Origin of the sequence: Nostoc sp. (assembly GCF_036916985.1) — a bacterium.
Classification (GTDB): domain Bacteria; phylum Cyanobacteriota; class Cyanobacteriia; order Cyanobacteriales; family Nostocaceae; genus Nostoc.
On sequence record NZ_JBALFD010000007.1, the window covers coordinates 1 to 47614 of the forward strand.

The 47614-nt window shown below is 43.7% G+C and carries 43 protein-coding genes and 1 pseudogene; 24 read left to right on the forward strand and 20 right to left on the reverse strand.

The window, feature by feature from the left end; all coding sequences use genetic code 11:
* The first annotated feature begins 398 nt into the window (after positions 1-398).
* The 4 genes from V7L07_RS01560 (at position 399) to V7L07_RS01575 (ending at position 2195) form a co-directional block, all read left to right on the forward strand.
* Complete coding sequence (locus V7L07_RS01560) at positions 399-1229, forward strand: hypothetical protein (RefSeq protein ID WP_335054429.1); 831 nt, start codon at positions 399-401, stop codon at positions 1227-1229.
* A 65-nt stretch (positions 1230-1294) separates the two neighbouring features.
* Positions 1295-1420: a hypothetical protein gene (locus V7L07_RS01565; protein WP_335054503.1), complete on the forward strand. Its 126-nt coding sequence runs from the start codon at positions 1295-1297 to the stop codon at positions 1418-1420.
* Positions 1420-1506: a hypothetical protein gene (locus tag V7L07_RS01570; RefSeq protein ID WP_335054501.1), complete on the forward strand. Its 87-nt coding sequence runs from the start codon at positions 1420-1422 to the stop codon at positions 1504-1506. The genes V7L07_RS01565 and V7L07_RS01570 overlap by 1 nt, the downstream gene beginning before the upstream one ends.
* A gap of 26 nt (positions 1507-1532) precedes the next feature.
* Positions 1533-2195: a hypothetical protein gene (locus tag V7L07_RS01575; protein WP_335054431.1), complete on the forward strand. Its 663-nt coding sequence runs from the start codon at positions 1533-1535 to the stop codon at positions 2193-2195.
* Positions 2196-2229: 34 nt separating this feature from the next.
* On the opposite strand, the gene V7L07_RS01580 is transcribed toward V7L07_RS01575, so the two are convergent.
* The 8 genes from V7L07_RS01580 to V7L07_RS01615 all read right to left on the reverse strand — a co-directional run bounded on the left by V7L07_RS01580 (position 2230) and on the right by V7L07_RS01615 (position 20781).
* Entirely contained in the window at positions 2230-3054 is an 825-nt protein-coding gene (locus V7L07_RS01580) for a DUF928 domain-containing protein (RefSeq protein ID WP_335054433.1), read from the reverse strand.
* 55 nt (positions 3055-3109) lie between these two features.
* Positions 3110-6967 (reverse strand): nSTAND1 domain-containing NTPase, encoded by a 3858-nt coding sequence (locus V7L07_RS01585; RefSeq protein WP_335054435.1) that lies wholly within the window; start codon positions 6965-6967, stop codon positions 3110-3112.
* A complete protein-coding gene (locus V7L07_RS01590; RefSeq protein WP_335054437.1) occupies positions 6964-7770 on the reverse strand; it encodes a hypothetical protein in 807 nt (268 codons plus the stop codon). The genes V7L07_RS01585 and V7L07_RS01590 overlap by 4 nt, the downstream gene beginning before the upstream one ends.
* A gap of 2 nt (positions 7771-7772) precedes the next feature.
* Positions 7773-9773: a hypothetical protein gene (locus V7L07_RS01595; protein ID WP_335054439.1), complete on the reverse strand. Its 2001-nt coding sequence runs from the start codon at positions 9771-9773 to the stop codon at positions 7773-7775.
* 42 nt (positions 9774-9815) lie between these two features.
* Entirely contained in the window at positions 9816-12743 is a 2928-nt protein-coding gene (locus V7L07_RS01600; RefSeq protein WP_335054441.1) for a CHAT domain-containing protein, read from the reverse strand.
* A gap of 13 nt (positions 12744-12756) precedes the next feature.
* The gene (locus V7L07_RS01605; RefSeq protein WP_335054443.1) at positions 12757-16800 is read right to left on the reverse strand and encodes a two-partner secretion domain-containing protein; all 4044 of its coding nucleotides are present in this window, start codon (positions 16798-16800) and stop codon (positions 12757-12759) included.
* Positions 16801-17241: 441 nt separating this feature from the next.
* Positions 17242-18966 carry a ShlB/FhaC/HecB family hemolysin secretion/activation protein gene (locus V7L07_RS01610; RefSeq protein WP_335054445.1) on the reverse strand — a complete coding sequence of 575 codons (1725 nt, stop codon included), beginning with the start codon at positions 18964-18966 and terminating at the stop codon, positions 17242-17244.
* 1437 nt (positions 18967-20403) lie between these two features.
* Positions 20404-20781 (reverse strand): helix-turn-helix domain-containing protein, encoded by a 378-nt coding sequence (locus V7L07_RS01615; protein WP_335054447.1) that lies wholly within the window; start codon positions 20779-20781, stop codon positions 20404-20406.
* A 238-nt stretch (positions 20782-21019) separates the two neighbouring features.
* Between V7L07_RS01615 and V7L07_RS01620 the strand changes: the two genes are divergently transcribed.
* The 14 genes from V7L07_RS01620 (at position 21020) to V7L07_RS01685 (ending at position 32888) form a co-directional block, all read left to right on the forward strand.
* Positions 21020-21424 carry a hypothetical protein gene (locus V7L07_RS01620; RefSeq protein ID WP_335054449.1) on the forward strand — a complete coding sequence of 135 codons (405 nt, stop codon included), beginning with the start codon at positions 21020-21022 and terminating at the stop codon, positions 21422-21424.
* Between the two features lie 31 nt (positions 21425-21455).
* Entirely contained in the window at positions 21456-21872 is a 417-nt protein-coding gene (locus V7L07_RS01625) for a hypothetical protein (protein ID WP_335054451.1), read from the forward strand.
* A 187-nt stretch (positions 21873-22059) separates the two neighbouring features.
* Positions 22060-22386 (forward strand): hypothetical protein, encoded by a 327-nt coding sequence (locus tag V7L07_RS01630; protein ID WP_334768701.1) that lies wholly within the window; start codon positions 22060-22062, stop codon positions 22384-22386.
* On the forward strand, positions 22379-22579 hold the full coding sequence (locus V7L07_RS01635) for a hypothetical protein (protein WP_335054453.1): 201 nt from the start codon (positions 22379-22381) through the stop codon (positions 22577-22579). The genes V7L07_RS01630 and V7L07_RS01635 overlap by 8 nt, the downstream gene beginning before the upstream one ends.
* A 25-nt stretch (positions 22580-22604) precedes the next feature.
* Positions 22605-22994: a hypothetical protein gene (locus V7L07_RS01640; RefSeq protein ID WP_256875348.1), complete on the forward strand. Its 390-nt coding sequence runs from the start codon at positions 22605-22607 to the stop codon at positions 22992-22994.
* Between the two features lie 126 nt (positions 22995-23120).
* Entirely contained in the window at positions 23121-23972 is an 852-nt protein-coding gene (locus V7L07_RS01645) for a hypothetical protein (protein ID WP_335054457.1), read from the forward strand.
* A 97-nt stretch (positions 23973-24069) separates the two neighbouring features.
* Positions 24070-24300: a hypothetical protein gene (locus V7L07_RS01650; RefSeq protein ID WP_335054459.1), complete on the forward strand. Its 231-nt coding sequence runs from the start codon at positions 24070-24072 to the stop codon at positions 24298-24300.
* Positions 24297-24695 carry a helix-turn-helix domain-containing protein gene (locus tag V7L07_RS01655; protein WP_335054461.1) on the forward strand — a complete coding sequence of 133 codons (399 nt, stop codon included), beginning with the start codon at positions 24297-24299 and terminating at the stop codon, positions 24693-24695. The genes V7L07_RS01650 and V7L07_RS01655 overlap by 4 nt, the downstream gene beginning before the upstream one ends.
* On the forward strand, positions 24692-25150 hold the full coding sequence (locus V7L07_RS01660) for a DUF1392 domain-containing protein (protein ID WP_335054463.1): 459 nt from the start codon (positions 24692-24694) through the stop codon (positions 25148-25150). The genes V7L07_RS01655 and V7L07_RS01660 overlap by 4 nt, the downstream gene beginning before the upstream one ends.
* A gap of 34 nt (positions 25151-25184) precedes the next feature.
* Complete coding sequence (locus V7L07_RS01665; protein ID WP_335054465.1) at positions 25185-26009, forward strand: KilA-N domain-containing protein; 825 nt, start codon at positions 25185-25187, stop codon at positions 26007-26009.
* Between the two features lie 25 nt (positions 26010-26034).
* Positions 26035-26313 carry a hypothetical protein gene (locus tag V7L07_RS01670; protein ID WP_335054467.1) on the forward strand — a complete coding sequence of 93 codons (279 nt, stop codon included), beginning with the start codon at positions 26035-26037 and terminating at the stop codon, positions 26311-26313.
* Between the two features lie 69 nt (positions 26314-26382).
* Positions 26383-26982, forward strand: a complete 600-nt coding sequence (locus V7L07_RS01675) for an alpha-ketoglutarate-dependent dioxygenase AlkB family protein (RefSeq protein ID WP_335054469.1) — start codon at positions 26383-26385, stop codon at positions 26980-26982.
* Between the two features lie 235 nt (positions 26983-27217).
* A complete protein-coding gene (locus V7L07_RS01680; protein ID WP_335054472.1) occupies positions 27218-30439 on the forward strand; it encodes a plasmid replication protein, CyRepA1 family in 3222 nt (1073 codons plus the stop codon).
* A gap of 241 nt (positions 30440-30680) precedes the next feature.
* On the forward strand, positions 30681-32888 hold the full coding sequence (locus V7L07_RS01685; protein ID WP_335054474.1) for an AAA family ATPase: 2208 nt from the start codon (positions 30681-30683) through the stop codon (positions 32886-32888).
* A 553-nt stretch (positions 32889-33441) separates the two neighbouring features.
* Here V7L07_RS01685 and V7L07_RS01690 read toward each other — a convergent pair.
* From V7L07_RS01690 to V7L07_RS01705, 4 genes are read right to left on the reverse strand one after another with little or no spacing between them, the layout of a single operon-like run.
* Positions 33442-34074: a hypothetical protein gene (locus V7L07_RS01690; RefSeq protein WP_335054476.1), complete on the reverse strand. Its 633-nt coding sequence runs from the start codon at positions 34072-34074 to the stop codon at positions 33442-33444.
* A 57-nt stretch (positions 34075-34131) separates the two neighbouring features.
* Positions 34132-35607 carry a nickel/cobalt transporter gene (locus V7L07_RS01695; RefSeq protein WP_335054478.1) on the reverse strand — a complete coding sequence of 492 codons (1476 nt, stop codon included), beginning with the start codon at positions 35605-35607 and terminating at the stop codon, positions 34132-34134.
* Positions 35604-37016, reverse strand: coding sequence for a tetratricopeptide repeat protein (locus V7L07_RS01700; RefSeq protein ID WP_335054480.1), 1413 nt, complete (start codon positions 37014-37016; stop codon positions 35604-35606). Before V7L07_RS01700 ends, V7L07_RS01695 begins: the two co-directional genes overlap by 4 nt.
* Before the next feature lie 5 nt (positions 37017-37021).
* Complete coding sequence (locus V7L07_RS01705) at positions 37022-38296, reverse strand: DUF4331 domain-containing protein (protein WP_335054482.1); 1275 nt, start codon at positions 38294-38296, stop codon at positions 37022-37024.
* Between the two features lie 224 nt (positions 38297-38520).
* Between V7L07_RS01705 and V7L07_RS01710 the strand changes: the two genes are divergently transcribed.
* The 3 genes from V7L07_RS01710 (at position 38521) to V7L07_RS01720 (ending at position 40131) form a co-directional block, all read left to right on the forward strand.
* Positions 38521-38760, forward strand: a complete 240-nt coding sequence (locus tag V7L07_RS01710; RefSeq protein WP_335054483.1) for a hypothetical protein — start codon at positions 38521-38523, stop codon at positions 38758-38760.
* Between the two features lie 54 nt (positions 38761-38814).
* Positions 38815-39768: a hypothetical protein gene (locus V7L07_RS01715; RefSeq protein ID WP_335054484.1), complete on the forward strand. Its 954-nt coding sequence runs from the start codon at positions 38815-38817 to the stop codon at positions 39766-39768.
* 135 nt (positions 39769-39903) lie between these two features.
* On the forward strand, positions 39904-40131 hold the full coding sequence (locus tag V7L07_RS01720; protein WP_179070049.1) for a hypothetical protein: 228 nt from the start codon (positions 39904-39906) through the stop codon (positions 40129-40131).
* A 104-nt stretch (positions 40132-40235) separates the two neighbouring features.
* On the opposite strand, the gene V7L07_RS01725 is transcribed toward V7L07_RS01720, so the two are convergent.
* Entirely contained in the window at positions 40236-40445 is a 210-nt protein-coding gene (locus V7L07_RS01725; RefSeq protein WP_179069869.1) for a CopG family transcriptional regulator, read from the reverse strand.
* A gap of 193 nt (positions 40446-40638) precedes the next feature.
* Here V7L07_RS01725 and V7L07_RS01730 point away from each other — a divergent pair, with 193 nt between their 5' ends.
* The gene (locus V7L07_RS01730) at positions 40639-41040 is read left to right on the forward strand and encodes a fasciclin domain-containing protein (protein WP_179069868.1); all 402 of its coding nucleotides are present in this window, start codon (positions 40639-40641) and stop codon (positions 41038-41040) included.
* A 23-nt stretch (positions 41041-41063) separates the two neighbouring features.
* On the opposite strand, the gene V7L07_RS01735 is transcribed toward V7L07_RS01730, so the two are convergent.
* From V7L07_RS01735 to V7L07_RS01765, 7 genes are all read right to left on the reverse strand, one after another.
* Entirely contained in the window at positions 41064-41228 is a 165-nt protein-coding gene (locus V7L07_RS01735; RefSeq protein WP_335054488.1) for a hypothetical protein, read from the reverse strand.
* A 25-nt stretch (positions 41229-41253) separates the two neighbouring features.
* Positions 41254-41751, reverse strand: a complete 498-nt coding sequence (locus V7L07_RS01740; protein WP_179069867.1) for an SRPBCC domain-containing protein — start codon at positions 41749-41751, stop codon at positions 41254-41256.
* On the reverse strand, positions 41744-42085 hold the full coding sequence (locus V7L07_RS01745) for an ArsR/SmtB family transcription factor (RefSeq protein ID WP_179069866.1): 342 nt from the start codon (positions 42083-42085) through the stop codon (positions 41744-41746). The genes V7L07_RS01740 and V7L07_RS01745 overlap by 8 nt, the downstream gene beginning before the upstream one ends.
* Positions 42086-42406: 321 nt before the next feature.
* Positions 42407-43201: an MATE family efflux transporter gene (locus V7L07_RS01750; protein WP_335054491.1), complete on the reverse strand. Its 795-nt coding sequence runs from the start codon at positions 43199-43201 to the stop codon at positions 42407-42409.
* Positions 43202-43267: 66 nt separating this feature from the next.
* The gene (locus V7L07_RS01755) at positions 43268-43678 is read right to left on the reverse strand and encodes a transposase (RefSeq protein WP_335054493.1); all 411 of its coding nucleotides are present in this window, start codon (positions 43676-43678) and stop codon (positions 43268-43270) included.
* A gap of 67 nt (positions 43679-43745) precedes the next feature.
* Positions 43746-44830 (reverse strand): ISKra4 family transposase gene (locus tag V7L07_RS01760; protein WP_335054494.1). Its coding sequence is split into 2 segments (ribosomal slippage): positions 43746-44672 and positions 44675-44830, totalling 1083 coding nucleotides; the frame shifts between segments, so codons are not numbered across the junction.
* A gap of 50 nt (positions 44831-44880) precedes the next feature.
* Positions 44881-45528, reverse strand: coding sequence for an MATE family efflux transporter (locus V7L07_RS01765; protein WP_335054496.1), 648 nt, complete (start codon positions 45526-45528; stop codon positions 44881-44883).
* A 546-nt stretch (positions 45529-46074) separates the two neighbouring features.
* On the opposite strand from V7L07_RS01765, the pseudogene V7L07_RS01770 reads away from it, so the two are divergent.
* Positions 46075-46473, forward strand: a pseudogene (locus V7L07_RS01770) (GFA family protein); the annotation flags it as partial.
* A 131-nt stretch (positions 46474-46604) separates the two neighbouring features.
* Positions 46605-47309, forward strand: a complete 705-nt coding sequence (locus V7L07_RS01775) for a DUF6714 family protein (RefSeq protein WP_179069863.1) — start codon at positions 46605-46607, stop codon at positions 47307-47309.
* Positions 47310-47614: the final 305 nt, after the last annotated feature.

Sequence of the window (47614 nt, forward strand, 5' to 3'; positions counted from 1 at the left end):
AAGCAACCTTTTCATCTGTTTATGTTCTCGTAATTTACACGCGAACAAAATATTCTTTATTTCACCATCTATTTTCCCTTAACCGAGCAGTATTGAAATCTGCACTACTTAGTTGATCAAGCCCAAAGCCTGATATTTGAAATTGCTACACACCCAGACTACAAACGACTGCTGAAGTTGGGATATAGCCCTGATTTAAACATTGCTGATGCTCAAACTGCACTCACCTATCTGCAATGGGAGTTAGACCGTAATCGAGAACTTTCTAATTAGTACAAAAGCGTTCACCTAAAGGAATGCCATTACTTTAGATGAACGCACGGAAGTTTTTCTTCCGCTACAGAATTCCCATTATTGCACACAGAACAACAATCAATAAAACTTTAACCGAGGTGAACATGGTTACTGAAATCAAACTAGGTTTATGCAACCCTCCAGAACCCATCTATTTATATGTCAAAAATGCTGAGTTAGGTGGAGAATCTTACCTGTGGTATCACTACGATATTGAGAGGGAGAAAACTATCCCTGTTTCCCAAAGAGCATTAACTGGTTATCTGTCTGAACTGCGATTTACGACTAAAGAGTTCAAAGGAAAGGATAATCTCAAGCTGGATATTGTCGTGAGTGCAGATGAACTTTATGTTGTCAGGACTGGTGTTGAAACCAATTTCGCCAAAAGCTTTCTTCTCGCTGCCTCATTAGTTCAGGATTTTTCTAAACCACTGATTATCGTTGCGAATGCTGGTGACGAGAATACAGTTTTCTGCAATCTTTACGATGCTGCAAGTAAAAGCAGAATTGAAAGAGAATGGAACAAAAATGCTGATTGGGCAACAATCATTCGTGACATCCAATTTCGCTTAGGTGGCACATCCTCAACTATCCCATCTACACCAAAACTTAGCGTAGTTCCTCAACCAGTACCGACTCAAGACTTACGAGTTAAAAATATTCGCACCTTGCTTGATTATCCACTTGATTTGGTCAGAGAGTGGTTGCAATTTCAGGATGTTGACCGCCCAAGTCTACTTCATATTAGCAAGATTAATGAATTGGTAAAAACCATGTGTTTGGCTTGGGCAGCAGACAAGTGTGAATATCCCAATCATGCCGAATCTTTGTATCAAAAGCTAGTTGTTGATGCTGTTACTAACGGTGCTGATGAATTAACGGCAATCAACGTATGGATGCAACAGTTGCAAACTGCAAAAGCGGGAGCAGTGTAAATCACAAATCAGGATTCAGAATATTTTTACTTCTGAATCCTCAATTAATCAAATAGGAATTACCCATGAGAGTCATCGTTACAGTTGTTAAAAAAATCGTCAGTGAAGCACACATCGATATCCCTGATGGGCTGAACCAATCCGCGGGATTGCGCTGGTGCATAATTCTTGGTTTTACCTTGTTGAATTGATGTCGGCAACGTTAATTAAGACACCAACTATATCGAATCGCTTCTCCCTGGTTGGTGAAAAAAGTTTGGTGCGGGTAAATGTTTAATTCTTTCTAATCACACAACTAAAATTATGTCACAAATTGAAATCGTCGAAATCATCGAACAGATAAAACAAGAGATTGAAGTTGACACTAATGGTCAAGCGAAAGTTAGCCTTCGGGCAACTGCAAGACTGGCTGGGGTCAGCGCTGTGGCAATTCTCAAGACCTTAGACAGCGTTAACCTAGAACCTTCTAAACTGGCTCAAATGCTTATGGAATCAGGCTTTCAAGCTGTTAACTTAACCGAATGGAGAACTGTCGGTATTCCTGATATGGCGATCGCAATTATCTTAGAGTACTACGCTTACGAAGCTGGTAGATACTGCACTAAACAAGCCAGATTGGTATGCCGTTCATTCAACACCATCGGTATTCGTGCGTGGATTCAAGATAAATTGGGCTGGAATAAACCTACTAATCCTTCCGAAACAGCGATGACACAAATACAGTTACTCGCTGCGATCGCACAACAGATGGCACAGCAAGAACAATATTTACTGGAGCAACAACAGCAACAGACCGAAATTTTGCACCGGTTAAAAGCGGTTGAAGTTGAACAGGACAGAGTAAATACTCCATGTGGACATAAATACAGTGTTGTTGGATTTGCCAATCTTCAAGGTTTAGAAATATCGGTAAAAGAAGCGGGTACTAAAGGTCAAAAGTATGACTTGAATCATAATGTGAGCTAAAAGCCCATTTTTTCATTCAAGTCACACGTTTCCCCTAGCTAGCGAGTAAATCACAGCTTTTTGGAACCTCGTCCAGAATCTTCAATTCAACTATCTCAGCAGAAGTGGGAATATCTGATTTATTCAGTAAAGTTTTCCAGTCAGATGAATAGGTACGACGTTTTTTAACCAACTGAGTTACAGTATCATAAAACACCACATTCTTAATGCCATCAGTTTCTGTATAAATCTTGCTATGGACAATATAAGCGGGTTCGGGAACCCTGGGTAGTAGACCCGGAAGAACACGTTGAATCTGTCCAGTCACCTCAGGATTTCTGGACGGCTTTTGAGAATCACACAGGATCGAAAAATACCAACTATATTGTTTGTCAACTTCCAGGGCTTTTTCTTTGCTTGGCAGTGTCAATCCAGCAATGATACCTGGATTTTTATGTAGCTGAGACTCCTCAGAAGCCTGAGGAAGTTGGGCATAAACAGGGGCTTGAACAAGATGTCTGTTTTCATCTAACAACACAAATTTTGCTGATTTTATTGAAGACGGGTAAGGAGGAAGATAAAACCAAAATGTTGGATAATCCTCAACCGTTTTTCCCACTTCTTCTGTAGATGCGGGGTCTGATTTCAGCTTTCTCTCAGGAGCAAGGGCAATTAAAGATGCAAATTCGTCGTCGGCGCAGGGGCCCCGCCTGACCCCGCCTTTACTCAGGAAACTACTCTTCTTGCTGGAGGAACAGAAAACAATAAAGAAACAATCTGCCGCCTGTACTGGTGGAACCCACATTGCGAAACTGCTAAGAAAAAAAGTGACGGTATAAATAACAATACTGATCCAGGAGAGTAATTTAGTAAGAATCATAATGGTGTTAATTAGTAAGGTTACAGAAAACATTTGCAAGGCTGCTTACACTCATTCAGCCTGGACTTTTAGCAACATTTATCTTTTTTGTAGAACCGCCTTGTCGAAGTCTAAATGTCTTGAAAGCTACAACTCCAGCCGTACCGACTAGAGCGAAAATATTTGGTACAAGAGGTATCCAGCCACTCTGATAGGCAAAGATGACATAGCAGATGCCTACCAAGCTTGTGAGAGAGGCTGCACCCATCACCCATTGCATAGGTTGTCGAAATCGCCAAACAACTAGCCCACCCACTGGAGACCAGACACCGATCCAAAGCACGTCAGCCCAAACAGGCCACCACCAAATTAATGGACGTTTAGCTAATACTGCGCTGACAATCTGGCTGACCATTTGCGCCTGAACGATCGATCCGGCTAATGGGCCGTAAGGCGTAGATACATAATCTGCACTGACCTCGCTATCAGCACCAATTATGACAATCCTATTCTTAACTTTTTGCTCAGAATTTTTGTCATCTAAGCGCAGAAAGTCTTCAAGACTGATCTTTTCACCGAAATTTTTAGGAGTCCCCTCAAAAGAGCGATAATTGAGTAATATCTGGGCTGTATTAGGTTCAGATAGATTCCCTTGATATCCTCCAGCAAGACCTTTGAGTCGTTTTATATAAGTCTTGCCAAATTGTAAATCACTAGCATATTTTCCTTGCAATGTCGTCAAAGGTTGGTATGGTTTAGCTTTTTCTTCTACCTCCAAATAGCGAAGGGCGATCGCAAAGCTAAAAGAATGTTCTGTAGGACAAAATTTATCCTCTATGACTGGATTGAGCAAAGGTTGACGGCGCGTAACATCACTGTCTATAAAATTGCTAAAGCCCACGCGCTCTGAAATTTTGTCTCTTATTTCTATAGGATATTTTTGACCAACCTGGTTATTAGTTCCTTCCGGTGATGTACATATACCAACTAAATACTTGTTCTCCCCCAAAAGAATAGCTAATTCCTTTGTTCTAGCCGGGAAATCCCGCAGCAAATCTAACCCGATAACGCGGGGTTGATTCTTCTGCAACTTCTTCAAGAGCCTTTCGAGAGATGGATCTTTCAGAACACTGCTTTGTCCTTCCTCCTTACGGTTGCCTTGTTCCCGAATATCATTATCATTGACTGCAATAATCAAGAATCGTTCATCCTGCCCTTCACTGGGTTTAAGCCGCATCATTTGATCGTAAGCAGCCAATTCTAGCGGCTGGATGATTCCCAAAATACGTACTACTGCGACTACAACTGCCACTGCAAAACTTGTTTTTAGTACAGTAGGAAGCTTTAGTTTACGGCGGGGTAACTCTTGGCTGGCTTGAATAAACGCTTTTTCATCCTGGCTGAAGGCATCGGGAGCCTCCTTTAGATAATCTGTGGCTTTTTGCAATAGCCCACCGCGCAACAATTCCCCGTCATCCTGACTTTCTTGCCATCGTTTAATCGTGGATCGGAGTTGCTGTTGAAGTTTGAGGCGAGGTCTACTTTCGGTTAACCAGCCCTGTAACAGTGGCCAGTGGAGGATGAGAGCTTCATGGGCAACTTCTACTTCATCGCCCTTGGTGATCACTAATCGGGCATTGGCTAATTTTACCACCAGGTTTCTGGTTTGATTTAGGTCACTACTTTCTGTGACCAGTTGATTGCGTGTTGCTCGCCTGCGTGTATCCTTAGGTTGATCCTCTCGATTCGACGGGTCAAAATCCTCATCGACACGGGTTAACTGCTCGAAGATGTGCCTGACTTGTTGTTGTTCATTCGGTGTCAGGTTCTTGTAGAACTCGTCAGCAGTGGTGGCGATCGCCTGCTGCACTCCCCCAATCGCATTGTATTCGTCATAGCACAACCATCGTCCCCGCCGCCGATTCCACAGTTCCTGCAAAGCGTATTGCAGCAACGGCATCGCACCCGGTTCACCCTCGACCTCAGCTAAAATGGCATTACTCAAGCCTGTTTCAAACTCCAGCAGCACTTGGTCTGCCTGCATTTTCATCGCTTTACCCAATTCAGCCGATTCCATCGGGCCAATCAATTTTTGTCGCTGTTCGATCCGCTGACTTAATTTGCGGTAATGAGTACACTCACCCAAAAAATCTGTCCGTAGGGTGATAATGACTTTTTGCTGTTGAGCCAGATCCAATAGGCGATCGATGAAAGAATTTCGCTTGTCTTCATCGGTACAGAGGGTAAACAGTTCCTCAAATTGATCGACCACGAACACGGCAGACTCACCTACTACACTGGAAAGGCTGGCTTCTAGCTGATCCAGGGGTTCGCTAGTCGGCGTCAGATAGGCTAACTTTAAGGCTGGCTCTTGCTGCTGGAGTTGCGGAATTAACCCGGCTAACACGGCTGAAGATTTACCACTACCTGAAGGCCCTAACACAGCTAAGAAATTGTCTTTAACTAGTTCCTTTTGGAGCGATTTAATCAGTTCATCCCGGCCAAAGAAAAACTTGTGATATTCTGCTCCAGCAAAGGAGGACAAGCCTGGAAAAGGACATTCAGCTTTGTATTCAGGGGGTTCTTTACCTAGGGCAGCTAAGGCATCAAAGCTAATTTCCAGCACCTGCTCGCAGAGATAGTTGAGTTCCTTTAGTGCCTGCTTACGTTTATCCAGACCAGTGCTAGATTCGGCTCCTTGAAAAGTTTTCAGGGTTCCCTTCTGGAGATTGAAACTCTCTTTCAGCTTTGTGGCTTGAGGAGCGCGATCGTCAATTAGCTTTTGAAACTCTGCGATGCCAAACTCGATTTCTGCATCGGTCAGCTCTCGACCTTCCAAGCGATCGCTGAATAAGGGCCGTTCCCCCAGGCGGCTGAACAAGGCTGGAACGGCAATATCACGGCGGCTTCCCAGACCGGCTGTTGCCTCCTGTAGCGCCAAATCTACTTCACCAGACTCTCTCAGCCGCTGATAAAAACGCTGACCTAGCGCCAAGGCGGTTTCAATACTTACCTTACGGGTCATCGCAACCACCGCAGGCATGGCTAAGTCTCGCACCAATCGCTGGGCTAATCCTCCTAAGGCTCGTTCTGCTCTAGGATCGGCACTCTCGCAAGTAGAGAGAAAGGTCAAGTGAGGGAGTCCATTTTTCCCGCCGATTCTACCCAGCCGTTTCAGTAAATCTTTTCCATATACTAGCTCTGCTTGATTGTTGTCGGTTGCCCAGTAGAGACCAGTATCACCCTCGCCATCTGTCATCAGTCTGCCGTGACAAACAATATGGAGCAGGGTGTAAGGTTGTTGAGCGTTGGTTAATTGTTCACAGAGTTGGTCAAGTGTCGGCGCACCGATTGCCCCATCAACCTGATTAGCCAGCACATCGCAAGGAATTTCTCCCAACGCCGATCTCACAGTTGCTACAGTTGTCTCGATATTGAAAGGGGCTAATTTAAACTGCTCTGAATTTTCTGGTGAAGCCACCAGTATCAGCGCCCGCAGGTCACGCCGCCCGATGGGGGGAAAGCGGCGATCAAGACTTGTTGGAATATATTGGGAAAAGGGCAACCTTTGATCAAGGGCTAAGTGATTCCAAGCACCAGACGGAATGGGGACGCACAGCCTTTCCCAATGTAGGGTTCTCAACGGATCTTTTTTGTCTACTTCAATTGAGAGTAAAACTCTGAGACAGTCTGGAGTCTGACTGTGAGATGTGATTAAGGCATCCCTGACTTCTCCCTGAAACAGCTGCTTGCCCAAGAGTGTGCCATATTCTTCTGCTTCGTCTTGTAGCTCAATTAACTGATTAAACTCATCCACACTGAACCGAAAAGTGCCTTCTGCGTGGATGGTTAACCCATCTACGGATCTAAATTTGGTAACAACAGGCCAGGCATCTTCAAACTTTCTCTGGATGGCAATCTCAAATGTACTCATGAGTCAACCTTCCTTAACTGAGTCATTATCCGATTGATAAATTGCCATACCACGGGAAGTACCAAGATCAGACCTCCTGGCACATTGACAAGAACAGACAATTTGAGCGCGGCTTGAACTGCGATGCAGAAAATTTGCAATAAAGCATCTCTGGAAGCCAAAGCTAAAGACAATGTGCGTTGATGTAGGCTAACCTGTGTAGCACTTAATCCCGTTTGCCAGATGCTATCAACATCACCTAACCAAGCAACCGAAGTTTGCGCTAGTGTTCGACCTTCCATCTGAGTTTCTACCCAGGTATAATGAGCAACTACCTTCAACAACCGTTCTATGAAGATTTGGAACTGCTCAAATGCCTGATGCGAGAACCCAGCAATCTCTTCCCCTATTCCAAAACTGATGGGTATATCTGGTTTTTGAATCGCTTGCAGAGATGCCAACAGTTCACGTTCCGGTTGTGGTTGTGCCTCGTCAACTGAGACCAGATCGAAAGCTAGATCAGACTCAGAAGCGATAGTGTGAATTAGCCGATGCACCCGATCAATCGCTGTTACCATTGCTTTCTGGGATTGGCTGAGTATCTCTTCACTATGGCTTAAGTGTAAGGTTGCCTTGCTTAGATCCGAGGGGAAATTGGCTCGCCATAAAGGGGCATTTATAACCGTCTCGGAATTCAATGCAAAAGTAACAGTTGCATCTGCTGTTCCAGGATTAGTTGCCCATAAGCCGATCACATCTGGGATGTTTTCTGCTAAGGTTGGATCAAAGAGTTCAAAGATAGGTGATTGTCGGCTCCAATTCACAATTACACCACCTTAAACACTTTCAACAGTTCAGTTACGGTGGAAACCGTTATCTTAAGTAGTTCTGTTCGATGGGTTCGAGCTTGACTAACAGCTTCTTGGTGGATTTTCCCCAGGGTTTCATCCAGTTTGCCCTCTTTTTCCTGCAAGCAAATAAAGGTATCTCCGTTGAGATTAATGCGGGTCAATGCTTGGAGTTTTGCTGTTCCCTCAAATTGTTCAGACGATGGGTTGTAATGTACACTGCTGAGATCATCACTGGTGTAGGTAGACACCTCAAGGCTGGAAGTTTCATCGATTGCCTTCTGTAAGGATTTACTCAGTTGCTCAGAGAACTGTTGCAGTGTATCCATTAATCGCTGCTGGGTTTGCTTCAAGGCAGAGGCATCAAATAAGCCGTAATCTTGTACTGTAGACTCGGTTATCGTTACTTTTTCAACCATGCTCACAGACTCCTTTGCTAAAGCTTCTGGGGATAGTGCTGTCGGTAGGAATACTGGTTCAATGGTGGGACGTTCAAAAGCGTTAAAGGGTTGATTTCCCACCACCAAGCGCACTGCGGGATCGCCAATAACGGCATAGCTGCGGGCATCATTATTAGCTGTCCACATCCCTGCCAAGCTCAAAACATCGGCATGTTTGCCAAACTTAATCTCTTCTAGTTCGGCACTTAGATCGGAGGAAAGCTCGGCATAGCGCTCGTTGAAATATTCCACCGCCGACCCCACGGGATGTCCTTCGAGTAAGCGCTTTAATGTACTTTGAAAGACGCTTAATTGACGGCGAGATTGTTCAAAGCCGCGAATGTCTGGCCAAGAAAAAGAGTAGCCCCAGGCTCGTTCCACATGGCCAATCACCGCCAGTGCGCCACCTTGGGGATGGCTGAGTAGTCGTTGGGGCAGGCGGGCAACAAACGCTTGGGGGGCGATCGCTGATCGTCCGGTACTGTTTCCTCCAGCTAGGTTGCTTCGATGGGCGAAGTCATCCAGTTTGGGCGTGCCTGCTCCGTAACAAGCAAAGTGAAAGGCAATTAAACCAAGCAATCGCGCTTCGTCACCGACATCACTTGCTGAAAAGTAGAAGTCTTCTGGAATTGCAGTGTGCCACTGCGAACCTGGCCAATCCTGACAAAGTAATGCGCCCTGATGCGAGGTTTGGCGAATATCTCCACTGGGAAACCCCATCCCATGACTGGCGGTAAACAGTAATCCTGGGGTGGCATCCCCGCCTAGTAACTCACCTAAACGGGCTTTAGTGGCTTCTTCTCTTAGGATTGACTGCACCTCCCAGCTTGGTTGCTCTTGAGCGATCCATTCGGCTAGGGGTTGAACCAGATGAGCAGCACTTAGTTCTGTAGCTTTATCTTCGTGATTGCAGACACCGAAGAAGCTGGCGCGACGCGGCAGTGAAAAGTGACCCGTTTCCGCTTTTACCACACTACGAGCATACTGGGCATACTCCTGGGGCTTGTCGAAGCAAATTCGACCCACGGCATATTGTACATCGAGTTGATACTGAAAGCGATAAGGAATGCTTTCAGGCTCACCTACAATCAGTAAGTAATAGGGCATTTTTTCCGGATCGGCGGGCCCCGGGCCGACACCATACCGGGCTAAAAACTGATTTTTTGATTCACCGGGACGATAGAGGTATTCTTGGTAGTATTTCTGGTTGTTCTGGGTTGCCTGCGTTTGCCGATGCTCTAATAATTCCCGTAGCGCTTCCTTAATCTCTGGATTCGGGCCTTTTGCCTCTGGGTCAAAGGCAAAGATTACCCCCCAGCCAGTTTCTGCCAAATTTTTGGGATCAACGCCTTCGATGGGGGCAAAGTCTCGTTCCAAGCCTTTAACAGAACGATCTTTGCGCTGGAGTTCTTTCAAGTGCGCTGGGTCAAATTCTTCACCCTGAGCAATTTTAGCAACCTGCTCAGGAGTCAGTGGTGGAAGGAGATACTTACCAGTTGCACCATCGATACCATTGAAATAGAGTTGTTCTTCGAGCATTCGTGTCCTCCATGAGTCATTTTGGATGGGGCTAAACACGGGCTAGAGCCAGTTGCCGACGAGTAGGAAGGGTGCCCAGTAGCGGGGGTGGGTATAGGGGCCATCCTGTGCTTGTAATAATGCCAATTGGCCTTGACGCAGAGCTTGGGCGCGACTTGTCTGAGGCTGAGTAATGGCGTTGTAGAACTTTGCGATAAACGTTTGGCTGGACTCGTCATCTAAGCTCCAGAGAGAAGCGATCGCACTCCGCGCACCAGCTTTAACAGCTGTTCCGGCAATCCCCAGGGTGGCGCGATCATCACCGGAAGCGGTTTCACAGGCACTCAGGATCAGCAGTTCAATAGCATCGGCTCGGTTGAGTTCTCGAGTCCGGAACATTGCATCAAAATCTTTTAACCGGACTTTGCCATCGGAAAGAAAGTTGCCGTCTGCGGCTGAGTTGCTACCTGCGGTTAAGATGAAGGTGTCTTGAGGGTTGGAGCTAAACTGCCCGTGGGTTGCAAGGTGAACAATTTTAAAGGGAGAATCATTGAATTTTTGGTTGAACAAATTGCGGGTAAATTTTTCATCCTGAATCAGAGTCACACTGACTCCCTTCGTTTTTTGGATCGCATCCAACTCTTTCTTTACATAGCTCAATTTGGCAAACTTAAACTTGTCGTCACGTTGCTTCGGAGGATCGGTAAGGCTAGCTGCCAATACTTTTAAGTCAGCGTTCGGGAGTGGGCGAGGATTACTCAAGTCCAACCCTAGAGAAACTGAAACTGCATATTTCTCAATCAGATAATGCTCTCCGTCATAAAGCGCCGCCATCGGAATATTCCGAAAAGGGCCATCCATAACAAAGACAATCGTTTTAATTTGTGCGCTTTCTAACTGTTTTTGAGCAGGCTCAATCAGCCATTTGTAAATTTTCTGTCCGTTTTCTTTGACGGCATCAAAGGTATAAGACTCTTGCAAATCGCGCTGAAATTGGGTGATCGTAGCCTTAGCGGTTGCTTCTGGTAAATCGGTTCGATAGTGAAACAGCTTTTGATTGGGTAGCCTGACGATCACCTCAATGCGATCGCCAAAAATGATCGGAGAGACGGTAGCAGTCGGCGAATCTGACTCATCCGTAATCTTGTCAATCTGTTGCAAGCTTGCCTCGGCACAGGGTTGCTGAAGGAAGTTTTGCAATTCGGTCATTTGCAGCGATCGCATAACCTCGCGTGCTTCTTGCAGATTCTTATCATCTGCCTCTTTTTCTTTTGCTCCTGTAATTTGAGGTTGCAGCAGCAAATCGGCCAATTCTCGATAGGCTTGTTCTACTGGATGTTCTTCAAAGGAGAATTGCAATTCTGTGTTATCGAATGCCAAATCTTTTCTGAGCAATTCTATTGTACGGTAAGCTTCCCTGTAGTTCTTGATTGCCCCCTCTGGATTATTGGCTCGGTCGAGACGACCTAACTGCCAAAACCAGCGATAGGCAATTTCGGGAGCATTGATCGTTTTGGCCAGGTTCAGCGCTTGAGTGGTGAGGCTTAACGCTTGCTTTGTCCGATTGAGAGCATCATCGCTCTGCTGCTGTTGGGCATAGGCTTGACCCAAATAACCTAATGCATAGGAATGCGCTACTTGGTCGCCTAGTGTTTGGGCTTGTTTGACTGCAACTTCTAGAAGTTGCGCGGCTTGATTGCTGGCTTTGCTGTCTTTGAGTTTTGAGGGGATCTGGTCTAGCCGCAGCAGATTATACCCTAGTTGAATTTTTGCATAAAGAGCTATCCGACTAAGGGGCAGGCGATCGAGTTGCCCTTGAATTTGAGATGCGATCGCCAACACTTGCTGCGTTTGTTGGGTATTATTGGCATTAATCGATTCATAATCAGACTGAGTAGCCAACAGCAGACTTTGTTGATTGGATAGGGCCTGAATTTTGCTAGTTGGGGAATCAGTTTCTTGAGCCGCCTCCTGATAATATTGCAGTGCTTTGTTTAGGTATGCCAGCACCTCCGGCTGAGGACATGGATTAGGTTGTAGCCGTTTTTGCTGTTGATAAATGGCGCGGTAGGTATTGCCTAAACTAATCTGGGCTTTGGTAATGTCAACGGGAGACTGCAATTTTTGAGCCAGTTTCAACCCTTCCTCTAACACGGCTGCGGAGTTTTGCGATCGCTGTGACGTTTGGGTTGTCAGTAGTTGATCTACTTGTAAGTGCCCCACTAATCTCAAGGTTTCGCCATAGTTGAGCAGAATGGCAAGCTGGAGGGGTTCTTCTGGTGGCAGTTTTTCATACAGTGACCCCAGCAGTTTATTTGCTCGCTTGTAAAGACCGAGGGTTACTAATGCTTGGGACTGGTTGATTTGACTACGGATGACACCTGCTCGATCGCCTGCCTGCTGAAAGGTCTTGGCGGCAAGTTGCCAGCTAGTGAAGGCATCGGATGCCAGTCCTTGGTCTAGTTGCAAGCTACCTTGAATGGTTTGGGCTTCTGCCAAAATGTGCAGCCGATCGCCTGTTGTTCCTTGATTGGATTGTTTCAGCAGTTCCAGACTCTGAGCGATCGCGCGGTTGGCTTTGTCCCATATTCCTAATTGTTGGTATGCCTGAGCCACATAGCTCAAGGTCATAGCTTGATGCAAGCGATCGCCCTGGGCGGCAAAGGCATCTGCTGCTTGTTGCCAATGAGTGATTGCCTGTTCCAGTTGTCCTTTCTGGTAACTGGTTTTACCTTGCTGCACTAGGTCAATAGCGGAACTGGTTGACTGACTGGCTTGAGTAGGGAAATTACTTTGCGTGGATAAAGCAAGATCCCCGCTCCCCTGAAATAGAGGAGGAGCGAAATCAGGGGGATGGCGATGAGATAGAATCTGCTGTGCATTACTAGGAATAGAAATGAGGCTCAAAACCAGAATCAATAGAGTTGTGCCAATTCCTAAACCCAAGAATCGTAATAAACGTTTCATCTGCCGTAAAAGCGGTAATTGCATGGTTAATTCCTTTTTAGGGCTTCATGGGGCTGGAATCGGCTGGGCAAGTGATGGGGTTCTGCTGGAGGTTTGATGCAGTCGGATTGCTGGATTGGGCAACTAGGCGAATCTTGCCATTAGGGGCAACAATCCATCCTTGAGCCTCGATCATGGCGCGAGGTGAGATGGGGGGGGCGGTAGTACCAGGGGTAGCAGGGCTGTTGGCAACATTATTTGTGACTGTGGGGGTTCCTAACTCCGTGAGTACGCGGGAACTGCGGAAGATATCTTCTGGACTGGCGGGAATGCCACTACGACCTGTAACCACAAATTTATTTTCATTCAAGGTAAACCGTTTACCAGTGGCACAACCCTGAGCGATGAGTCTTGAAGTATCGATTGGTAGTAGGTTGAGTTCTCCAAGTCCCTGGCTGGGGTCAAGGGTCAAGGTGTTGAGAACAACTACCCCATTAATGCCAAGCTGTGAACTAGCAGCGATGTCACTGAAGCGAGTATTTAAAATACCCGGCGGAGCCTGAAGAAAGCCCAAAACTCTGTTGGCGTTGATGGTAACTTGGCCACCTTTACCGGTGAAAGCATTCGCTACAATGTCACTATTTTCGGACAAGACTCCAACCAAAAAGCCTGCTGTAATATTGATGTTTCCACCATTGCCACCACCAGACTCTTGTGTACCTGAAGTGGTAGAAATCTGACTGCCACCACGTAGCAGCAAAATATCGGGATCAATCGTGATGTTGCCCCCATTACCGTTTATGCTAGTAGCAGTCACTGAAGAATTTTTAAGAGTGATGCGATCGCGGGCATTAATGACGATATTCCCAGCCTTAATGCCAGTATTTGTGGAATCAGGAGAGTCATTGGTTGTAATTGTAGAGTTATTCAGCAGCGTCAAAGAACTTAGTGAGCCTTGGGTAGTTGATACATTATCAGAATTCAAATTGGCTCCAATAAAAATTCGTCCAAAATTACCCTGACTAGAGACTTCGCTTTTATCTTGGAGTAAGACTTGTTCGGGGGCATTAATAAATATATCCCCTGCCAGAATTTTACTATTTGTATTAGGTTTCGTGGAATCAGGAGAGTCATTGGTTGTAATTTTAGAGTTATTCAGCAGCGTCAAAGAACTTAGTGAGCCTTGGGTAGTTGATACATTATCAGAATTCAAATTGGTTCCAATAAAGATTCGTCCATTATTACCCTTGCTAGAGACTTCGCTATTATCTTGGAGCAAGACTTGTTCGCGGGCATTAATAAATATATCCCCTGCCAGAATTTTACTATCTGTATTAGGCGTGGAATCAGGAGAGTCATCGGTTGTAATTTTAGAGTTATCCAGCAGCTTAAAAGAACTTAACGAGCCTTGCGTAGTTGAACCATTAGAATTCAAATTGGTTCCAATAAAAATCCTTCCATTATTACCCGTGCTGGAGACTTCGCTTTTACCTTGGATCAAGACTTGATCGCGGACATCAATAAATATATCCCCTGCAAGCTTACTACTATCGGAACCAGAATTTGTTGTTGTAATTCTAGCTTGGTCTTGTAAGGCCAGTGTCCCAGTTTTAATGTCGATAATACCGCCGTTTCCGCTTGCACCTTCTTGAATACTACTAAATACACTGCTACCAAAACCATCAAATATAGTAGCTTGAGAGGCATTAATTCTTATCTTACCTGCGTCTCCTGTTCCACGAATCAAGGTTTGCAGTTGAGCGCCGCCTTTTACCGTTAATGTCCCAGTGTTAATGTCGATGATGCCGCCGTTTCCGCTTGCATCTTTTTCAATAGTGCTAAAGGTAAAACCATTGTCAAAGGTGACTGCATTATTAGTAACAATATTTATATTACCTGCTTTTCCATTTCCACCTCCATTAACCTGAGTTTGTATAGATGTGAGTTTATTTGGTTCTGAATTTATAGAACTTTTTTCTACAGTCAATGTACTAAAAGGAATATCACGTGAGTCACCAGAAATACTTATTCTTCCCCCATCACCTAGTCCAGAGGTGCTGGAAATTAGTTGCGCTCCATTAGTTAATTGGATAATGCCACTTGCATCCATACTCTGAATATGAATGTCTCCAGCTTTCCCTGAATTTCCCCCTAATCCAGTTGTGTCAACTTGCATTTCAGTGGAAATTGCAGCATTCGACATCGAAAGCGAATTAGTTGTAATGTTAACATTACCACCGTTCCCCTTTGTGGGAATACTATTTACCGTTGGGGGACGTTGCACAACACTTTGTATAGCGCGACGATCTTGATTGTCATTAGTTAACTTTATGGTTTGTGCTGTGATATTGATTGCACCTGCATTTCCATTGTTTGTAGTACTGTTATCTATAAAGCCACCATTACTAACCTCAAGGGTACCAGTTTCAATATTAATGGTTCCAGCATTTCCAGTTCCAAAAGTTTTAGCAGCGATTCCTGCATCACCGCCATTTTTATTTCCTAGATCATTGTGACCGATTATCTTTAATGATCCACCAGAAATAGTAATCTTGATATTGCCTCCTGTGCCTAAATCACTTGCTCTACTAGCTGCTCCTGCTCCATTACCTACTGTGCTAAAGATTCCAGTGATTCCCCCTTTTCCATCTGTCGGCCCCTCGATTGTCATGTTTTTCGCAGTAACAATGATGTCTCCAGCTATTGTTTTTTCACTGGTAGAACTTTGGAGGAAGGTATTAACTTGTGCTTCATTTTTTAGAGATAGTAAAGAATTTGCGTTGAGCGTAATGTTACCACCTTTACTCCCATTGGGTGCAAATATATAAATGTAATTAGATGTGGGATTGGCAGGATCATTCCTATCAATAGAAATATTCTCTGCTTGAAGAGTTAAATTATTGGACGTTGTAGCGGAAACTCGAGCTTTAACATCAATATTATTAGTCGCTTGCAAGGTAAGGGAGCTATTAGCAAGGAGAGTAGCAATTACATCTGCCCCAATCGTCTGACCGCCAGGGTCTTCCGTAGAACTCCATATCCCATCCGCAGCATTGGGTGGATTAGGGTCAGTCCCAGGAACTATCGTGATATTAGTTGGGTCGAGCAGCAATGTTCCAGTTTTACCAACAATTGCTGAAGTATCCACAAATCCCTGAAAGGTGAGATTTTTTGCTCCGCTAACCTCTACAAATCCACCATCCCCAGCCTGAGTTCCTCCATTGGCACTAATATTTCCATAAAAGCGATTTGTGCCATCAGCCCAGACAATTACCTTGCCACCATTCCCCTCAGTTTTGGCATTTGCATTAATGACTGCATTGGGACTGACATAAGTTTGAGCCGCATTCGGAACCGTCCCCTGTCCTTTGTAGTCTCCACCAATCAACACCGTCCCACCCCCTGTAGGGCTAGACACATCTACACGGGCATTGTCTAACAGCGCAACGCGATCGCCTAACACCTGCACAGTACCTCCCGGTGCTGTCAGCGTTCCTGTACTCGTTGTTGTCCCACCCAACAGCGTCAGGTTCTGCCCCTGTGTCACTGCTAAATTACCCGCATTCGTAATCGTTGATCCCGGTGGTCTCGCCCCAAACTGCACCCCTGGCACTAAATTCACTGCCAACAACGGCGGAGCCTGGGGATCGGTAGCACTAAACTCACTGCCATCTGGTAACTTCAGACTCCCTGATGTTGTCGCCACAAACGAACCGCCAATATTCAGACTGGCGTTGGGGCCAAACACAATCCCATTTGGGTTGAGCAGATATAGGTTAGCGATACCATTCGCTCGAATTAAGCCATCAATATTGGAGAAAGAGGAGCCTGTCACGCGAGTCAGGATGTTTTGAATCTTAAGGGCATTGTTGAAATAAGCTTCCCCGCCCGTGGGTATGGAAAACTCTTGGAAGCTGTGGTATAGGTTCACGCCCCGCTCGGTGCCGCCCGTGATGGTGCAAACTTTGCATCCAGGTGTGACGCTCGAATTCACCGGCAGCGTCGCATCAGGGATGATCTGAGCCTGAACAGTAGTAGTACTTGTCAGAACTCCAAAAGTAAGGCTGCCAATTATCCAGATTGGAAGTATTTTGCTTTTCATCGGCAGATAGAAAATGTTGCCTAAATTTATCATGATTTTTCTGTGGAAATCTTTAAGTTAAATTAACATCAAGATGTAAAAATCAAGAAGGTTATCCTGATTTTGAGGTACATAATTTTAGTTTCCCATTAGATATCTCTATTCTGTAAATCTGGAAAAAGAAAAATACAACTACAATCCTATAAGCCTATTTTAAAAAGCATTTTACCATTTAATTTATCTCCCATAATAGATAAAAAGTTTTCATAAAAGTGTTACGCTACAAGCAACCTAGACTATTCATTTCTGAAAATTACGAAACAAATCTATGATACTAAGTTTGTCGGAAAATCTGACTTTCTCTGATGTAATATAAATTTATCAAAGAAATTTTTGTTCAGATGTTAACGCATGAATAATTAATAATTCTCCTTATTTGCTAACATTATTTCTTCATAGATATCAGAACGGCTGTTTATAGCTTAAGGAAAAATTAAACCCCTGCTCTTGCAATGTTTCTTTGTCCCCAGAAACGCTAATTAGAGGTATACCCCAATCAAATCGAGCCGTGAGGCGATCGCTCATATTAAGCAACAACCCTGAACCAACCGAAACTAAATCATTCGGGGAAGGATTGGCGGTAGTCCCTTGGTTGAAGCCGTAACCAAAGTCTACAAAGGGAGTGAGTTGCAAAACTATCTTCGGATTGCGAATTCTAAAGATGGGAATTCTGGCTTCAGCAGACAGAAAGAGTCCACTATCTGTAAGTAATAAGTCTTGTCGATAACCCCGGACGCTTTCCTGTCCTCCTAGCCCAAATTGTTCTAAAGGAACCAGAGGTTTGTTAGCCAGTTGGATATCTCCTCGCAGCAGTAGCAATGTATCTTCAGCCAACAACCGGACATATTGTGCCTGCCCTCTCCAGGCAAAAAAGTTGCCTTCAGGAGTATTGGACGTAGTATCCAAAGCATCTAAACTGCCTAATCCAAAACTGAACTGAGAACGAAGAGCCAGCACTTGTTGACTATTCTGGATTGTGTAATCTTGAAAAAAGCGCAAGGCTGTAATGCGGGTTGTTCCCCCAGCATCGGCTCCCGGCGATGGGAAAGGGATATCGCCTCCCAGCAGCGTTGCTCCACTTTCGCGGTAGCTGCCCGTCAATCCAAGAGCAAACTCCTGAGTTGTAGTTTGGATAATCGGTTGCCGCACCGTTAGTTCAACATAATTGGAATTAGAGTTGATATCGAGGATATCAAACGGTTTCTCGATGACATTGCTAGAGGCAAAACCGCCACTTAATGTAATCGTTCCATTACGGGCATTGAAGGGAATGGTATAGCTGGTATCAAAGGAATTGCTACCATCAGTATTGGTATAGACCATAACTAGGCTATCGCCCAAGCCCAGGAGGTCAAAATTGGTCAGTTGCAGTTGGCGACGAAAAGTACCCACACTGGGTGTGCGTCCGTTATCGAGAGTGAGTTGAGCCTCCCAAATGGGAGCTTCGGTCACTTGAATCTCCAGTAAACTTTCACCAGGCTGTGTCCCCGTAGACAGTTCGGCTGAAATATTCTTGATCAACCGATCATCTTTGAGTCGCAGAAGCTTGAGAGCTTCAACCAAACGCTTTTGATTCAGGGGTTTGCTTATGGCTAGTGCTACACGACTGCGGACATAGCCTGGATTGAGATGCCGAGTTCCCGTAACTTTGATCTCTTCCACTCCCCCTTCACTAATTTGAATTTTGACCACTCCACCTTCTAAATCCTGGGGTGGAATATAGGCCCCAGAGGTAATGTAGCCCTGATCAAAATAGAGTTTAGTGATCTTGGTTCGTACCTCAAACAGTTCTGCCAGAGAGATGGGATGGTTAATGTAATCTTTGGTAATTTGCTCAAAATCTTGGGATGTGAATACTGTACTCCCGATGATCTCAAATCGGTTGACTGTAATTGTGCCTGGAACATCCCCTGAGATGGGTGCCGAGGGCGGAGTTACTGGGGTGCTGGGTTGAAGAATTGGAGATGAAGGGGGCGGTTGGGGTGAGATCGGCGGAGTTGGGAGGGTGGGATTCCTTGGTAGGGGTATGGGGAGGACATCCTGTAAGGGTGGCAGGGGGTTTCCAGAATTCGGCAGGGTAGGAACTTGAGCAGAATTGATAGTTTGGGCACTGAGTGGCCTGTTCATTAGACTGCTGAAGCCAAGCAGACTTAACCCAAGCCAGAATAGACGAATTTTACTAACCATTAGCAATACATATTAAAGACAAGTTACCACCTCAACGAGTAAATATAAGTGCGTTGGCGAAGCCTTCGGCAAGGCTTCACCATTTCCTTGTTCAATCAGATTTTCTTAATCACCTGATTTGTTTGCTTGAAACGCTTGTAAATTAGCGTCTTTTAGGGAATGAAACAGCCCTGCTGGGGTTAGGGGAGATCTAAAAGTGCCTAAAGTCACAGTGAAACGCTTTTCAAACAACCTCTAAGCTCAACAGCTTTTAGCTTGGTACTCTTACTAATGTCTTATCTGCTGATTTTTAGCTATTTATGCAGATTTTAGAAAAACTATCGGATTGTTTATTTACAGAAGCCATGTGTTCTTGAATATTTTTTATAAATCGATAAAAAGACATGCAAATCCTTGATTGAAAGAGTGACTAGTTTTCAATCTTGCAGTTGTCCAACTGGACTAACTAGATTATGGGGTTAACTTTAAACTTTTCAATGAATTAAATCTAACTCCTTTATCTGGCTTATCTTTAGTCCTCATGAAATACAAGATGTATCAATTTTTTTAGTCCAATGACAGTACTGATGTTTCCCCATTACTAAAGATAAGGGCTTGATGAATCTTACTATTTACAATCTTTACAATGCTAAAAATTCACAAAGCTCGATTCCATAAAATACTACCACTAATGATGTTTCAAGCCTATTTTGGTATTTTTGAGATCACTCCACTGTCTGCTAGCATTAGCCAACCTAGCCGTTAGTCCACATCCCTCAAACTAAATTCCTATTTCAATTAATCTCTTTAAGCCTTGTTTATTGATTGAGTCAATACAATTAGTTATTTATTTATCACTATTCCTCATTCAAGTAAACTTATTTACCAAATCTTCAATATATAACTTCTTCTAAAAGCTAATACATTTTAAAATATTCATAATCAAAGATTTATTCTTTGCACAGATGTATTTGATTTATTTATCAAAAATTCGATATATTATGAAATTTAGTTTTATTTTCAACAAAAACGTAATTTCTTCTGATACAAAAAATAATTTTGTGAGATAAGATCGTCCTGAAACATACATAAGTTAATTTACATATAAGCTGACAACATTTTTGCTCGAACAAACAATCAACTTCATGAAATCTTTATATAAACACTGTTGCCCGTAGTAAACCCGCCATAAGCTGATGAACACGTTTTAAGCACGATTATCCTGAACTCGACCCAGCAACTTTAAGCGACTTCGATGATCTTTAAGAGCGATCGCAACTTCCTACCATCGCTGGTGATTAAAGTTATATGTGCTTTTGTTGCATTTTTTACGCTTATGGGGTGGGGTATTCATTTATCCACCTCTTCTAGCTCAAGTATGCTTAGGAGGAAAAATACTTATGATGCCTCCTTATTAGGCGTTAACCATACTACCTGAGTATTAGTTTTAGCTGATTTACCAGAACTAGGTAATCGCTCATTCTCAGCTTTTTCTACTGCTGTTGGCTGAATTTCAGCAGTCGTAGGATCACCATCATGATCAAAAGTATAGTCAAACAAATCTCCCGGTGTAATGACGCGGTTATCACCCGTAGCAAGATATGCCTTTGTCAAACCGTTGCATAGACTGTTTAAAACTCTCCCACTGATCTGTTCAATCTCATCGGCATTTTTTAATTTTGAGATAGAGGTTGGGTGAATACCCGAAAGTTCAGCAAGCTCTTTGTTACTGATTTTTTTTTCTGCCATTAATATCCTAAGCCGCCAACGAATCATTTTTTGAGAGTCTTTTATTCTTGTCCTTACTCTCATAGTTTCCTCCACTAATGCTTTTATAGCTAGCTTGCTTTTTACTTCAAGTGATTCATTTTAATATAGCAAGGAAAGTAATTAATATACAAGCTTGACATAAATATAGCGACCTTGCTATATTTATAGTTAGCAAAAGGCGATCACCCCTCTCTCGCAAATTGGAAGCGATCGCCCTTTGACCCTTTTTACAGGAAATCTTATTATGTCCCATCCAACCTACACACAGCAAGCCCTTTGCCGCTATAACCTACCTCGACTCAAAAGAATCGCTGCCGAATTAGGCGTTACACCCACCGGGGACAAAAGAGCGGCTGACACCTGGGTAAACGCAATCATCACCCACCAATCCACCCAGCTTCAGAAAGTTGACAACCAAGCCACAGCCCAAGCCGAACTCCACAACTACATCGCTGACCAAGCCCAAGCTGTAGCTCCCGAACCCCTCACAATAGTCGAAATCTCGTTTGACCATCACGAATATTACGCTGATGACAAACTGGTAGCCAGCATCAGCCATGACGACAACCATCTAACCCAGCCTTGGGTAGTGATGATAAACGACAAAGAAGTATTCCGTGCCAACACTCTAATGCGTTGCGCTCGCTGACGGTTCATTACCTGTGCAGGAGAAAGCAGAGGTGCAGGGGAGCAGGGGTGCAGAGGGGAGAAACCTACAACAACTTTCTCCTCTGCCCCTCTGCGCCTCTGCCCCCATGCCTTCCTCTTCTACCGAAAACCAAATCATGGCGCATATCTTCAACGAGTGCCAAAATTACGGGTTTGAAATTCTCGATGATGGCATTTATAACAACAACGGCGTGAAACTGGGGCAAGTCGGATGCACTGACGGGAACTGGTGGGTGAAGAGGCGTTATTCAGTCCAGCAGCAGTATTCTAACTCGGTGCTTGATGCTGTGCGCTCATTGTCGATGGTGGACGTGTCTACTGATGGTAAATCCATTTTTGATGAATATTTTTTAGATCAGCCGTTAGAACAGCTAACTGGCGATAAATTGCAACGGCTGCTGGAGAGAACGGAGTTAGTCACAGCGTAATTCAGAATCCAGGAGTCAGGAGTCAGGAGTCAGGAGTGATTAAAGAAACAAAGAGCAGGGTGGAGAAGTTAATAAAATCTGCCTTCCTTTCTTCCTCCTCTTTTTCCCACCTCTTCCCGAAATTCTGACTTCTGAATTCTGACTCCTGAATTCTTCTCTCATTTTCCCTTCATTCACCTATTCATATATGCAACCCACAATCTCGATCCCTCAACACTGGCCCTACCCTCGCTTTAACTTGGAACAGCGTACACAACAGGGCATCATCCTGGGACTTTATTACTACCCGAATGGTACAGAGTTGGCTGAACAATTTGATGAAGGATGGCGCTATGTACTGATGCCTAATAAAAATTCTGACGAGATATCGTACTTGCAAGAGAATCAAATCCAACCGCTATCTCCACAGGAATTGTTCACGCAAATTACCGCAGAGATTGACTTTTATCAACAACAAATAAGCATTCTCAACCGACAGTTAACCGTATTAACTCAAGGTGCAAACAATGGCTAATTCTACAAACAATTTTGACCGTAGAGCCAATCATTTGCTGCGTGTGCTTCAGTTTTGTGGTGGTTGTGTGCCTCTGCACCGTTTGCAATTCCAATTCTCAGATTCAGTTATTCAAACACTGCTGGATAAAGAACTGGTGCAAGTACAGAACACGGGAAGCGGTTTTTTGTTGGAGATTGCCGAGGATTTTTAGGTTATTAATCCCAGAGGACACAATCATGAAACTTTACGCTAAGACGATTCCACAAACTTTACCTGCTTGGGCAACTGTCGTTACGAAAAGTGCAGATTTATTTGAGATTGAAATTAACGATGAACACCCGAATTTCCAATCTCTGCTTGAAGAGTTAGAAACCGAGATTGAGCCAGGAATCAGGGGTGTGAAAGTGGAAGATTTATGTTCCAGGCTTGGCATTGAAATGTCTAACCCCAATCTCTACCCATTACTTGAACAAGCTCAAACTCTGATGTCCCTTATTGCTACGCACCCAGACTACAAAAAACTGTTGGACGAGGGATATAGCCCAGATTTAAACATTGCTGATGCTCAAACTGCACTCACTTATCTGGAATGGGAGCTAGAGCGTAATCGAGAACTTTCAATTTAATACAAAAGCGTTCACCTGAATGAGTGCCGCTTACTCAGATGAACGCACGGAAGTTTTTCTCCCGCTACAGAATTCCCATTATTGCACACAGAACATCAATCAATGAAACTTTAACCGAGGTAAAACATGGTTACTGAAATCAAACTAGGTTTATGCAACCCTCCTGAACCGATTTATCTATATGTCAAAAACGCCGAGTTAGGTGGAGAATCTTACCTGTGGTATCACTACGATATTGACAGGGATAAAACCATTCCTGTTTCCCAAAGAGCATTAACTGGCTATCTGTCTGAACTGCGATTTACGACTAAAGAGTTCAAAGGCAAGGATAATCTCAAGCTGGACATTGTAGTGAGTGCTGATGAAGTTTATGTCATTAGAAGTGGTGTTGAAACAAACTTCACCAAAAGCTTTCTCTTGGCTGCATCAGGTGTACAGGATTTTTCTAAGCCACTGATTATTGCTGCTAATGCTGGTGAACAAAATACGGTTTTCTGCAATCTATATGATGCAGTAACTAAAACCAGAATTGAAAGAGAATGGAATAAAAATGCTGATTGGGGAACTCTCATTAATGACATTCAATCTCGCTTAGGTGGCACATCATTAACTATTCCATCTGTAGCAGAAACCCAAGTAGCTCCACCCAAACTTAGCGTAGTTCCTCAACCAGTACATACACTTGACCTACGAATCAAAAATATCCGCACCTTGCTTGATTATCCACTTGATTTAGTCAGAGAGTGGTTGCAATTTCAGGATGTTGACCGTCCAAGTCAACTTCATACTAGCAAGATTAATGAACTGGTGAAAACAATGTGTTTGGCTTGGGCAGCAGACAAGTGCAACCATCCCAATCATGCTGAGTCTTCATATCAAAATCAAGTTGTTGATGCTGTTGCTAGCGGTGCAGATGAGTTAACAGCAATCAACGCATGGATGCAACAGTTGCAAAATGCAAAAGCTGGAGCAGTGTAAATCAAAAGTCAGAAGTCAGAAGTCAGAATTCAGGATTCAGAATTATTCTGATTTCTGACTCCTGACTCCTGAATTCTCAACATCAGAGGAATTACCCATGAGAGTCATCGTTACAGTAGTCGAAAAAATCATTAGTGAAGCACACATTGATATCCCTGATGGGCTGAACCAATCCGCAATTAAACAGCACATTGTAGACCGCTACAACACAGGGGAAATGTCCACAGATATGAACATCTTCCAAGTAGATTTTGAATCTATCAGCGCTCGGATTGTCAAAGAACATTCTTCTACTAAATCTGCATCAATATCAGAGGTGAGATTATGAGTATCAAATGGACTGATGAAGAACTTGCAATTATTGAGGCGAAAGCTGAAGTCTATACAGTCAAACAAATAGCTTCAATCCTAAAAAGGCGAGGATATCAACGCACACCAGTTGCAATTTACCTGAAGTTAAACAACTTAGGTTATTCAGCCCGTCCCACTCTTGATAATTATAGCTGTCAAGAAATTGCTCAAGTTCTTCAATTGAATTTCTCAACTGTTACAAGGTGGGTAAAAAGAGGATGGCTCAAAGCTACAAGACGCTCTGCCAGACATTACCAAATTCGGAAATGGGATTTAAAACAGTTTTTTGATAACCCACCTCAATCAATTAAAAAACGTATTGCTGCTCTTGATACCGAAGCGATCAATTACCTATTAGGGAGACAAGCATGATTGACCATATTAATGCACTTCAAACAAGCTGGTATCTCTCTCCACCTTGGGGACAAACAATTCCACCTGTTGCAGTTAATTTACTGGAGAGGGTATACCTCAGAACCACGAGAACATTCGGTTACTGCTGCGGTATGCAATGGAAACACGAATGTTGGATTTATTCAATTGATTGCGGTAAAGAAATACTCCACGCTGCACAAAACCAAATCATTGCAACTGGAGAATTAGAAGCCATCAAAGTGCAAAAACCTGCTTTTGTTCTGGGTGAAAGAGTGATCCTCTGTTCTCACGACAAGGGAACAAAACAACGGCTGATTTTAGGGATTGCACTGGTGCATAATTCTTGGTTTTACCTTGTTGAATTGATGTCGCCAACGTTAATTAATACACCAACTATATCGAATCGTTTCTCATTAGTTGGTGAGAAAAGTTTGGTGCGTGTGAATGCCTGAATCAATTATTTGTTCAATACCCAGGGAATGAATCATGTTGACACATTTTTGGCACGACTCAGAAATTAATCAAATGCCTCAAGATGGGGAAATAGGTAAATATGCTGTACCCAAGGGCTACGTGAATGCAAGTCAAATGTGCAAAGCTAACGGGAAATTCTTAGCTGATTACACAAAGCTCAAGTCTACAAAGCAGTATTTGCAAGCACTTTCTAACGATATGAAGATCCTCATATCGTTATTGGTGATAGATATCCAGGGATACGGAAGCGAACAAAGCACTTGGATTCACCCAGAAATCGCCATTGATTTAGCTCGGTGGGTTTCTGTTGAATTCCGCATCTGGGCCAACAGAACTTTAATGAAAGTGATGCTCTCAACGCAAGTAGAGCAAGTATTACAGCAAGAACCACCACATACATTAGCTCCGTCCCATGAAGCTGCACAGCTAGCGATGATGTTGGGGGAATTTGCAGGACTAGAAAAATCCCTCACCGCCCAGTTAGCAGTTAATGCCGCCACTAAAGTTAACCCTGCACTTAAGCCAGCAGCAGATGAATTAAAAACTGCGTTCGCCCTTGGCGTTGGCGCAGCCATCGCTCAAACCAATGTTGCAGAGGACGCATTTCTAAATCCAACACAAATTGGTGAGGTAGTTGGAATGTCTGCACGGGCTGTTAACCACTGCTTACTAAATTCGGGACTGCAATACAGAACTGATGACAAGAAAATTCCCTATCGTCCTACTGAATCTGGTAAGCAATGGGGACGGATGGTTCCCGCAGTCGCCAAATCTTCAAATCAAACTGTTTTTCAACTGCGCTGGTTGCCCGAAATAGTAAAAGTTATCTCTCAATAATTCCCTACGTAACTCAACAACAATTATGAACAGTCTACGAAAAACCTTGGCAGAAAAATATGGTCTTGTTGCTGATATTATGCACGACGATTATTTTTTTGTTCAGCTACCAGATAACGAAGATCATTCGCTCAAGTTTTTAGAGAGCAATTTACCAGACTGTATTCGGGTTGAACTTGCCGAATGTTTCGCTGGTAGTGTAATTGCGGCTTGGGAAGTCCCGTTATTTTTACTTCCTCAAGTGTTACAGCAAGCGCATGATTTTGTTACTGAGTATTGGGAGCAAGTATCTCAAGAAATGTGAAGTATTCTCCACCAAATAGAACTAACAGCAACTGCTTCAGCACACGTTCTTTAATTGCAGAAAACTACCATGCAACAACTCACACTCTTCTCTGAATCAACCCCAGTTTTACCCATTACTTACTATCCCGATTTCTTAAGCCAAGAACTTGCAAACGAACTTTACCAACACTGCTTGAAACTGGAGTGGCAGCAAAATCAAATCAGAATTGCGGGTAAAACTATGCCCGTCCCGCGCCTTGAATGTATTTATGGTGATGCCGGATGTGATTATCTTTACTCAAACAGCGTGTTTTTGAAACCACTATGGTGGACAGAAGCTCTGTCTAGCTTGCGGGACAGAATCACTGCGCTAACTGGCTACAAGTTTCGTATCGTCATCGGCAACCAATACCGCAGTGGACAGGACAGCATCGGCTGGCACGCAGACAATGAACAATCGATGGGTATAAATCCAGGTATCGCATCAGTCAGCTTAGGGTCATGTCGCAAGTTTCAAATCAAACCGAGAAATGGCAAACCTACTGACTTCTGGCTGGAACACGGGAGTTTGTTGATCATGCACCCCGGTTGTCAATCAACTCACCTTCATCAAGTTCCCAAGACCAATAAAGTGGTTAGTACACGTATTAATCTGACGTTTCGACCACACACCGGAGGCGGGAGATGATTCTGACAAGTCCAGCGATCATGTAGAATGACAGCTTATTGGTTCATTTGTACTATTTAATCCGGTTAAAAAGCAGTCAATAGGACGAAAAAAACACAAAACAACTACCAATACAAGTCCTGTTGATTGTTTCCCTTAAAACCTCGCTTCTTTAACCCGTGTCTACGTAACCAACCTAAAAGGGGTATGACTCAATACCCCAAGCTTTGCATTGCTTCAAAATATTGGAGGAAATATGCGTATAATCGAGTCTGATTCTCACTTCAAACATTTACAAGAATGGCGAGGCAGCGGAGTTGACGAAGAAATCATTGCTCTGAATGTGCGTTCGCTGTCTGGGACTTTACCCTACGAATATCTCCTCTACAGTCCCAAAATCTCCCGCCGCAATGATGGACGATTGCGCGATCGCGATTTAAAAAAGTACCAGCACATTGAATTAGGCGGCTGGTGGTGCAATGGAGTTGACCCGCTCAACAACTACGTCCTGATGATGTGGGGTTGCTTCAAACCCGACCACCCCAGACGTGACCGCCAAAAAATCCACAAGTTCATCAAGTACGAGCATCCATACAGAGACGAGACACGCGCTTTCTTCCTCTTAGTGCCGAATCGCATTTGGGTGAAAGTTTCCAATCGTAGCGGTATCCCCATCACTGAAGAGGACTTACAACATCCTGGCGGTTTCTGGCACTGGGTTTGGCGACACAATGTGCCAGTGACAATCGTGGAAGGGGTCAAGAAAGCGGGGGCATTACTGACTGCTGGTTATGCTGCAATCGCAATTCCGGGAGTAAACGCTGGATACCGCACACCCCAAGATGAGTACGGTATTGCCATCGGGAAGCCAAACCTCATTCCCGACTTGAAACATTTCGCAACACAGGGCAGACAGGTTAATATTTGCTTTGACCAGGACAACAAGCCAGAGACAGTCCAGCGAGTCAGAACTGCTATCAGTCGCATGGGACGACTGCTGGTAAATGAAGGCTGTTCGCTGCGAGTGATTGATTTACTTTTAGGGCCAGAGAAAGGGGTTGATGATTTTATCGTTGCGAAGGGGAAGGAAGCCTTTGACGCACTTTACAATACAGCCGTTGCACTGGAGTTGTGGGAGATTAAGCTGTTTACTTTGCTGACTTACCCGCCTGGGATCGCACTCAACCAAAGATTCTTGGGCCAGCTTCTCGTCCCGGAAGGTGAAAAACTGATTATCCTCAAGGCTCCCAAAGGTACTGGTAAAACCGAATGGCTGGCAACTGAGGTGGCGAAAGCACACGACCAGGGACAGAGAGTATTAATCATCACCCATCGCATCCAGCTAGGCGAAGCATTGTGTAATCGCTTTGGTGTTAACTATGTTACCGAAGTCCGCACAAATGAAACAGGCACATTATTAGGATATGGCGTGTGTGTTGATTCACTGCACCAGGAAAGTCAAGCCCGATTCAATCCAAACGACTGGTCTAATGATGTCATAATTATTGACGAGTGCGACCAAGTATTCTGGCATTTGCTTAACTCTGGTACGGAAGTGCAGAAACGTCGGGTATCTGTTCTCAAAAACCTCAAACAACTGGTACAGAATATTTTGGGCAGCAGTCAGGGAAAGATTTACCTATCAAGCGCTGATGTTTCTGACACAGATGTGAAGTATGTTTTATCACTCGCTGGGGAATATCGAGTTAACCCGTTTGTAATCGTAAACAACTATCGTCACGTAGCTGGCAATTGTTACAACTACTCTGGAAGTAACCCGAAAAATCTCATCGCTGCACTGGACAAGGCGATTTCTAAAGGTGGGCATCATTTACTATGCTGCTCTGCTCAGAAAGCCAAATCTAAATGGGGAACGCAAGCTCTGGAAGAACGGTTTCGCCGCAAATTCCCACATTTACGGATTCTGCGAATAGACAGCGAATCTGTTGCTGACCCCTCTCATGCGGCTTTCGGTTGTATCGCTCATCTGAACGAAATTCTGACCCAGTACGATTTGGTTATTGCCTCTCCAAGTCTTGAAACTGGGGTATCCATCGACATTCGAGGACATTTTGATGGTGTTTGGGGGATTTTTCAGGGAGTGCAACCGGTTAACTCTGTGCGTCAGATGTTGGCAAGGGTTAGGGAAACTGTTGACCGTCATATCTGGGTCAGAGAGTGGGGGATGTCGGTTGTGGGCAATGGTTCCACATCCATCGGAGGATTGCTCAGAAGTCAGCACGTCGCAACACAAGCTAACATTGCGCTATTGTCGGCGGCGGATAATGCGGATTTGAGCTATGTTGACCAGAACTTTCAGCCAGAGTCATTGCAGACTTGGGGCAAGCGTGGTTCTGTAATCAACGTAGAGATGCGGCGCTATCGAGAATCGGTGCTTGCGGGTTTGGTCGAAGATGGATATATCGTTATTGATGCTGAGGATGTTGATGACGATGAGAGTGGGGCTGTAATCGAGTCGGTTAAGGCGGCATCTGTTGAATTGTATGCTGCGGAGTGTAAAGCGATCGCGGATTCCGATGAACTCTCCCCAACCGAATTGAAAAAGCTACAAGATAAAAGGGCGAAAACGAAAACCGAACGACATCAGCAGCGCAAGGCTGAATTGTCCCGTCGCTATGAAATTGACGTAACCCCTGATTTGGTCGAGAAAGATGACGATGGGTGGTATCCTCAACTGAGAATGCACTACTATTTGACCCTGGGGCGGGAATTTCTGACGAACCGTGATACTAAACGGGCTAAGACGCAGTTAGAGGCTGGGGAAAATTCGATTTGGAAACCGGATTTTAACAAGGGGCAGCTATTACCTGCTGTACTGTTACTAGAAAATCTCAATCTGTTGCAGTTTCTTACACCAGACGTTCAGTTGCGTGGAAGTGATGAGAAGATGGTTGAGTTTAAAGCGCTGGCTGTAAAGCATCGGCACGTTATCAAGAATTACCTGAATGTTTCCATTTCTGAAAAACACACACCGATAGCGATCGCACAGAAGTTACTTGCGAAGATTGATTTGAAGTTGAATTATGTTGGTCGATTGGGCAAGCGTGAAAACCGGGAGTGCGTTTACCAGTTTGTTGCACCTGATGATCAGCGTGATTCGATTTTTGGACAATGGTTAAATCGAGATGAAGCGTTTTCAAGGGAATCGGTGTCAGTCACTAATAATATAAGTACGACTATACCAGTCATTGACACCCAATCCCAGGATATTCCCCAAACACTCACGCCACTGGAAAGTCCGGCTGTCCTTGGATGGAAGGGGCTGAAGCTGAATTTGCGCCAAGGACTCGACAATGCTGGTCAATTCTACAGTGAGCTAGTCTCCAAAATTAGCAATGCTATCGGGGTTGCTGATGGTGAGCCGTTCTGGAACGCACACCTGGGGCAGTGGCAGGTTTGGGTTAAGTTTGGGAGCGACTGTAGGTCTGTGGTCTGTGATTGGTTGGTGGTGGTGTAGGTCACATCCTCACAAAGCTCACCCGATTAATTACAGGGATGATCGCTGCATTGGTTAGGAATTTGTCAAACCTGCGTGCTGCGAGGGGTTTAATGCCATGAAACCTTAAAATGAGAATTGGCGATCGCTAGATATTTACCACTATCAACATTATTTATAAATTTTGTCAAAGTAGATTTTAGAAATCAAAAATATCCTTCATACTTTAAAACAGTAATCCTACGTAAAATTTAAGGAAGGGATGGCAATTACATCTCTATTACAGCGACTAAGTGCAGAACGAAATCGCAGATTTGTAGGACGTGAGCGGGAAGTGGAGCTATTTCTTGATGCGATCTCATCAAGAGAATTACCTTTTCACATTTTGCACGTCTTTGGCCCTGGCGGTGTGGGCAAGACAACCCTGATGCAGCAGTTTTTACGGTTTTGTGAACGGTCAAAAATCTCAACTATCTACGTAGAAGGACGTAATATAGAAGCCGCGCCAGAATCTTTTATTAGCACGTTGCATTCGTTGATGGCATTGAATGAATCAGATTCGCCTCTGGATGTGCTAGCGCAAAGAGAAGAACGTAATGTAATTTTAATTGATACTTATGAAGCTATTACCCAGTTAGATGAATGGCTGCGGGAAGTATTCTTACCCCATTTGTCTGTTAATACCTTAATTGTGATTGCTGGACGCAATCCTCTCTCATCTGGTTGGTGTAGCGATCCAGGTTGGCAAGCTTTGATGCACACCTTGCCCCTACGCAACCTTACCCCAGAAGAAAGTCAAACTTATCTCACCACACGAGATATTCCCACTACACAACACCAGGCGATTCTAGAATTTACCCACGGACATCCTCTAGCATTATCTTTGGTTGCTGAGGTGTTTGCTCAGGGAAAAGAAATCTCTTTTCAAGCAGAATCTGCTCCTAATGTTGTTAAAACACTGTTGTCAAGATTCATCAAAGAAGTACCAACGCCCCTACACCGTATGGCTTTAGAAGCTTGTGCGGTGATCCGGCTGACTACCGAAGCCGCACTAAATCAAATATTGGCTGTGCCTCAAAATACTTTGGCTGGTGAGGCTCGCTCTTTAGGGGAAATACTTGATGTTCACGATTTATTTGAGTGGTTGCGCGGACTGTCGTTTATCGAATCAGGGCAATTGGGTTTATTTCCCCACGATTTAGCACGCGAAGTTTTAATTGCTGACTTGCGTTGGCGTAATTCGGAATTTTACAATGAATTACACCACCGAGCGCGTCAATATTATACCAAACGACTAGGGCAAACTCAGGGACAAGAAAAGCATCGAGTGCTACTTGATTATATTTTTTTGCATCGGGATAACTCGGCGATTCGATCCTGTTTTACCTGGGGAGAGCAAAGTAGTTTATTGACGGACTCACTACGGGAAACTGACAAAACTGCACTGCTGGGGATGGTGGCAGAATACGAAGGCGAAGAATCAGCAAAAATAGCAGATCGCTGGTTGAAGCGCCAACCGCAGAATGTAGTAGTATTTCGTGACTTGCATTCCGAACCTGCGGGATTTGCAATGATGGTGGCATTGCACACAGCAAGTGTTGAAGATTTGAATGCAGATCCGGGCGCTCTTGCATCTTGGCAATATCTCCAAACCCATGCACCATTACGTCCTAGCGAAGGTGCAACTATTTTCCGCTTCTGGATGGCACGGGACACCTATCAAGCTGTTTCACCCACCCAAAGTCTAATTTTCATTAATTTTGTGCAGTATTTTCAGAAAACACCGGGGTTAGCATACACCTTCCTACCTTGTGCCCAAGCAGATAGTTGGACAGCAATGTTAAACTACTTCGACTTAACACGACTTTCTGAAATTGATTTTACAGTTGAGGGAAGACACTATGGTGTTTATGGGCATGACTGGCGAATTGTGTCGCCTGCCGCATGGAAGGAATTTTTGGCTCGAAAAGAGGTTACAACTGCGGGAGAATCTGTAGATAATACTCCAGTCGGTGAACCTCTGTTAGTTCTTAGTCAGCCAGAATTTGTGGAGGCGGTACAGAATGCGTTACGTAACTTTAGTTGTCCCGATGTATTACAGAATAATCCATTAGTGCGATCGCGCAGCGTGTACGAAGTACTGCGAAGCGTCTCAGAACAAGTTGCCACAAAAGCAAGTATGAGCGAGAGTCCTTTGGACACGCAACTCCCCGATAAGTCCTTCTCTGGGCACTCACCCGAACACATTAACGCTTTACAGAATCTGGTGAAACAAGCAGTTGAATCCTTACAATCATCCCCGCGTGATGAAAAACTCTACCGCGCTGTTTATCGAACTTATTTAAATCCCGCCCCCACGCAAGAACAAGCCGCTGAGTTACTAGATTTGCCTTTCAGTACTTATCGCCGTCATCTAAAAGCTGGGATGACAAGAGTTACAGATATTTTATGGCAAAGAGAAATTAGCTAATCGGCGAAAATTACGAGGGCGGAGTGGGAAATGATTTCGTGAGGGAGGATTTCAAAGACTCAAATTCAGCCAAAAAAGTTTTTCAGCCTGTGACAAGCTAATTTCAAAGTAGCCGATTATGCACAAAGCAGTTATTAAAGAAATGAAGATAAATCGTTTCATATTTTCCTCAAAATAAGATTTTCTGAAAAAATCATCACATACAACTAGCAATGAATTAGATAGACTACGACTATCTTTAGGAACATGGATTAAATAAGATGCAAAACTTTATCCTGTCTCACGATCCCTCTCCAATATATCGGAGAGGGATTGAGGGTGAGGTAAACCAGGGACATAAATTGTATATTATTTAATTCTTATTCCTTAGTTATTGCTACTTTTGGGAGTTTAGATTTAGCCATTAACGGGTGATTGCCCGTTAAATTAATACCAATTATCCATTAAGACGCACTTAATATTTATTCAACAAACAGCCAAGTATGCAAAGAAATAAATTAGTTATTAAGTGCAAGTTTACAGAAAATTGGTATAAGTAATGAATCTGGATGATTTATTCGGAGGTTAGTGGTCCTGTGATGGTATTGGTAAAATTCCCAAAACTGTTATTGCTATTGTCAAATCCAGTAGTGACTAAGAAATATTGATTATTGGCAGTTAAGCTCAAGCCGCTAAAACTAGATGTGCCTTCATCTGGGAAAGGATCATTCCCACTGAGTAAATTAACTAATGGGGTAGTTGGGTTGAAGCTGTTTTGGTACAAGAACTGGATGCCCAGAAAAGCTTGAGAACCTACAACATTATATAAGCCAGTAGTATCAACTAAGAAAGGCTGGCTGTAATAAGGGACGGCAGTACCATTACTAGAAAGTGATGTGGGTGGGTTTGTACCACTTTCAAACCCTTCCGTTTGCGGACGGTTAAAAGTTGGTGCATTTGTTGTGTCACTAGAATATGAAATAGTGGATGCCTGAGATGGCAAAATAACACTTACAGATAGAGCGATGGCTACGCCCAACCCAGGCATCGCAGCAGAGGCAATAGGGATTGAACGTAAGAGCGATTTTTGCCAAAAATTAAATGAACACTCACTCAAACTCTTAAGCTTGGCTATTTTGGAAAACTTGGTAGAGCGATGGGATAGATTGTTTTCTGAGACGATGGATTCTTTAATTGCTTGTGACATATAGTTGTTCTAGGTTATTTTTACAAAACTGAGTGCTTTGTATGATTGCACTTTCATCTAGTTCCAGGGATGAGCAAGCAAAGCCTGGGAAGTAATACCTAAGCCAATTAGGGTAATACATAAGGCACTTGCTACGGGTAACATCTTGATCCTGGGGATCTGGAGTGGCAAATGCTCAAACCGATTTTTGGCGTAGACTAGCATTAAGCCGATTCCAGTTAGCACTGCTGCTAGACCTAAGCTAAAGGCAGACACTAGCGCTAGTCCAAAGCCAACTCGTCCCATTGCGATCGCACTCAGCAACACTACTAAGGCTGAAGGACAAGGTAACAAGCCGCCCGATATTCCCAGCGCTAGTAGGCTAGACCACTTCATGGAACTTACATCACCGTGAGACGGTAGATGCGAATGCTCGTGGTGATGATGGTGATGATGATGGTCGTGGCTGTGTTGATGGTTTTCATGCTCATGGTCGTGTGAATGACCTTGTAATCGACTGATGAACAAATTTAAACCAATTCCAATTACTAGCAGACCAGAGATTACACTTAGCCAAGGGTATAATTGTTCAGTCAGCACAAACTGAGACGTGCCAAGTGTTACCAGCCCTAAAAGAAATATGCTAGCTGTATGAGTAACCGTCACAGTCAACCCCAGGAATAGAGCGTGTTTGGCATTACTACGGGAACCCACTAGATAAGCACCGACTATCGTTTTCCCATGACCAGGGGACAGGGCGTGTAAACCACCCCATAAAAAGGCGATCGCTAGAGCTATTAAGATAGTCAGGAAATTATGATTTTCCTGGGTAATTAGGTTAGTGAAGATATCGTTGCTTCTTCCTGTCAAAGCATTATCTAAACGGCTGGATGATTTAACTTCCGGTGGAGGCGCTTGTTCGCTCGATGTCAGGGACGGATTGAGTTTAAAGTCAATCCGACGCTGGTCGAGAGGACTGCTGAGTAATTCAGTGGGGTAATCTCTCAAGCGGTTGGTGATACTCAAAGAGGTGAAATCACCTTGAATGGTCACGCCACTTGCAGCCACAGTCATCTCACGCCAGCCCAAGCGCTGTGGATAAAACTGATCTTCAAATTCTATTAACTGATTCGCGCCGACTAACTCCATTGATCCCTGAAAATTACAACTCAGCCGCAGTGTAGATAATCCTCCGACACCTGGAGGAAATTCGACTGTTGATTTTACCAAAGACAGTGCTTGCAGATGTTTATCGATCAACAGTTCCAGATGTGAGTTGACTTCCTGGCATTTTTGTTCGGGGTATTGAACTGTCTCTACAGGTTCAGCTTCGCGATCGCGATTAGTATCTAAGTGATTAATTTCCTGAAAAGCCGGAATCTCTGCCATGTCTAGAACATAATCAATCCCCACCCCATCGGTTGCTACCTGCACTCCTGCGTAGTGATTGATGGTAAAATTGCCTAAAGGATGGGCATCCGCCTCCGGCATCCAAAATAAACATACTACGATGATTGCAGTATTCCAAGCGAAGTAATGTAGCAGCTTTTTCATAAAGAACTCCCTATAGTGTTAGGAGTGGGAAAAGAGACAGAGGATACTAAGTTAGCCAAGACTTGACGGGCTTGATCGGCATACTTGTGATGAAATTGAGGATTGAGGCTAACAGCTTGAGTTAGTCGCTTTATTGCTTCCTCACGATTACCTAAGTGAAACGCAATCATGCCAGTATGAAATTGCAGCAAAGCATCCTCTGTCCCAAAACGAGTTGCTCGTTGTGCTGCCTTTTGCGCTTCTTGCCATTGCCCATTAGCCGCAGCTGCCCAAGCTAAAGTATCAAGAGCATATACATCGTCTCGCACTGCTACTTCACTACGGGCAATTTGTAGCGCCTCTGGTAAGTGGATTCCATGTTCAGTGTAGTAGACAGCCATTGCGCGATCGTAGATTCCTTTAACCTTGCTCAGGTAAGCGACTACCCCAATTAAATCTTCAGTTTCAGCTGCGCCTTCCTGATCTCCCAGAGCTACTTGAGCATCAGCCTTATACCCCAGCGTTTCTACCAATGGCATCAGTTCTATACCCTGGTTGGCGATATTTAGAACATCCTGCCAGCGATGCTGTGCCGCATAGAGGCGGGCTAGTCCTGTAAATGCAGCTATATGCCGTGGAAAGAGGTCAAAAGCTTCCCGATATCGCTGCTCAGACAGGGCAAAATCGCCGGCTGCAAAAGCCAGATCCCCAGTCCGCACATGAAACCAAGCACGAGTTTCGGCACTTGTTGTATAGAAAGAATCCATCTCCTGCATAGCCTCATCTAGCAGTTGCCGTGCGGAGGCTAGATTGCCAGTTAACTCTAAGTAACGAGCTAAAACCGCATTATGACCAGAGTTCGATTCTTCCTGTGCAAGGTTCTGCAATAGTTGATGAGTTGCTTCATAATCACCCAACTCCATCTGAATCGATGCCAAGAGCGAGACAATATTGGGATTATCAAGAGATGAATTATTTAACACATTTAAAGCTTCTCGAAACTGATGTTGAGATAGTAAAGCTGATGCTAGGAGCATGGAAGAAACCTGATTATGGCGCGGCTGTAGTGCCAGGGATCTACGTGCCGCTTGTTCTGCTCGTAACACATCGTCTATATCTCCAATTTCTCGAAAGCGCCTCAAATATTGATCGGCTAACAGACGTAAAAATATTGAGGAATCGGGAGATTGGGCAACTTTCTCCTCATAGACGCTGATAATATGCGATCGCTGTAAATAATCGGGGAAGACTAAATCTGACTGTTTTCCTGGTAATATCTCCCTGGAATTAACAGTCAGCAGTTGCACAGCAGAGGAATATGCGCCTAAATTACTATTGGTGTAGCCTAAACTTAGCGCTTCTGTATCACAGGGTCTTAGTAAAACCAGTAGGCTAGTCAGCACTAAGACCCATAGTATTCGTAGATACATAAACCTTACAAAGGATTGCCTAAATAAGGGAAGGTAGGAAGAAAGTTGGCATTATTAGCCCCAACATTATCGCTAGTCAGCCCCGGAATAATACCAGTAGAAATGCCTGTAACTGCATTACCAAAGACAACAGATGCAGTTACATCAATTACGTCATCTTTTGGTCTTCTACCACCAAAATTTTTGCCTAACTGAGTCCCAAAATAACTACCGCTAGGTTTAGAAAGGTCAGCTTGGATAACATCAGGAATCGCCACTGAGATCACTGCATCGGCTATACCTTGAGGTCTACCGATCGTTTTCACAAAGGCTTGAATGAATTGGGATTGATTGCTAGCGTCTTTAGTTGGTGTCTGAAGATTACTATTATTATGAGCTTTAAAGTCCATAAAAAGTTCATTCAGGGCTGGAACTGCTAACCGCTCAATCTGAGCAAAATGCCCATTTCTGAGTCTAGGAGTTTTAACACTAGTTGTCATCCAAGCACCAATCTTGCCTTTACCAAGCAGTTTCCTGGGTAGCTCGACAATAATTGAGTGGACATTAAATGGGGCTAGGGTGTCTTTTGCTTGTCCAGGTGGTCTAAAGGAAAGAACTTGGAAGGAAGGACTGGGATTAGGCTGAAGGCTATAGTTCCGATCCGGGATGATTTTAAAGAACTGTTCCAAATCGAAAAAGAACGGGTCTTTGCGTGTCCCAACAAAGAACTTCATGCCGTTATATGCGGCGAATGTTTGGTTGAGTTGCCCTGTCCAACTCACTGGGAGTAAAGCTGACTCTGTTCCTACTGTGGTTGGACGACATGGGCCGCGCACTGTCACAGTTTGGTGTGAGCCTTTACCATTTATATTGAATTGGAGTACGACATCTTCAATACTGTCGCCAGTGTTATCAATCTTGAACTGATAAAGAACATTTGGATCGAATGGTCTTTTTTCACCAGAAACGATCAGAGGGTCGAAATCCATCACTAAGACAACATTTTTGGGGTCTGTGGGACTCTCAAACACAAACAAATCTGTGAGATCCGCAGCAGTCAGCTTAGTGGCAAGAAAAGTTGTGTCTTGGTGGTCTGAAGCCAAAGCTTTAGGAGTTGCATAGGTTAGCACTACCAGCAAAATAGCGACAAATGCCACTATGGGACGAAAAAAACGAGTAGCTTTAGTCCAATATGGCGATCTCTTGATACAAAAAAATACCATATTTTGGACTGCTTTATCTATGAGTAACCTGCTTTCAGTTGGTATAAAAGAGGTGATACTCCGAGCATTTATTCTCATAGTTGCCCTTCTTGAGGTGTTTAGCCTCTACTGTTGGTGTGAAAATAGCAAGTTGATTTGGATTTCAAAAAAGACTGGCGCTATTACCGAAGTGCTTCCCAGCTTATTTGCTCTTACTACTCACTTTCCAGACCAAAACTTGCTCATTTCTTGCTCACTTTTCTAATTTCCAGATTTAGTAGCTTTTAGCACTACATTTGTAATACATACCAGTTTTACTGGATATGTTGTTCGACCCGACGCTAAATAGTGGCGGCAGTGCTTCGCAAGACGTAGAAATGTTGAATGCCCGTCGCATCAAGGAGAAAATTCTCCAGAAAAATGAAATGACTGCCTTTCTCATCCGCATTGACAGAGAGACAGGCAGACGTGGTGCAGAGAAGGATTGGGCATTGGATACCTCTTGCCAAATTGAAGCACAGCGCAATTGGTCGATCAATAATCTTCGGGCTGATTTGCGTTAGCGTTCGCGCAGCGTTCCGCAGGAAAGCTTAACGAAGTTATCGCTATTAGAGGAAATGGGCAATACGATTATTCCTTTGGGTGACGGTGGTGATGAAGCGACTTCCCGGTGGATGAAAGCGGCTGGTATTGCCATCGATGAGGAGCATTACCGCAAGGTGGCGAATGCTAAAGATATTGACAGAAGGACTTACAACAGTAGGCAGCACCAAGACTATCTCAAACCAGAAGAGGTTTTGGAATGTGAGAAGTTCCGCATACAGGATACTTATGGCATGAGCGTAACCCCGGAACTGGTTGAGCAAGATGACTCTGGGCGGTTAATTAAGAAGATAGTCGCACTTGAAGCGATATTGGCCGCACCCCTTGAAATGGTCACTGATGACCAGGGGCGAGAATTTATTCCACCGCCGACCATTGTTGCCGAACGCGATAAATCGGAACGGGAGCGATTAGCCATTTGCACTGACTGGAGCAATCTTTCTACTGCGTGGTTGATGCGTCATCGGCTGGGACTCAGGGCTGTGCTGATGGATCTCATGTCTGGGGTTGAGATTAAAGGCGACGAGGCGATGATTCAGGCTTTGGCTGACTTTTCAAAACGCAATGCCTCTCACGTTAAAGGTATTCTCAACCTGACGATCCCGCTATCGGAGTATCCGATGTGGATTTTGGGGCAGTACCTTTCACAACTGGGTTTGTCTACTGAGTCACGGCGGCCATTGGAGGATGGGCAGCGTGTTCGGTATTATCGGCTCAATACTTCTGATGTCGAGTTTGCCCAGAAGGTGTTGGATTATCGGCAGAGGCAACGGGAAGAGAGGGAACGGAAACGCCAAGAATCACTTGAGCTTCAGGCGGCTTATGCAGCTAGAATGCAGTCTCAGTATGGTATTGAGCAGAGGGGCACTTGTGCAGAGGAGCAGAGGGGAAAGAACTTATACAATAATTCTCCTTTGGAGCCTGTCAAGAAACAACTTTTACAATTTATTATCTGGAAAGCTTTCTGAGAAAGCATTTCTAGCTCAAAAGAGGCAAGGTTGTTACTTGACAAGCTCTTGCACCCCTGCACCCCTGCCCCCTTGCCTTCTTCATCGCCGTCCACACCCCCCAATGATGAAAGTGGAGATAATAATCGGGGGGGTATGGACACAGAAGCAGAACTCAGTGATTCTTGGTGGGAGCGGGTCAAATATTACGCTCGACTGGCAATTGAATGTGTAGAGAATGGGGTTGATGCGGTAAAAGAATTACTCAGTACGCTAACGAGTGATGAGCGTTGCGGTGTGATGCTGGAGTTTGAGGATCTTGACCCAGACAAATTTGCTCAATTGGTGACAGATGCGCCGCAGTGGACTGAATGGATGGGGTGATTTGCCATTCGTTACAGACCAGTTGACTGTTAATTCCTCAAGCATCATTTAAGTGTTGAGTGTAGGTGAGCAGTCCTGTAATATCTATTGCTTCATTTATTGACTTATTTTTGAAGCCGAGCTAATTCTGAAACTTCTGAATCTGGCGAAATTTCCGATGCTTCGTCACTATCCACCTTTAAAGAACGCAGTAATTCCCGGATTACATCGTTAAAGGGTCTTCCTGTTTTTGCACAGTATTGTTCCAGTTTCTGTCTTTCTGTTGATGTGAGATTTACTGTCAGTCGTTTGACTGCCCATTTTTTATTCCCCATTTACTTTTTAAACTGCCCTATTATTGCCACATAAAATTATACCTTTGTTTCAAAGCCTCTCCTAATCTACCTTTTAGCCTATTTAATCCAATAAATCTCAAAACAATTGGCTTTTCTATTGGGGTAGCTGATGGTGAGCCTTACTGGAATGGGTATCTGGGACAGTGGCAGATTGCTGTTAAGGTAAAACTCAATGCCAGATATTATAGATACTGCAATCAATGCAGGTACTTTCAACACTTTGGTAACAGCAATTACAACTGCTGGTTTGGACACAGCGCTCAAAGGTTCCGGCCCATTTACCGTATTTGCACCAACAGATGAGGCATTTTCTAAACTGCCATCTGGTACTGTAGAAGCATTACTTGAAGATGTGATTGAGTTAAGAAAAGTTCTAGAGTATCACGTAGTAGCTCAAAAAATTGTTGCAGTAGATTTGGCACAGTTGTCCGAGGTAACAACAACCCAGGGAACAGACCTCAAAATTGATTCTAATAATGGTGTTAAGGTAAATGATGCAACAGTTGTCACACCGGATGTGTCAGCAGATAATGGTGTGATTCATGTTATTGATCAGGTATTAATCCCTCAGTAAAATGCCGTGAAGTCTTTTTGAGATTAAACATCGCGATTGCTGCTCTGTGCGGCTTCTTCTGAGTCCATCGGTGAGAGGCTCATAAAACTGTGGTCTTGTGGTTCATTGTAGGTTGCTCCACCGGCGGCAAGTCCAGGGAGCAACCATCGCATCAACTTTTTCTCGGCTTGATGAAGATAAACATACAAGCACCTCATCCCTAGTAAGAAAGACTCAAGCTTTCGCCAAAAACTCATCTAGGCAGTCAAAAGTGGAGTTCCACCCTTCGATCACACCCATCTGTTCATGCTTACGCCGATCCTCAATAGACTCATGCATAATCTGGAGTGTGAGTTTAGTTTTGCTATCTAAATCCTCGAAAATGGCTGTTACAACCATTCCCTTTGGTAAATCAGCATTTACGACTTTTTCAAAGCCTTCATCAAATTCATCACTGGTAACAATCCTCTCAAAGGGTACGATTTCACGAAAAACACCTTTGGCCGGGTACTCCCTGCCGTCTGGGCCAGTCATCACATAGCGCCATTTCCCGCCTGGACGCACATCCATCTCAATCACACGGGTTGTGAAACCTTTGGGCCCCCACCACTGCGCTATGTGTTTCGGATCAGTCCACGCTTTAAACACAACGGAGCGCGGCGCTTTCAAGATGCGAGTAATGACTAGCTCACGTTGGGATTGAGCATCAATGGAATCCTCAATGTTACTCATCTTGTTCCTCCTGGGTTTGTAATTCTTGTAGGTAATCATCAAGCTGATCAAGCCTCTGTTCCCACAATTGACGATATTGCTCAATCCAATCCGCCGCTTGTTTAAGCGGCTGTGCTTGAATCTGGCATGGTCGCCATTGAGCTTCGCGACCTCGCACAATCAGTCCGGCACGCTCTAGTACCTTTATATGTTTGGAGATTGCAGGAAGACTCATCTTAAAAGGCTTGGCTAACTCACTTACCGACGCCTCACCTTTGGAGAGGTGAGCCAGAATTGCACGCCGAGTAGGATCAGCAAGGGCAGCAAAGGTAAGGCTCAGTTGTTCGTTAGACATTTTTATTTAACCTAATGGTTAATTAACTACTAGGTTAAATGTACTATTGAATCATGTCAAGCCCCCACTTAAGGGAAATCCAAGAAATAAAATGCCCGTTTGGGCAATATAGTTGTACCGCGTAACACTTAGTGCTTCACCATACAAACTTTACGTGGTGGTGAGCAGAGGGGCAGGGGTGAATGGCACTAATAAAAGCGTAAATCCCTAATATTTCTGGATGAAAGGTATAGAGAATTAAGAAGATGTTGTACTATGTGACATACTCACGTTTTAGCGTCTTAAATACTACATCTAATACTTGCCTCCAACATCCTGCCCTCACTGTCTTTTACAAAATGATTTTGGTACGCACAATGCCAAAGTTATTGTTCTTGTTGCCATAAATAAAGACATTGATAGCCATAGTAAATGACTACTATGGAAATACATTGCTGTAATTGCTGATGGAATAAAACCAATTACAGTGGCTTTCAGCATCGCTTGACGAAGTGTATGACCTTGAGTCAATCCTAGAAAATAACCGTCTAGCGCATAAGCGACTGAGCCAAAACCTAAAACTGGTAACAACCAAGGAATATAAGAACGTAAATTATTGATAATTTCAGTATGATTTGTCAGAAATCTTAACAGTGATTCTGGGGCAAAAATAAATGCAGTAGCAAACATTAATCCCATAACCAAGCTACTGACTACAGAAGTTTGCAACAGTTGTTTTAAAGAAGTAATATTTCCACTACCTTGAAAAATTCCAGCCAAGCTCTCAGTAGCGAATGCCAAGCCATCAATGAAATATGCTGCCAAGCTCACCACTTGCATCAGGATGGTATTCGCCGCCAGAATTTCAGTTCCTAACATAGAACTAAGGTTGCTAAACATCGCCATTGTCGAAATTAAAGCAAAAGTCCGAATAATAATTTCTCCATTCAGCATGAAAGCTGATTTTAAAGCAGACAGGTCAAATAGTTCCCCAATTAAAGCTTGTATTTGTTTAAATGAAATTGTTTGACAATATAGCAAAATACCTACCATCAGCATCAGATACTGACTAGTGGCTGTCGCTAACCCAGCTCCTCTACTTGACCATCCCCACTGAACAATAAATTTTGGGAGCATCCCAATTTGGCAAAAATAAAAGAATCCAGATTATTCGCGAGTTTGCATCGCGAATAATCTGGGGATTCAATCAAGTGGTTCTTCTGACTCTTGCTCAGATCCAGAACTAATGTCTAGTAGACAATCATCCAGAGCATGAATTATTCTCTGTATTTCATCCGAAACAGAACGTCTAAAAACAGACATAACAGCATCAATATGCTCTTGAGTACCAGCTTTACCCAAATGCTTATATTTACTCAGTTTGTTTGATGTCGCGCATTGGAAGTATGGGATTGGCACTTGTAATTTGTAGTACCAATATTTCTTCAAATTTTGACGGACTTGATAACGCGCTACCCAAGCCCCGGATGCAGCCAGATCACCCTGCTTTAATAAAAGTGCTTGTTGTTTTTCTAAGGCTGTAATAGTCTTTTTAATTCGCTCAAATCGAGCTAATTTATCCTGTTCAGTATCGTTGGCTCTTTGTCTGGGCATACAAAAACACACCAATATATTCGCGATGATACCTCGCGAATAACAATCTTGTTCTTTTTTGTGCGATTTATTTTACATTACAAGTAGTCGGAGCTAGTTTGCCATTTAAGTAAGCACAGCGCAAGGAGAGCATATATGGTATGAAATCATACTTCCACTGCGCTCCAACTATTTGTAGTCGCTTATCGATCTGCTTAACGGCTGACTCTACTGCTCCAGAACCAATCGAGCTTAATTGCTCGGCTTGGAAGTACATATAATTCACCAAACGATGTCTATGTTTGCGTAGATAGTTTGTAAATTGGGTAACTCCTACATATTTAGTGTTGTTGAGCTTGGTAATTGCTTGTTCGACTTGTCCGTACCAAAGTTCGGCCTCAATGTCTACAAGAAATTTTTTAGGAGCCTGTATTTTATACAAATTTTCTTTCAAATGATACCAATCTAGAATTTCTTGCCTAGATTCTGGGCGAGCTATTTGGGCAAATAAATTCCAAATCCCATCATGTCCATCTCCCAAACAGTAAAGAATTTTACCAGTGTTTTGGCTGTTGACCCAATCAGTTAAAGAGAGATTATCTTGAAAAAATGCCCCGTAATAAATACCCTGCAATCGTCCCGTTTTATACTCTTTCCAATAAGCGGGCTGACCTTTTTTTTCGGAACGAAGTCGCACCTTTCCACCATCTAAACAGACTTCTGTTAATTTCTGTTTGACGTTCGGGGGAGATAAGTCTACTTTTTTGACTTGGCGATGGTGTGTACTATGACCAACTTCTATCCCTGTTAGAAGCTTAAGATCATTCTCTGCGTCCTGGAATGACTCGTTAGCTGCAAGTAATAAACAGCACTTTTCAAGCAATGGGCTAAATCGCCGATACGGTTCTATTCCCAGACGAGATGCCTGTTGATTTGTGACTTTAATCTTACCAACACAACTCCTTATTGTCCGTGTTTTCCCCTTTGTTGTTCCAGTCTTTTCTCCGACAAAAAAAAGGCGATTTTCGGACTGATATGTTCCAAAACCTGATCGCGTACAGATGTTTCGATGCCCTCAAATGTTTTGATTTTTTCGGGTGGGGTATTTTTATAAAGGATTTTGGCTATCTCTTTGATGTGGACTTCTAAAAGTTGTTTATCTTCTGGGGTCATTGTTTTATCCTTCTTTTAACCATACTTTTTGACTGCCATAATTTTCTCAGCTATGGACAGCATTCGTATAGTCCCCCCATAATTCGCGATGATGCCTCGCGAATTATTTTTCCTTTCTTTGGTCTTCTTGCCAAATTGGGATGCTCCCCAATAAATAGATAATCTAGTAGTACATTTGCACAATTGCTAATAGCTGAAAGCAACAACACTCTACTACTTTGTGCTTGCCCAAGAAACCAACCAATCAAGACAAAGTTAATCAATGTTGCTGGGGCACCCCATACTAAAGCATTATAGAAATCGACTCCAGAATTTTTAACTTCTGGTGTAGCACTTAGAATCGCAAACCCTAATATTTGTAAAGGTTGTTGAAATATCAGAATGGCGAGTCCTAATATCAGTGCTAAAATTCCATGCTGTAAACCAATCAGTACTGCTGATTGGTTATCTTTACGCCCTATAGCCTGTGCAACCATTCCAGTTGTACCCATGCGTAAAAATCCGAATGTCCAATAAATATAATTAAATAAAATTGTTGCTAGTGCCACACCTGCTAAATGACGAATCTCCGTTAAATGCCCTAAAAACATTACATCTATTAGTCCTGCCAACGGAACCATTAGATTTGAAAGAACATTTACAGATGCAAGTTTTAGAAAATCGCGGATGAATACTGAACGTTGAGCAAAGATAGACAAAATTACTAAATCCCTTGACCCCTGCTAGAAATTGTAATTTAGAAATAACAACACTAACTAAGCTGTTCTACAAATAAACTTGCATATACTGGGCAGGCAGGATGCTTACCTACAAAAGTTATCGATATCTAGCAGCCTATTCTCCCACAATGCCATCCCTTGAACAAACCTATCGAATCGCTTATGGTTATATAAAAACTAGCGCCTATGCGGGTAGTCTACACCAAGTAAAGGTACAACTTGAGGATTTGCTGTGTAGACGATCGCCCAATTACACCCGCTCGGGGTTCAAGAAGAACAGCACCGTCAAGCGTTGTTTTCTGCCTATGGGGTTGCCTAACAAGCACCAAAAATCGCCCCTCGGTTTGCTGCAAAATACTCCCCAATTTTGGGCACGATTTACGATAACACCATATTGCTTTCTCTTCCTTTTTTTGTATTTGCAGATAATTCATAAAATATTATTCTTAGTTAAGAATGAAGATGAATAGAGAACGGAGGCGGCAGATCGTGAACGACTGGAATTTGCCTTGAGAGGGCGGATGTCGTTGTGGACAGATACGGCTTCAGGTGAGTGCCCCGCCTCTGCTGACGATGGCTTGCCACTGCACAGGTTGCCAGCGAATGACTGCCAGCGCTTTTTCTTTAAGCGTTGCGATTCCAAGCGTTGGGTTCTCAATACTGAAAGGTCAGCCGACCATCGGCGGTTTGCATGGCGCGACTCGCCATTACTTTTGCCCAGACTGCATGAGTTGGATATTCACTCGCCCGGAAGGAATGGACGAGTTCGTTAACCTTCGTGCAACGATGCTGGACGATGCGTCATGGTTCACGCCTTTCATCGAAACTTGGACGAGGGAAAAGCTGCTATGGGCGACGACCTCTGCGGTTCATAGCTTCGAGACCCTGCCCAAAAAAGAAGACTATAAAAGTCTTCAGGTTTGATCTGGATCTTTGTCACAAGTTCTACGACGACAGGCAAAATCTTAAAACCCTTCTGCCTCCAGCAAGAACTGCCTTCTGCCTTAAAGCGCGTAACCTTTCATCATCACCAAAAGTTGCCAAGAACCCAAAATATGGATACTGAAGAACTCTATCCTTGTCCCTGTTGTGGTTACAAAACTCTGAACGCCAAGCCACCTGGAACATACCTTATTTGTCCTATTTGTTTTTGGTCAGATGATAGCGAAACAATAGATTCCTATGGATTTAGCTGGGTGGGATCTAATCAGGTATCTCTTCGCCAAGCACAAAGAAATTATATTGCCTTTGGAGCTTGTGAGCAGGAATGGCTAGATATTGTTCGTTCGACAACAGTTTTGGATGTGCGAGATAGCAATTGGCAAACTCTTGATACTTTAGAGGAAAATACTAGGCTAGCCTTAATTGAACAAATTACCGCCGCTTTTGATGGTGTCAAGCGGTCAGACGGAATTACATTACATGAAGCCAGAGCACTAGATGACTATGCAGATGCTCAGAAAGCCAGAAAATTAGATAGTGAAAGCCAATGGCAGGATATACCAGATGAATGGATTGAATATTTCTCTGATGTCTTTCCTTTTTTTGATGCAAAAGGATTTCGCTACTACATTCCCGCTTACATAATTTGGTGCTTAAAACACTACAAAACTTCTAACTCCGACACTTTAGATAACACAATCTATGCCATCAAAAATAGAGGGGGTTATTATCACCCTCACTTGGAGTTGCTCAATACAACTCAATTACAGGCAATTAAAGCGTTTCTACAATTTATGAATAATGGCTCTTCGCTGTGACGGCTGGTATCTTTTCTCAAGGCTTGTGCCTTAAAAGTCCTGCTATCCAAGGCTCGTTGGGGCTGAATTTGAAAATGCAATCGGGGATTTAGAACGCTGTTTTAACCAGATACAAAAAGAAAAGTTGATATTCAACAAAGCTATCTCCTGTGGAATCTGCACTAGTAGTCTCTAGCCAACGATTCGCACACTAAGGCTCTATTCCTTCATCCTGGAGTTTAGACTAAATGGCAGGCTGTCAAAGAAAAAATAGAGGGTGTGCTTGAACACAGGCCCCCTATTAGCAGAATCTGAGAGAAGAACCA

What these genes read in the sequence shown, in the direction of transcription:
- V7L07_RS01560 (WP_335054429.1), top strand. Translation starts at nt 399, where the DNA reads ATGGTTACTGAAATCAAACTAGGTTTATGCAACCCTCCAGAACCCATC.
- V7L07_RS01565 (WP_335054503.1), top strand. Translation starts at nt 1,295, where the DNA reads ATGAGAGTCATCGTTACAGTTGTTAAAAAAATCGTCAGTGAAGCACAC.
- V7L07_RS01570 (WP_335054501.1), top strand. Translation starts at nt 1,420, where the DNA reads ATGTCGGCAACGTTAATTAAGACACCAACTATATCGAATCGCTTCTCC.
- V7L07_RS01575 (WP_335054431.1), top strand. Translation starts at nt 1,533, where the DNA reads ATGTCACAAATTGAAATCGTCGAAATCATCGAACAGATAAAACAAGAG.
- V7L07_RS01580 (WP_335054433.1), bottom strand. Translation starts at nt 3,054, where the DNA reads ATGATTCTTACTAAATTACTCTCCTGGATCAGTATTGTTATTTATACC.
- V7L07_RS01585 (WP_335054435.1), bottom strand. Translation starts at nt 6,967, where the DNA reads ATGAGTACATTTGAGATTGCCATCCAGAGAAAGTTTGAAGATGCCTGG.
- V7L07_RS01595 (WP_335054439.1), bottom strand. Translation starts at nt 9,773, where the DNA reads ATGCTCGAAGAACAACTCTATTTCAATGGTATCGATGGTGCAACTGGT.
- V7L07_RS01600 (WP_335054441.1), bottom strand. Translation starts at nt 12,743, where the DNA reads ATGCAATTACCGCTTTTACGGCAGATGAAACGTTTATTACGATTCTTG.
- V7L07_RS01605 (WP_335054443.1), bottom strand. Translation starts at nt 16,800, where the DNA reads ATGAAAAGCAAAATACTTCCAATCTGGATAATTGGCAGCCTTACTTTT.
- V7L07_RS01610 (WP_335054445.1), bottom strand. Translation starts at nt 18,966, where the DNA reads ATGAACAGGCCACTCAGTGCCCAAACTATCAATTCTGCTCAAGTTCCT.
- V7L07_RS01615 (WP_335054447.1), bottom strand. Translation starts at nt 20,781, where the DNA reads ATGATTCGTTGGCGGCTTAGGATATTAATGGCAGAAAAAAAAATCAGT.
- V7L07_RS01620 (WP_335054449.1), top strand. Translation starts at nt 21,020, where the DNA reads ATGTCCCATCCAACCTACACACAGCAAGCCCTTTGCCGCTATAACCTA.
- V7L07_RS01630 (WP_334768701.1), top strand. Translation starts at nt 22,060, where the DNA reads ATGCAACCCACAATCTCGATCCCTCAACACTGGCCCTACCCTCGCTTT.
- V7L07_RS01635 (WP_335054453.1), top strand. Translation starts at nt 22,379, where the DNA reads ATGGCTAATTCTACAAACAATTTTGACCGTAGAGCCAATCATTTGCTG.
- V7L07_RS01640 (WP_256875348.1), top strand. Translation starts at nt 22,605, where the DNA reads ATGAAACTTTACGCTAAGACGATTCCACAAACTTTACCTGCTTGGGCA.
- V7L07_RS01645 (WP_335054457.1), top strand. Translation starts at nt 23,121, where the DNA reads ATGGTTACTGAAATCAAACTAGGTTTATGCAACCCTCCTGAACCGATT.
- V7L07_RS01650 (WP_335054459.1), top strand. Translation starts at nt 24,070, where the DNA reads ATGAGAGTCATCGTTACAGTAGTCGAAAAAATCATTAGTGAAGCACAC.
- V7L07_RS01655 (WP_335054461.1), top strand. Translation starts at nt 24,297, where the DNA reads ATGAGTATCAAATGGACTGATGAAGAACTTGCAATTATTGAGGCGAAA.
- V7L07_RS01660 (WP_335054463.1), top strand. Translation starts at nt 24,692, where the DNA reads ATGATTGACCATATTAATGCACTTCAAACAAGCTGGTATCTCTCTCCA.
- V7L07_RS01665 (WP_335054465.1), top strand. Translation starts at nt 25,185, where the DNA reads ATGTTGACACATTTTTGGCACGACTCAGAAATTAATCAAATGCCTCAA.
- V7L07_RS01670 (WP_335054467.1), top strand. Translation starts at nt 26,035, where the DNA reads ATGAACAGTCTACGAAAAACCTTGGCAGAAAAATATGGTCTTGTTGCT.
- V7L07_RS01675 (WP_335054469.1), top strand. Translation starts at nt 26,383, where the DNA reads ATGCAACAACTCACACTCTTCTCTGAATCAACCCCAGTTTTACCCATT.
- V7L07_RS01680 (WP_335054472.1), top strand. Translation starts at nt 27,218, where the DNA reads ATGCGTATAATCGAGTCTGATTCTCACTTCAAACATTTACAAGAATGG.
- V7L07_RS01685 (WP_335054474.1), top strand. Translation starts at nt 30,681, where the DNA reads ATGGCAATTACATCTCTATTACAGCGACTAAGTGCAGAACGAAATCGC.
- V7L07_RS01690 (WP_335054476.1), bottom strand. Translation starts at nt 34,074, where the DNA reads ATGTCACAAGCAATTAAAGAATCCATCGTCTCAGAAAACAATCTATCC.
- V7L07_RS01695 (WP_335054478.1), bottom strand. Translation starts at nt 35,607, where the DNA reads ATGAAAAAGCTGCTACATTACTTCGCTTGGAATACTGCAATCATCGTA.
- V7L07_RS01700 (WP_335054480.1), bottom strand. Translation starts at nt 37,016, where the DNA reads ATGTATCTACGAATACTATGGGTCTTAGTGCTGACTAGCCTACTGGTT.
- V7L07_RS01705 (WP_335054482.1), bottom strand. Translation starts at nt 38,296, where the DNA reads ATGAGAATAAATGCTCGGAGTATCACCTCTTTTATACCAACTGAAAGC.
- V7L07_RS01710 (WP_335054483.1), top strand. Translation starts at nt 38,521, where the DNA reads ATGTTGTTCGACCCGACGCTAAATAGTGGCGGCAGTGCTTCGCAAGAC.
- V7L07_RS01715 (WP_335054484.1), top strand. Translation starts at nt 38,815, where the DNA reads ATGGGCAATACGATTATTCCTTTGGGTGACGGTGGTGATGAAGCGACT.
- V7L07_RS01720 (WP_179070049.1), top strand. Translation starts at nt 39,904, where the DNA reads ATGGACACAGAAGCAGAACTCAGTGATTCTTGGTGGGAGCGGGTCAAA.
- V7L07_RS01725 (WP_179069869.1), bottom strand. Translation starts at nt 40,445, where the DNA reads ATGGGGAATAAAAAATGGGCAGTCAAACGACTGACAGTAAATCTCACA.
- V7L07_RS01730 (WP_179069868.1), top strand. Translation starts at nt 40,639, where the DNA reads ATGCCAGATATTATAGATACTGCAATCAATGCAGGTACTTTCAACACT.
- V7L07_RS01740 (WP_179069867.1), bottom strand. Translation starts at nt 41,751, where the DNA reads ATGAGTAACATTGAGGATTCCATTGATGCTCAATCCCAACGTGAGCTA.
- V7L07_RS01745 (WP_179069866.1), bottom strand. Translation starts at nt 42,085, where the DNA reads ATGTCTAACGAACAACTGAGCCTTACCTTTGCTGCCCTTGCTGATCCT.
- V7L07_RS01750 (WP_335054491.1), bottom strand. Translation starts at nt 43,201, where the DNA reads ATGCTCCCAAAATTTATTGTTCAGTGGGGATGGTCAAGTAGAGGAGCT.
- V7L07_RS01755 (WP_335054493.1), bottom strand. Translation starts at nt 43,678, where the DNA reads ATGCCCAGACAAAGAGCCAACGATACTGAACAGGATAAATTAGCTCGA.
- V7L07_RS01775 (WP_179069863.1), top strand. Translation starts at nt 46,605, where the DNA reads ATGGATACTGAAGAACTCTATCCTTGTCCCTGTTGTGGTTACAAAACT.